This window comes from Fontibacillus phaseoli, assembly GCF_003337355.1.
Classification (GTDB): Bacteria; Bacillota; Bacilli; order Paenibacillales; family Paenibacillaceae; genus Fontibacillus; species Fontibacillus phaseoli.
The window spans coordinates 1-54,427 of the sequence record NZ_QPJW01000019.1 but is presented as its reverse complement, the minus strand read 5'-3'; the positions used below and the strand labels follow the sequence as shown (position 1 = coordinate 54,427).

Below are 54,427 nucleotides of genomic sequence, written 5' to 3'. Positions count from 1 at the left end.
GGAGAGAAACGAAGTAAATGCGTTTAAAATTGCCGTATAACTCCGTCTAACTAAGGTTTGATCCTAAAGTGTCCAATATTCGGGGGCCCGGCCGCACATACAGTTAATTTTGGCCGAATGTGCTAAATGCGTAAGGAAGTCTGGATTTAGCTGTGCTTTTTCCAGTTAAGTTTGAGGACAGGCCGAGGAGTTTGAAATTAGATGGAGGTTATACAGTTAATGTTTTGTTCATAAATCAAAGTACACCTATTAACGATACGAGCCGGGTTATTCCCGACGGCCGATCACAAAAATGGGGCGGAAGACCTTTTGCAAAGATCCACTACCCCATTTTTCAAGTTTGTGTAGCTATATTAGGCGGGCTAATTTCTAAGATGTAAGAGTAAAGTGTAAAGGATGCGTTAATCCAACAGCCCGACAATAAGCTGAAAGATAAAATAACCGAGTACACCGCTGCCGATGAGGCTGAGTCCCGCTTTTTTCTTGCCTTGGAACAAACGCAGTACGCCGAGGCTTACTAAAGGGGCAATGATGAGCAGAAAGAACATGACGGCAACGAACAATTCAATGGATATGTCCGAAAGATTGACGATTGTCATAGCTTTGGTCGCTCTCCGTTCTTAACAAGTTTAAACATGCAATGATTTATATCACATAATTATGGTTGTTATTATATCAAAGCACAATTCATTTTGGGGGGATAGGAAATGAAAAAATAAGTCTATTTCACGTCTTTTTGCTGAGGAAATGCTGGATGGATAATTACGTTTTTTATCTCCTGCCGGGGTTCGTGCCGACTCGACAAAACTAGAAGGCCTTTGCAGGACAGCCTGTGCTACAATGAGCTTAAAGATGCCGATCATCTTCAATTCAAGTTTCATGGAGTCGGAATTTTATAGTAAGGGAGCTGCGCGCAACATGGGACAGAGCATGCCTAAACGCTGGATTACGGCTGGGTTACTGGGAGCTTTGCTGATGGGAACGGTGCCGGCCAACTGGAATACGCTCCAGGTTTTCGCCGCTTCGGAAAAGACCTATGTGACCACGGTCCAAGGTTTACAGCAGGAGATGACGGAAGGATTGGAAGCACGCAAAACCTCGCTGACTATAAAATATAAAGGTTCGACGAAAAAATTGGAGAGCCTGCTGAAAAATGCGATCACCGGAGCACTCGACAGCGACCCGTACACCAAATATATCGTAGACCGGTATACGTATTCCTGGCGCGGGACGAGCGGCACAGCCAAAATCAGCTTGAGCGTCAAGTACCGGGAAAACAAAGATCAATCAGCCTACGTCAACTGGCGCGTCTCAGGAATATTGAAAAGCATCATTACTCCCGGAATGAACGATCATCAAAAAGTAAAAGCCATTCATGACTATGTGGTCCAAAACCTGAAATACGACGAGAATTTGAAAAAATATACGGCCTATGAAGGGCTGCAAACCGGAGAAGCGGTATGCCAAGGATACACTTTGCTGACCTACAAGCTTCTGCAAGGCGCCGGAATTAATAACCGGATCGTTGAGGGGACCGCCGGCGGACAATTGCACGCTTGGAACCTCGTGGAATTGGGAAAAAGGTGGTATCATCTCGATACAACCTGGGACGATCCACTGCTGGCTCCACCAGATCAGATCAGTTATGCCTATTATTTGCTCACCGATGAGCAGATCCGAAAAGACCATCGATGGACTATCAAATATCCCGCCGCCAATACGCTTTACCGCAATACTTTGAGCGCACTCGTAAACAAAGGGGAAGCAGGGACGGCCGTCTATAAAGAACTGCAGCAGCAGCTCGGCCTGCATTTATATGATCCATCGCTTGCCATCGGCACGGAGGAAGGTCTTCAAGACAGGGTCAGACAAGGAATCAAAGCAGGCGGCTTAACCGTAACCATCCGCTATTCCGGAACCGAGCAGGAAATGCTTCGCGACTTGGAGGGCCTTTACGATTTGCCTATTGAAAATGTCAGATACCTTTCCGATCCGCTGGAAGGGACGAAAGATTTACGGGTCGAGATTCACTGGGAAACCCGTTAAGTGGGTTGGGGTTGGGGGTGGGGTAACGCCAAAGCACCTCTGGAGCAACTTCAAAGCTGCTCCAGAGGTGAGGTGCTCTATCCCATACAACTTATTTTAGGGTTATTCCAAAGGCTGGGCAGGGGAGTCCAGGTCACATTCCTGAAGCGGAATGACCTTGGTGCGCTTCAGCCATTTGTACCCTAGCCAGACGATCAGGAATAATGGAATACTGATATATGAAACTACAACGCCATACCAATCGATCTGGTCGCCTGAAAAGGCGGCCAAATTTTGTCCCAAAATTACGACAAAACAGAGTATGAAGGCAAAGATTGGCCCGAATGGGAACCATTTCGCTTTGTAAGGAAGATCCTTCAGGTCGCGGCCTTGGGCGACATACGCCCGGCGGAAGCGGTAATGGCTGATCGCGATGCCGAGCCAGGTGATGAAGCCGCACATACCCGAGGCGTTCAGCAACCAGGTGTAAACGACCCCGTCTCCGAACAGCGAAGCGAAGAAGGCAAACATCCCGATGACCGAGGTCATCAGCAGAGCATTGACCGGAAGTCCGCGACGGCTTAATTTAGCCAAGAACTTCGGCGCTTTCCCCCGTTTCGCCAGGGAATACAAAACCCGCGAGGAAGCGTACATGCCGGAATTGCCGGCGGACAGCACGGAGGACAAAATGACGGCATTCATGACGGAAGCGGCAAAGGCCATGCCTGCCTTTTCGAACACCAGCGTGAACGGGCTGACTCCGATACTTTCCAGACCGCTTTTGAGCAGATTCGGGTTTGTATAAGGAATGATCAGACCGATGACCAGAATCGCCAGAATGTAAAAAATCAGAATCCGCCAGAACACTTGCCGGATAGCGCGCGGAACATGCTCGCGCGGATTGTGGCTTTCTCCAGCTGCGACGCCGACCATCTCCGTCCCTTGGAACGAGAACCCGGCAGCCATAAACACGCCGAGAAACGTGAAAAATCCTCCGTGGAAAGGCGCATCACCCACCGTAAAGTTTTTGAAGCCGATCGATTCGCCTCCCATAATGCCGAAGATCATCAATACGCCGATAACAAGAAAAACAATGACGACCGCGATTTTAATCATGGCGAACCAATACTCCGATTCTCCGTATCCTTTAACGGACAACACATTGAGTCCGAAAATCAGGGCCAGGAACAAGAAGCTCCAAAGCAGGGAAGAGCTTTCCGGAAACCAGTATTTGATGATTAACGTGGCTGCAGACAGCTCTGCCGCAATTGTAATCGCCCAGTTGTACCAGAAATTCCAGCCCATGGCGAAGCCCAAGGAAGGGTCGACGAAGCGCGAGGCATACGTTTCAAAAGAGCCCGAATCCGGCATATACGTAGCGAGCTCTCCCAAACTGGTCATCAGAAAATAAACCATGATGCCAACCGCGGCGTAGGCGAGAAGCGCCCCTCCTGGCCCGGCGGATGCGATGGCACCGCCGCTGGCCAGGAACAGGCCCGTCCCGATGGATCCGCCGAGAGCGATCATCGTCATATGCCTGGCCTTCAGGCCGGGCTGCAAAGATTGTGCCGTACTAATATTTTTTTTGCTCATGCGAAAACACTCCTTAACAATTTAGAAAACCATATCCTGCTATCCTGCTATCTATTATCCGCAGTTGACTTGAAGTTAAGCTGACGGCGTGGCCGAATTCCGCGCATGTTTATACAAAAAGGCCGCGGAAAGGAATCCGCGGCCTCATATCTATACCGTGCACCCCCACCATTCATGCAAAAGAAAAGATAGCTCAACACGTCGTTCCAGGTGAAGGAACAACGTGACAGTTCTGTTCCTTTCGGAAACAGCCCCAGCCTGCCGCCGGATGAAGCGGGCGACGAGCTTCGGCGACGGTGCCTTTCCACGGGATTCATCGGCGGCTTCAGCGCCTCCTCCGGTGTACTCTTCACAATCGCGACCTCTACCTCACCTGGAATGATGAGGTTCTTATTCAGTTAAAGCCAAGCAACAATTCCATAGTATATAGCAAGAAAAGAGGCAGGACAATGTCTAAATGTTGACATTGTTCTGCCTTTTCACGAGCGCGTCAGCTATTGGGGTCAATGGCCCGGTCGCGTTTCGCCATTTGCTGCCATACCGTGCCGGCGGCTTGCTCTCCGGATTCGATCCGCTCCAGGGCCATGCGCGCCTGGAGGCCGACCTCGAATTCGGGGTCATCCACTGCCGTGCGGAGCGCATCGAGCGCGTCGTCGGTGCCGACTTCGTACAGGAAGCGGGCGGCCCGCCAGCGGACGAGCTTGCTCGCGTCCGACAGGGCGGCGATCATCGGCTCCGTCGCGGCCGGATCGCCGATGTCGGACAGCGTGTCGCCGGCGGTGCGGCGCACGGCGGCCGAGCTGTCGCGCAGCGCATCGTACAGCAGCGCCATCGCCTCCGGCGTCCGGAGGTCGCCGAGGTAGACGACCGCGAGGCGGCGGACCTGCATCTGCGGATCGCGCACCGCGTCCGCGAGCAGCGGTAGCGCCTCGAGGCCGGGCTGCTGCAGCGCCTCGAGGCCCGCATAGCGGACGTGCCAGTCCGCGTCCTTCATCCGCTCGCGGACTTCGTCCAGGCCGAGCGTCCGGCGCTGCTCGACGAACTCGGCTTCGCTGCGTCCGTGCGCGATCGCCTGCGTCTTGATTCTTTCCAGCCGTTCCGGCGGAAACGCCGCTTCCAGCTCCTGCTCGACTTCGCGGGCGATATCCGCAAGCTCGCCGTAGCGGACGCCGTAATCGCTCAGCTTGCGCTCTTTAATGAGCGTGGCGCTCGCTACCTCGGTAACGGCGGATACAAACCGCTGGGCGAGGGAGATCCGCTCCTCGCGGGCCCCGGACTTCACGCGGATTTGCATCGGAATTCCGCGGAAAAACTGGACGAACACCTGGGCTTCGCCGTACCCGGCCGCTTCGGCGGCCTCCGGATCCCAGGCAGATTCCACGTGATCCTGTCCGAATTGGTCCTGTACTTCGGACAGGATCGCGGCCCAGTCGGCGCTCCCTTTCCGGTCCAGCGCGATAAAATCCGCCGTGTGGAAAACACTTTTTACTCCCGGAATATTGAGCATTTGCGAAATCCACGACGGGGCGGAGCGGGCGTTGTCCAGGGTGTATGTTTTGCGAATCCCCGGTTCCAAAGTTTCGTCCAGGTGAAGCTTCATGGAATTGGGACTCGGTGTAGGTTCGATAAATATAATTTTCATAAGTTGTTCACATCTCCTTCCAATCTTATTTTACTTCAAGCCCGTCCCAAGCCCAAGCTTTTGGGTAAATTCTTTATTTATCCCGGAGGACAGGGGACCAGGAATAAAAAGGAACGGGATCGACACAATAAAACATGAGGAAATTCGGGCAGTCGTTACCAAAGGGGGCTGTGACATGTTTAAAAAGCAGGAGCGGACGCTGATCATTGTTTGCCTGGTTGTCGCCGTGATCATGCTGTATGCGTTCGTCAAAAGTGTGCTTCGCTTCCTGCAATACTATTAAAAGTTGTTTAAAAGTCATCTTACCTGAGGAGTTGATGGGCTGCATGCCTTCCCTTGATCCCGTTACATTGAGCCGGATACTTACCGGACTGACCCTTTTCGTACATATTGTGTTCGCTTCAATAGGCGTCGGCGTTCCGATGATGATAGCCTTGGCCGAATGGAGGGGGATTCGCAAGAAGGATCCCCATTATACGCTGCTGGCCCGGCGTTGGGCCAGAGGATTCGTCATCTCTGTCGCCGTCGGCGTTGTGACGGGAACATCCATCGGATTGCAGCTTAGTTTGCTTTGGCCGACATTTATGCGAGTTGCCGGACAGGCGATCGCTCTGCCGCTGTTCATGGAGACGTTCGCCTTTTTCATTGAGGCGATTTTTCTCGGCATCTATTTGTACACATGGGAGCGGTTCAAAAGGCCGATGCTGCATTTACTGTTGCTAATTCCGGTAGTGATCGGGTCTTCGGCGTCCGCATTTTTCATTACCACCTTGAACGCATTCATGAATACGCCGCAAGGCTTTACGCTGAAAAACGGGGTGTTTGCCGATTTTCATCCGCTAGTCGCCATGTTCAATCCGGCAACCCCGACGAAGGTGTCGCATGTGCTTGCATCGTCCTATACTTTAAGCGCCGGGCTGCTGGCGGGGATCGCTGCCTTTAGTCTGCTGCGGGGCCGCAAAGACGCCTACTTCAAAAAGGCGTTGAAGCTTACGGTGACGGCCTCGTTCGTTTTTGCGGTATCGACGGCGATCATCGGCGATTTTTCCGGGAAATTTCTGGCCCATTACCAGCCGGAAAAGCTGGCCGCCGCGGAATGGCATTTCGAGACGATGAGGAAGGCGCCGCTGATTTTCGGCGGCGTGCTTGGGGAGAACGGCGAGGTCAAATACGCGCTTGAACTGCCATATGCACTTAGTATTTTGGCCGGCGGCACTCCGAATACGAACGTCATCGGTCTCAACGAATTCCCGGTAGATGAGCGGCCTCCGCTTCTAATCCACTATATGTTCGACTTGAAGGTAACGATCGGCGTGCTGCTCGTATTGATTCCATTCCTGTATTTGCTGCGGCGCTGGCTGCCGGGAAAAAGCAAGGGTATTCCGAAATGGCTGCTGCTCGGCATTGTCGCGCTAGGGCCTCTTGCCATGACCGCGATCGAGCTTGGCTGGATGTTTGCCGAATTCGGGCGGCAGCCTTGGATCGTGCGCGGGTACATGAAAGTGTCGGAAGCGGCGACGACGTCGCAAAGCGTCGGGCCCATGCTGATCTTGTTCGTTATTTTGTATCTTGTGCTCTGTGTTTCGTGCATTGTCGTACTCGCCAAACTGTTTCGCAATAAAAACGTGGATGATGAGATGCGCGAGTTAGGGATACCGGGAGGTGAGCGGAAATGAGCTATGAAATCGTCGGCATTACGGTACTGTGGACGTTTTTATTCGGTTACCTGATCGTGGCCTCGATTGATTTCGGAGCTGGCTTTTTCAGCTACTACAGCGTACTTACGGGTCACGAAAACAAGGTGCATGACATTATCCAGCGCTATTTGTCCCCGGTGTGGGAAGTGACGAATGTGTTTCTGATTTTTTTCGTCGTGGGTCTGGTCGGCTTTTTTCCCGATTCCGCTTACTATTACGGTACCGCACTGCTCGTTCCGGGTAGTCTGGCAACTGTACTGCTCGCGCTGCGTGGAGCCTACTACGCCTACAATACTTATGGCAGCAGCGAAGTGAACAACAGGATCTATATGGCGATTTACGGGGCGACCGGGTTATTGATTCCGGCAGCCCTGTCTACCGTTTTGGCGATTTCCGAAGGCGGGATCATCCAGGAGCAGGGCGGGAAAGTGATTCTGAACTGGCTCGGTTTTTTCAGCAATCCGTATACTTGGTCCGTTATTCTATTGGCGTTGGTGTCCGTGTTGTATATTTCGGCTATGTTTCTGGCTTTTTATGCGGGCAAAGCCGGGGATAAGGGGGCTTTTGAGGTGCTGCGGGGTTATGCGCTGCTTTGGAGCGGTCCGACGATTCTGGCCTGCGTGTTTGCTTTTTTTCAGATCGACCGTCAAAACCCGGAGCATTTCGGAAATATGCTGGACATTGCCTGGATGTTCATCGCTTCGCTGATTTGTTTTCTTCTGGCGGTTTATTTTATATGGAAAAAACATCATCTCGGTTGGTCGTTCATCCTCGTCATTTTGCAGTTCGGGTTTGCCTGGTACGGGTACGGACAATCGCACTTGCCTTATATCCTCTATAAGCAGGTCAGCATTTATGAAAGCTTTACGAACGAAACGATGGCTATCGCGCTGATTACGGCTTTTGTAGCTGGCCTGGTAGTTCTGATCCCGTCGCTGATCTTAATCATGCGGCTGTTCTTGTTCGATGCCAAATATGTTCGCGGCGATTCGCCGAAAAAGGGGTGAGCCGGGTGGAGTTTTTCACGATGATGATCGCGCCGGAATTGGTCGTAGTCGTTGCCGTAGCGTTCCTGTTCGTGTACGCCAATCTGTACAAAGATCCCAATAACTAAGAGGGAAATTTGGCATCGTCTGAGGGATGCTTTACAATGATAAGCAAATACAAATAATCCTGGTAGTCCGGCGGGTTTACATGACTGGAAATCTTGGTCGCTCTGCCATGAAGGGTCATATGATGGAGAGGAATGGAAGGAGGAATCCTCGGCATGCCGAGAACGCGCTACAACAATATGGATAATATCAACACGGACAAAACGTTGAAGCAGTTTAAGCAGTGGAGAGAGGAACGCCGCAGAAAAAAGAAGGATTACTCATACATTATACCGAACTCGCCGCCGCAGCTTAATTATTTGCTTGGAAACAGAGAGGAAGTATCGATGACCTGGATCGGGCATTCCACTTTTTTGATCCAGTACGAAGGGCTGAATATCGTGACCGACCCGGTCTGGGCTTCGCGAATGGGATTCCAGCGCCGCCTGGGATCTCCGGGCGTCCCTATCGGGGATATTCCGAACATCGATGTCATTCTGATTTCCCATTCGCACTATGACCATATGCATGTGTCTTCGATCCGACGGCTCTATGGGGAAGAAACGGAAATCGTGGTTCCGTCCGGCTTGGGGCGCAAAATGATCCGTAAAGGATTCCAGCGCACTCGGGAGATGAAATGGTGGGAGTCGTTAGAAATCGGGAACGCCCGAATTTCGTTCGTGCCAACCCAGCATTGGACGCGGCGCACGCCGTTTGATACGAATACTTCCCATTGGGGCGGATTTGTGCTGGAACCTGCTTCTCCCCGGGAGGGGGAGAAGCATCAGGTGATTTATTTTGCCGGGGACAGCGGCTACTTCCGCGGCTTTGCGGAGATCGGGGAGCGCTTCGCCATCGATGTGGCGCTGCTGCCGATCGGGGCGTATGAACCGGAATGGTTCATGACGAGCCAGCACACGACGCCGGAAGAAGCACTGCAGGCGTTCGTCGACGTCAGGGCCAAGCTGATGGTGCCGATGCATTACGGCACGTTCCGGCTGGCCGACGACACGGCGCGTGAAGCGCTGGACCGCCTGGAGGCGGACCGGCAGAGACGCGGCATCGCCGAGTCCTCGATCCGCGTGCTGTTGCACGGGGAGACGCTGCGCTTCCCGGAGGCGTGACGCGCTGAGTGGGCCGGGCGTATTTGCCCGGCCCTTGCGCAGCAGCCGGCGTCCGCGCAGGTTTTGTGGGGCACGCGGTTGCCTGCGCGGCCACGCTGCGTACCCGCGGCGCCGCTCTTTACAAACAGAGTCATCCGGCCGGTTTTTCGCCCGGATGACTCTGTTTGTGCTAGCTGCTTCGCGTTGTGCCAAGCAACCAACCTAAATTAACTGGAAAACCTCCAGCTAATTTTTGAAAACTCCTCGGTTTGCTCCAATTAGCTGGAAAACCTACAGGTAATTCTCTGCTTTTGCACAAAAGGGGGAATATCGGCGAGAATAGATGTAGGTTTTCCAGTTAGATGATTTAAACGGTCTGTGAAGAGCAAAATAACTGCAGGAAATCCAGTTAATTTTATGTGCCAGTCTTATACGCTACGCTCACACATTACCTCACTTACTACTTCTCTACTTCAATCCGAAATATCGCCATTCCAGCCCCTTTCTCCTTTTCTAATTTACTTGGCACAAAGGTTGTGGAAGAGGAAGGTTTGGTAAATTACGAAATAGTTCTTGACTGCAAGGAATCAGGCAATCATCAAGTTGCATAAACCGCGCTTGTAGCTCATTGAACCGTTGGGCGGAGAAACTAAAAGTACAGCCCTTGCGGCGGCGATCCGCAAGCTGGCTTGTTCCATAGCTGTTTTTTTCAAGTGTTAGTTATTAGGATTGACTCAACTTACCGGACGATATGTGCTATAATATTGAGCCAGTAGTGTGATAACTCATAAAGGATGGGATTATTTAAATGATCAGTACAAATGGTGTAACGCTCCGCTATGGAAAACGGGCACTTTTCGAAGATGTAAATATAAAATTTACGCCGGGAAACTGCTACGGGTTGATCGGTGCCAACGGAGCGGGAAAATCGACGTTTCTTAAAATTTTGTCCGGGGAGATCGAAGCGAATCAAGGCGAAGTCAGCATGACTCCTGGCGAACGGTTGGCGGTTTTGAAACAGAACCATTACGAGTATGACGAATTTGCGGTGCTGGAAACCGTTATTGTTGGCCATGCCCGGCTGTATTCCATTATGAAGGAAAAAGACGCCTTATATGCCAAGGAGGACTTCTCCGAAGCAGACGGTATGCGTGCCGGCGAACTTGAGGGCGAATTTGCCGAATTGAACGGCTGGGACGCTGAGCCGGACGCAGCGGCATTGCTGATCGGCCTCGGGATTCCGCGCGATTTGCATGACAAGAAAATGGCGGAGCTTAGCGGCAATGAGAAGGTTCGCGTGCTCCTGGCACAAGCGCTGTTCGGCCGTCCGAACAACCTGCTGCTTGACGAACCTACGAACCATTTGGACCTGGAATCGATTCAGTGGCTGGAGAACTTCCTTATGGATTATGAAGGCACCGTTATCGTCGTATCCCATGACCGTCACTTTCTGAACAAGGTGTGTACGCATATTGCGGATATCGATTTCGGCAAAATCCAGATGTATGTCGGCAACTATGACTTCTGGTACGAATCGAGCCAATTGGCCCTGCAATTGCAGCGGGACTCCAATAAGAAGAAGGAAGAGAAAATCAAGGAACTGCAAGCCTTCATTCAGCGCTTCTCGGCCAATGCCTCCAAATCGAAGCAGGCTACTTCCCGGAAGAAGCAGTTGGACAAAATCACACTGGATGACCTTCGTCCTTCCAACCGGAAATATCCGTTCCTGCATTTTAAAGCGGAGCGTGAAGCGGGTAAGCAACTGCTGACTGTCGAAGGCCTGACCAAGAGCCTGGAAGGCGAGAAAATACTGGATAACGTTAACATTGTAGTAAACAAAGGCGACAAGATTGCTTTTGTCGGGCCTCACTCTACGCCGAAGTCAACGCTGTTTCAAGTCATCATGGGCGAGATTGAAGCCGATGCGGGCGAGTACAGCTGGGGCGTAACGACTTCCCAGGCTTATTTCCCGAAAGACAACTCCAGCTACTTTGACGGAGTGGACATCAATCTGGTGGATTGGCTGCGCCAATATTCCAATGACCAGGACGAAACCTTCCTGCGCGGTTTTCTGGGTCGGATGCTATTCGCCGGTGAAGAAGCGCTTAAGAAGGCAAGCGTGCTGTCCGGAGGAGAGAAGGTACGCTGTATGTTGGCTAAAATGATGCTGAACGGCGCGAACGTCCTGCTGTTCGACGAGCCTACGAACCATCTCGATCTGGAATCGATTACGGCCCTGAACAACGGTTTGATCGATTTTGACGGAACGATCCTGTTTACTTCTCATGACCATCAGTTTATCCAGACGATCGCTAACCGGATTGTCGAAATTACGCCGAATGGCGTGATCGACCGTGTTATGACCTATGATGAATATCTTGAAAGTGAAGAAATCCAAAATCTTCGTAAGAGCATGTATCCTGAAGAAGTATAAGCTTCTTCCGGTTTCATGCCCACTACACGAACAAGCCGCGGCTGTCGATGACAGCCGCGGCTTGTTTTCATTCGGGGACAAGGCTTACGAGCCTCCGGTCCGCCGGCGCTGATTATTAGGCTTTTTGTTGTTTTGGCTTCTCAGCGCTTTGGTCTGTTGGTTCCCTGACATTCCCGGCTTATTGGCGTTTTGCTGCTGCTGTTTTTTTTGCTGCAGTTTCTGGCGCATCGCTTCGGCCAGATCAATTTTGCGTGGTTCATTACTTTCGGTCATCAAGATCATCTCCTCAAATTGAAGGGGGCTTGATCCTATTCTATACGTTTTTAAATAAGCGTACAACGGGAATAATGAGTATCATTGCTTTTGCCTGGGGCAACACTGTTTCTCTGGACTTAAACGGAGGCCATTTGCTACGATGATGTAACGACTTTGAAAATCTTCATGTTGGGAGAGGCCTGGAGGTGCAACAGTTGGATATTTATGACGATATACGTAAGGGAGAACGGGGAGCATGGGTCAGCATTGCGGCCTATTTAGTGCTGTCGGCCTTCAAGCTGATCAGTGGTTATTGGTTTGCTTCGAGCGCTTTACTGGCGGACGGATTTAATAATCTCACGGACATCGTTGCCTCGGCGGCAGTGCTGATCGGTTTGCGGATTTCGCAAAAACCGCCGGATTCGGACCATGCGTACGGTCATTTTCGCGCAGAGACGATCGCGGCTTTGGTAGCCTCATTCATTATGGCCATGGTCGGGATTCAGGTCATCATCAGTGCAGTACGCTCCTTAATCGAAGGAAATCATACCGAGCCTGATATTTTATCAGCCGGAGTAGCGGTAATCTGTGCGGCGGCTATGGGCGGCGTTTATTTATATAACCGAAAGCTGGCCAAGCAGATTAACAATCAAGCCCTGATGGCGGCGGCAAAAGATAATTTGTCCGATGCTTTGGTCAGCATAGGAGCCGCGGTCGGCATCATTGGAGCGCAGTTTGGCCTGCCTTGGCTGGACGGGGCTGCCGCGATTGCCGTCGGTCTGTTGATTTGCAAGACGGCCTGGGAGATTTTCCGCGATTCCACGCACAGTTTGACGGACGGCTTCGATGAAAAGGAGCTCAGCGACCTGCGCGGCACAATTGCGCGAATTCAAGGGGTTGAAGGAATCAGAGACCTGAAAGCGCGCGTACACGGCAATCATGTACTCGTTGATGTTGTAATTGAGGTGGATCCTCAGTTAACCGTCATTGAGAGCCACCATATTAGCGACCGCGTAGAAGAACGCATGAGGAAGATTCAAAATGTGATGCATGTTCATGTCCATGTGGAACCGAAATCGGTTGAGCCCGTTAATACGGTATAAATTTAACTGGATTAGATGAACTACGCAAGGGAAAACCGGCAGACTGGTTCTGGCGGTTTTTTTGGTATTTTGGTTTCATCATTTACCCAAATAAATAGTTCCTATTAGGAAATAGGGCCTTTTCCGTTTGTTCGGAAACTGGGTAAATTGGAGCAGGAAATTACATGTTTCTGTGAAAATCGACGGATTTAGACAAAGTTCGACATGGACTATAATGGGAACAAGCCCAAGGAAAGGGGGAACGACACAGATTCACCTATCGACACCAAGATTATCCTCAAGGAGGTACAACTATGAAACGAAGTATTGCGGTTATAGCAATGAGCGCTGTATTACTTACTTCTTATACGACTATGCAAGAGCAGGTATCGGCTGCGTCCTCTACGGCTCAGAATGTACGGATAGGACATATCGAAAACGGTGTGAATTTACGCGACAAACCTTCGGTTTCCAGCAACGTTATCGGTTTTTTGAAAAAAGGAAGCGATGTAACGATACTGGAACGAAGCAGCGATTATTTTTATAAAATCCATAGTCAGGATGGAACTGTAGGTTATGTCAGCGCGTCGGACAAATACATAAGCGTTGGCGGAAGCGTCCGTGTTCCTGACGGGGGAGGGCAAGGAGCTACGGGCGTAGTCGTTTACGGTGTAAACCTGCGCAACCAGCCTTCCACTGCGGGGAAAATCCTTGGAATGCTCGATAAAGGAACGAAAGTTTCGATTATCGAGAAGAGCAATGATTATTTTTATAAAGTATTAACCGAGAGTGGTACTTCGGGTTACGTTAGTACGTCTGAAAAATATCTGGAAACCAGCGGCAATGTGTCCGGGTCTGCTCCGCCGCCAGCCCCAAACCCGGCTCCGGCCCCGGTACCTTCACCGGGGAATTCAAACCAATCTAAGATTGCGCAAGTCATTGAAGCGGGGAAAAAATATCTTGGCACTCCGTATGAATTCGGGTCCGACCGGGGCAATACGGCCACTTTCGACTGCTCGGACTTAGTCCGCCAAGCTTATCGCGATGCGCTCGGAATCGTGCTTCCTGCTGATTCGCGCAAGCAAGGAACCTGGATCCGGGATAACGGAACGGCCGTTTACGATATCGGGGGCCTCAAAGCAGGCGACTTGGTCTTCTTTATGAGCTATAAAGGTTATTCCGCTTCGGCCTACCAAGGCGTTGATCCTAATAGCGAGCGAATTACGCATGTCGCCATTTATCTCGGCGGAGGACAGTTGCTTCATACGTACTCCTCCAAGTCCGGCGGGGTACGGATCGACAAATTGGACGGTTCGTGGGAACACCGATTTCTCTATGGGGGAAGCGTGCTGAAATAACTTTTTTCAAGCATTCACCACAAAAATCGCTCCGCGGGAAGAGGGAGAACCCTTTTCCCGCGGAGCGATGTTGTTTGGAAAGATAACTTTTGGTAACCTTTTATTAAAAGTAGGTTGGAACGTAGCCAGGCAGATAAATCCATGCATTGCCGAGCCAAGTATAAATTTGCACCCAGTCATCAATCCTTTGGCCTGTCGGGTGAACTTCCTGAGGCGCCAAAGCGCTAAGCGCCTTGCCGTTCGGATCGGCGTAGAAATACGTTGTTTCCAGCAACTGAACGGGATTTGGAGCAATGATAATGTCTTCAGCCGCCACGAGCGGCTCATCGACTACCGGAGGAACCGGATCAACAACGGGATCTGCCGATACGGCAGTTGCGAAAGCGGCGGTAAGGATAAGAGATGCGGAAAGGGCTGCAAGTTTTTTCATAAGGTAATTTCCTCCTTCAAACGGTTTGGTTTGTGTTTGTATACATGTAATAAACAATCAAGCAACTTAAGAATCATTTTCCAGTAAATAAATTTTACCGCAGTATGAATAGCCGAGAAAAGGAGGGGCCGGAGGATGGGAAAGCGCAGGCTGGTTATCGGGTTTGTTCTCTTGATGTTTGTGCTGCTGATAACTGCGATAGTTCTGTATATTAGACCCGCTAAAAGTCTTGACCTTCATTACTCTGCAGTCTCTTGGAAAGACAAGTTGCGGGGGATGGCGGAGTCGCGACGTCCCGAACTGACGCTAACAGAGCAGGAACTGAATCATTTGTCCAAGAAAGAACTGAGACAATATATTGCCGAACATGAGCTTCCGGTTCGAATTACCGGGGCCGATTTTCAATTGAACGGGGACCGGCTTACCGCCGATGTGAATGCATCTTGGGGAGCGATTGATGTCGGTGTGAAAGCCGATTACCTCATGGAATATGCCTCAGGGCGTCTGCTGCTTGTGCCTGAGAAATTGGCGATACGAGAGTTGATGTTCCCGCCGGAGAGGTTCGGATTAGAGCCGATCGAAATTGACTTGGGAATTTATCTTCCCGATGTCGTAAAAGTCAAGGAAATGAGCTTTCCGGGAAAAACGATCAAGGTGGAATTTACGCTGGATTGGCTGGAGGTTGCCAGGTATCTGGACCTGCTATAACCGGACCGCGTGAAAAGGCAAATAAACAAAAAGCAGCAAGCCTCTAGTTACTCGGGCTTGCTGCTTTTTTGTTTTTAAATTTCATGGCTTCGGGTAAAGTCCTCATTTTACTTACAATGATCGGCTTCTTCCGGTGAACAACGAAATTACGAACAGAACCAGGAATATGAAGAACAGGACTTTTGCGATCGAGGCGGCAGCCGCCACAATATTGAAGAAACCGAATATGCCGGCGATCAAAGCAACGACCAGAAAAATCATCGACCATTTCAACATGGTAATCATCTTCCTTTCATATTAAATTATTGTATAGTGTTACTAAAGGCTGCACTTCGAGAAGTGCCTTACGAACCGGTTGCCTGCCTTTGCGGGAGGCGTCAATCGTCGTGAACCGCTTCGCTTGTAGCCTTAATTAACCCTGGCTTTTTGTCTTGAAACAGAGTGCTTATTTCCGTGTAGGGAAGTGGCCCCGTGCTTTGTTTCGGGTCTAAGGGCTTAGGGTAACTATGGAATATCAAACGAAACCGTACAGAAAGAGAGGGAACGGGATGATCTGGGAATTAAGCGTCGCACTCATTGCCGTAGCATTTGCCGTACTTGTTGTTTTTCTAATTAAAACATTAAAAGCTGCAGAAAAGTCTCTGGATAAAACGACACAAACCCTGCAGGAAGTCCAGAAGACGATTGATGAGCTAAGTTATGAAGTGAAGCATGTGGTCAGACAGGCCAATGATCTCACGGGCAACCTGCAGCATAAAATGGAGCAGATTGATCCGGTGCTTGAATCGGTGAAAAATGTAGGGGATGTGCTGAATGAAGTTACCCTGGCCGCCAAGCAGGTATCCACCGCTTTTATCGACAGAATGAAAAGCCAGCCCAAACGTTCGAAGGCTCCCCAAGCACAGGCCAAGAACGCGGTAGCTCAGACGCCGGAAGAAATGAGGGCCTATACACTGCCGTATGAAACGCCAGAGCCTGCGCACAAACCGCCGGGATGGTTGAAATGGGCGGACATCGCCGCTGGAGTATGGCAGAAATACCGCTCTTAATCAAGATCGGTACATAAACTCCTCATTTGTCGATCGCCGTTGAACGGTCCGCACGGAAACGGGTAACGATGCCGCAAGGGGCGCCAAACATCAGAAAGGGTGAGGAATATGATTCACGCAATGTTGTTGCTGTTAGGACTTCTTTCTCCCTTTGCCGGCGGAACGCCGGCTGTTGCAGAACTACCGGACCAGAACTCGGTCCGGCTGGCGCTCTGGCAAAATCCGTTTCCGGCCGATGCGGCGGAAAAAAAGGGGGAAATGGCCCGATCCGTCGAGTCTTTCGAATCCTTCGAATCAATGGGGAGCATTACTTTGTACGATGATTTCAAGAGCGTCCTCGCGAAAAAGGGAGAACCCGATTCCGTGGAGAAAGATCCTTACACGGGTTATACGGAATGTCATTACGGCAACTTGACCGTGGGATTATATGAAGATCTTGTTTATTATGTGCATACCGGACCCTACCCGAAAAAAGTGTCCCTAAACGGCATCTCGATCCCGCTTCAAAAGGTGTGGCTGCGCCATTTTTTCGGTGAACCCGATTTTGTGGCGGAAGACGGGGATGTATACGTTCGTGGGCATGCCGCACTGAAAATATATAAAGATCCCTCCTCGGGAAAGATTACGGGTGTCGATTTGTTTGATGACGCCGCTTCCTGATTTATCTGCAAATGAGAGGAAGCAGATGTTTCTTGCAGGCGTGCTGTGGGTAATATGATTTAGATTTACACTTTGATTAACCACTAACCTTAAGGAGCGTGATATCATGAGCACCATCGACAATAAATCTTATGCCAAAGTAGTTCAAAACGGCGTACAGGCTGTTGAGGCAGTTCAGGAACTCCACTCCACCGGATATGCAGCCGATGATATCTTCGTACTTGCCCATGACCAGGACCGCAGCGACCGGATTGCGGATGCAGCTAATGCGAATGAAGTTGGAATAAAAGAAGAGGGTGTCTTTACGGCGATCGCGAATCTGTTCCGCTCCCGCGGGGATGAGCTTCGGGCGAAAATCGTTTCTCTTGGTTTCACGGAGACCGAGGCGGCGTTCTATGAAAAAGAGCTGGATTTTGGGAAGGTTCTGATAATTGCGAGGAAGACCTTTTGATTTATGATCAGGCATCTCTGATACATCCAAATTATAGATAAGGAATGGGAGACTCCACCCCATTCCTTATCTATGTTTTTGGATAGATATGCAAAAGTTGCCTAATTAAGCAGGATATTGTCGTTTTATGCCGAAAGAAGTGCAAAACATGTTATCCTTAAAAAGAGTAGGATTCGGCACATATTCTAGATGGTTAAGGAGAGTTCTATGAGAATTTTAATCGTTGATGACAATCCCACAAACATCATAATTATTCGCGAAATTTTAAAAAAGGAAGATTACCGGGATACAGTAGCTGTCTCTTCCGCCCATGAAATGTTTCAAAGACTCGGGGTGGAAACTCCGGGGGGTTCTATAGAAACCGGGCGTAGCGACATAGATTTGATTTTGCTGGATATGATGATGCCCGAAATGGACGGGATTGAAGCCTGCCGCCTGTTGCAGCAGTATGAACATTTGAAGGACATCCCGATCATTATGGTCACTGCGGTAGGGGATTCCAAAAAGCTGGCGGAAGCGTTAGATGCGGGCGCAGTTGACTATGTGACCAAACCGATCAATAAAGTAGAATTGATGGCTAGAATAAGGCTTGCCCTGCGGCTGAAGCAGGAGAAGGATTGGCATAAGGAACGGGACCAGAGAATCCAGGAAGAATTAAAGCTGGCGGCATTGATCCAGAATGCCGTATTGAGTTCCCCGATCTCCGATCCTCTCTTTGAAATTGACGCCTTATATAAGCCCTCCTTTGAACTTGCAGGAGATTTGTATTCCTGGTATCCGCTCGGCGACGGCAGATATGGAATTATTCTGCTTGATATGATGGGTCATGGCATTTCCTCGTCGTTATTCTGCATGTTTATTGCTTCCGTCTTGAAAGATACCGTCAGCACCTATGTCGAACCTGAGAAAGTCATTCAGGAATTGAACCGGAGATTCAATCTCTTATACATCGACAGCCAACTTGTCCAATATTATTTTACGGCCATCTACTTGGTGGTGGATACAAAATACAAAAAAATCGATTACGTCAATGCCGGTCATCCGCCGGCGCTTTTCTACCAGCAGGATAACCCGGTCGCCAAGCTTAGTGCCGTTTGTCCGCCTGTCGGATTGTTCGATAAAATCGAGGCCACGACCCAAAGTATCTACTATGAAGGAGATTGTCATCTTGTCCTTTACACCGATGGACTTACTGAAGCGGTGGAAGGGACCCAGGAAGAACAGTTTGACTATCTGGAGCAGAAATTGCGTGGAAGTCATCTTTTTAATAAGGATGAGATAGAGCAGTTGCTGTTCGACGAGATGCTGCCGCAGGAACGGGAAGATGATAAGTGCCTGGTGTGGATCACGCTAAAAGGAGGAGAAGGCAAGGAATGAAGATTAGAAACAAACTGGTGATTGGCTTCAGTTCGCTATTAATCATTTTGCTGGTATTGACATTTACCAGCTATGACCGGCTTAGATATATGAATGGCGAACTGGATAATATATCCTCAAACAAATACTACATCATAAAGAATGCAACGGGAATGCGCGGCGACTATAACGATATAGCGCGGCTCCTGACAAATATGCTGCAAAGGCAGGACGATAATTATACCGCTTCGCAAACCGCCAAAATCGTTACGTTGAACGAATCGGCCCAAAAATATTACGGCGAGATTAAATCCAAAGCGGTTACCCCTGAGGAAAAACTTATTTTGAGCAAGACGGATGATGTCATCACCGATTTTATGGATTATAAAAACCACGTCACCGAACTAATGAACCGGGGAGAGTACGTGGAAGCCAATGAGTACAGGTTATCGATTGGGCAGAATGTGCAGGATACGCTGCTCAATAACCTGAATGAAATGCGGGATTATTACAACTCCGAAATTGAACTGGCCGTAGCGAGTGCCAACGAGGCCTATGAACGTTCCATCCAGATGACCATCTGGATTATGGCGGTTGGATTGCTGCTTGGTTTAGGAATTGTCTTATGGGTGCTTCCAAGCATATCCAGGGGACTGAATACGGTCAATACGATGATGCGCTATTTCGGAAGAAACGAGTTAAATGTAATTCAGGAAGTTCCGCTTTCTACGCAGGATGAAATCGGAGAAGTGGCGCAGGTCTTTCAGAAAATTTCGCTGGACTTGCAGGAAAAGCAGGAAGCGGAACAGAAGTTTCTGCAACTGCAGACGGATCAATCCTGGATCGACTCCAATCTGGCGCGCATAACGGAGCTGCTGCACGGTATTAACTCATTGGAGCAAATTTCGCAGATGTTTATCAGCGAATTTACACCCCTGCTTGGGGCGCATTATGGAGCTATATATCTCCGGGATGAAGAGCAAAGTCCGGACAAACTTTACCTGGCGGGCACTTATGCGGGCAGTTCGGACCTGAAATCACCGCCAACCTTCAGAGTCGGGGAAGGTCTGGTTGGACAGGCTGCCCTTGATAAGAAGCCTATAGCCCTCCAGAATGCGCCGCAAGATTATGTTTCGATAAGCTCCGCAACAGGAGAATCACAGCCGAACCATATTCTTATTTACCCGGTCGTGTTTGAAGATGAAGTTCTGGGCGTTGTAGAATTTGCGGGATTTGATGCCTTTACTTCCCTTGAGGAAACTTTGTTGTCGGGCTTAGCTTCAAGCCTCGGCATTATCTTGAACAATATTATTCGCCGCCTTCGCGTGGAAGAGTTACTGCGTGAATCCCAGGCTTTGACCGAAGAACTTCAGGTCCAATCCGAGGAACTTCAGACCCAGCAGGAAGAACTGCGGCGGTCCAATGAAAGCATGGAGAAACAGACGGTAGCGCTTAAGCGCTCCGAAGAACTGCTGCAACGGCAGCAGGAAGAATTGGAACATTTTAATACGGAGCTGATTGCCAAGACGCGGGCCCTGGAAGAGCAGGTTCAGGAGGTTGAGGAAAAAAGCAACGAAATCGAACTGACCAAGGTCCAACTGGAGCGTCATGCGGCTCAATTGGCCGTAACCAGCAAATATAAATCGGAGTTTTTGGCCAATATGTCCCATGAATTGCGGACGCCGCTTAACAGCCTGCTCATTCTTTCGCAACTGCTGTATGAAAATAAAGAGAGCAATTTAACCGATAAACAAATCGAATATGCGCATACCATTCATATGTCCGGTGCCGATCTGCTGAAAATGATCGATGAAATTCTCGATCTTTCCAAGGTGGATGCGGGCAAAATGGAAATCAACCGGGAATCGGTTCGACTCGAAGAACTGAAACGGTTCGTGGAGCAAAACTTTGGCCCTGTCGCGCAGAGCAACGGTCTTGCGTTGCGCATTGAACTGGATAGCTCTGTACCGGATGAAATTCAGACGGACGGGCATCGGGTGAAACAAATTTTGCGCAATTTACTTTCGAATGCGGTCAAGTTTACCAACCAGGGCGAAATATCTTTGAGCATCAAAACAGCAATGGCAGAGACCTTACCGCCTGCTCTGGATCCTTCGCGCGACTATTTGGAGATGGTCGTCAAGGACACGGGAATCGGAATTCCGACCGACAAGATGGACATCATTTTCGAAGCGTTCCAGCAGGTCGACGGTACGACCAGCCGCAAATACGGCGGTACCGGACTAGGCCTTTCGATCAGTCAGGGCTTGGCGGGATTGCTTGGCGGGATGATTACCGTCCAGTCCGAAGAAGGAGCGGGCAGCATCTTTAAATTGTATCTGCCGCAGGATACCCCGTCCCGGTTATTCATCGCCGATCAGGAAGCGGCGGTTACGAATACGGTAATCGCCCCTTACTTCGGCAATAACTCTTATGTCCGTCAGGTTGACGAACCCGTTGCCGTAACGGAGCATATCGAAGACGACCGGGAAGTGCTGGAAGCGGGAGACAAGGTTATGCTCATCATTGAGGATGATATTCAATTCGCCAAGATTTTGCTGGACATGTCCCGCAATCACGGCTTCAAAACGCTTATCGCGGTTCAAGGCGATAAGGGATTGCAACTCGCCCGGGATTATATACCGGATGCGATTATTCTGGATATCCAATTGCCTGTGATGGATGGCTGGTCGATTCTGAACGAACTCAAGAGCAGTGCCGAAACAAGGCATATTCCGGTACATGTGATTTCGGTGGTCGACGATGCGAAGCAGGGTCTCATGATGGGGGCTATCGCTTATCTCCGCAAGCCTTCAACCCGGGAACATTTGGAGCGGGCCTTCTCCCATATAGAATCGTTTACGGAGAACAGCCTCAAACACCTCCTTATCGTAGAGGACGACGATGTTCAGCGGAATTCCATCATCGAACTGATCGGCCATGATGATGTCATGATCACTGCGGTTTCCACCGGCGGAGAGGCGTTGCTGGAATTGCGGGAGAAACACTACGATTGCATGGTGCTGGATCTGATGCTAAGCGATATTACCGGCTTCGACCTGCTCGATCAGATTCGGGATGACGAGGAATTAAACGATCTGCCGATCATTATTTATACGGGCAAGGATCTTGACAAGCAGGAGGAACTCCGCCTGCGGAAATATACGGAGTCGATCATCATTAAGGACGTTAAATCGCCTGAGCGCTTGCTCGATGAAACGACGCTCTTCCTTCACCGGATCGAAGCCGACCTGCCGGAGGACAAGCGACGGATTTTGCAAAAGCTGCATAATAAAGAAGAACTGTTTGAAGGCAAAAAGATTTTGCTTGTCGATGATGATGTCCGCAATGTGTTTGCGCTATCCAGCGTCCTTGAAGGCTACCGTATGAGTGTGGTGTATGCGGAAAACGGCAGGGAAGCGCTCGAATTCCTGAGGGAACAGGACGATATTGATATGGTTCTGATGGATATGATGATGCCGGAAATGGACGGATATGAGGCCATGCGCCAAATTCGCCAGATGCCGGAGTACGCCAAATTGCCGATTATAGCCCTGACCGCGAAAGCAATGAAGGATGACCGGGCAAAATGTATTGAGGCGGGAGCTTCCGATTACGTGAAGAAACCGATTCAGACCGATCAATTGCTGTCATTAATGCGGGTATGGTTGTATTCGTAACCTGACAGAACGGGTAAAAAAGTAATAATCCTTATTTTTGCCGCAAATGTCGTTCCATGGCCTAGTTAATATAATCGGAGTTGAATCTATGACACCTAGTGATTTTCCGGATTTACCGGACTTGGAATCGTATAGTCAGCCGCTTGAAGGCGAAAGGGAGCTGCTGGAAATCGAACTGCTTCTTGAAGGAGTTCACCGGTTATACGGATACGATTTCCGGAATTATGCCCTCCCTTCACTGCGGAGGCGGATATGGCATCAGGTACACGCGGAGCATCTTGAAACCATTTCGGGCCTGCAGGAAAAAGTGCTGCATGACCGCGCCTGTTTCGAACGCTTCGTTTACAGCCTGTCCATCCCGGTTACGGAGATGTTCCGGGATCCTCCGTTATTCCGGGCGTTTCGGGAGAAGGTAGTCCCGCTGCTCAGAACGTACCCGTATATCCGCATTTGGCATGCGGGTTGTTCAACCGGGGAAGAGGTTTACTCCATGGCCATCCTGCTTCATGAAGAGGGATTGTACGATAAATCCAGGATTTATGCTACCGACATGAACGGGAGATCGCTTCAAGTAGCTAAGGAAGGAATTTTCGGAATTCAAAAAATGAAGCAGTATACGAAAAACTATTTGGAGGCGGGTGGAACGCGATCGTTCTCCGAATACTATACGGCGAAGTACAATTCCGTAATATTCCAGCCTTTTTTACGCAAAAACATGATCTTTGCCGAGCATAATCTGGCAACCGATCAATCATTTAATGAATTTAATGTTATCTTTTGCCGGAATGTGATGATTTACTTTGATGAAAAGCTGAGGAACCGGGTTCATTCCCTGTTCCATGAGAGCCTGAATCATTTCGGTGTACTCGTGCTGGGGGCGAAGGAGTCTATACATTTTACGGATTATACCGATTGCTACGAGCCTTTGGACCGGGTAGAAAAGATTTATCGAAAGATCAAATGAAGGATGCGGGAGGATTCCATGGGGGCCCAAGAACCGATTCATATTTTGCTGGTAGATGACCGCCCTGAGAACCTGATGGCCTTGGAAGCGGTCCTGGAAAGTGAACAATATAATTTGGTGAAAGCGACGTCCGGTGAGGAAGCCTTGAGGTATTTACTGAAGGATGATTTTGCCGTGATCGTGCTTGACGTGCAAATGCCCGGACTTGACGGAATCGAGACCGCGAAATTGATCAAGGCCAGGGACAAGACGAAGGACATTCCGATCATCTTCATTTCTGCCAACAGTAAAGAGGCGGAGCACTTGTTCGCGGGATATTCCGCCGGTGCGATTGACTACATGGTAAAACCGTTTATTCCGCAAATTCTCAGGTCCAAAATCGAAGGCTTCGTCGACATGTATCTGACCAATCAGCGGCTCAAAACCCAGAGCATGCTGTTGCAGCAAAAAACGCTGGAGCTTGAGCGCATAAATGAGGAACTAGTAAAAGCCAAGGAAGCCGCCGAAATTGCCGCAAAAGCGAAAACGGAATTTCTGGCGATGATGAGCCATGAAATTCGCACGCCGATGAACGGCGTGATCGGGATGATCGATCTGTTGCTGGAGACGGAACTCAGGGACGAGCAGAAGGAATATGCTGAAATCATTCGTGGCAGCGCCGATACGCTGGTCACGATCATCAACGATATTCTTGACTTTACAAAGATGGAGTCCGGAAAAATGGAACTCGAAGAGAGTCCGTTTGAACTCAGGGCTTCCATTCAGGAAGTCATCAGCCTGTTCTCTCTGGACGCAGGCCGAAAAGGGCTGGAGCTCGTTCCGTTTGTGGACGAGGATATTCCGTCATTGCTTTACGGAGACATGGGCCGGCTCCGCCAGGTGCTTATTAACCTGATCGCTAACGCGATGAAGTTTACCGACAAGGGCGGTATTTATTTAGTGGTGTCCAGCAAGGAAACGGATGAAGGCAAATACATGCTTGAATTCACGGTTAAAGATACGGGCATCGGCATTGCTCCCGAGAAAATCGATCGTTTATTCAAGCCGTTTTCCCAACTGGATTCATCGATGACAAGAAAGTACGGAGGTACCGGCCTTGGCTTGGCGATCTGCCAGACGCTCGTTCATATGATGGGCGGAACCATTCGGGTAGAGACCTTGGAAGAAAAGGGAGCGACATTTGTTTTTACCATTTGCGTAAGTCTTTATGAAGATGAGGCAGCGGAGTTGGCTTGTGCAGCGCAGGAAATTTCATTTGAGGGCAATCGGGAGCGCCGGGAGCGGATGCTGGTTGTCGACGATCACCCGGTGAATCAGCGGCTGATGGTAAGTATGCTTCGAAAGCTGGGCTATGAACCGGAGGTTGCCGAAGATGGGGTGCAGGCTGTGGAACTGGCGCTTTCGGAGGGGTATGATTTTATATTTATGGATTTGCAGATGCCGTTGATGGATGGCCTGGAAGCAACCATGCGGATTCGGGAATGCCGGAACTCCGGCAGAAAACCGAAGATCATTGCCATGACCGCTAATGTCATGGACGGCATTCGGAACAAATGCATGCAAGCGGGAATGGACGATTATATCAGTAAGCCGATCAAATTAGGTTCGATAAAGTCAATATTATCCAAATATAGCAATAGTTTTATTGCGGAATCTTCAATTCATTGATTCATCCCCCGGCATGACGGGTTATTTATAAAGAAAACATATTTCAGGAGAGAGTGTCTATGAATACAAATAAAAATGAGAAGTTTACCGCTACGTCGCAAGTGGAGAACGGTACATGCACTGTGTATTTACGCGGTGAGTTGGATTTGTCCGTCGCTCCTGATTTCCGCCAGGTAATGGAGCCCCTCGCTCTTAATGAGAAACAGGATCTGGTGATCAATCTGAAAGACTTGAAGTATATTGACAGCACGGGCATTGGTATTCTGTTGTCCATACTGAAGACAAGACATGGAATGGAAGCCGGCTTCCTGGTGAAGGAAGTACCGGAACAAATTCAAAAACTGTTCGATATGACCGGAATCGCGAAATTTTTTGCCGCACAGGAGAATTCCCAATAGGAAAGGAAAGAGTAACATGATAGACGAAGTACAGAAGGTTGTAATCAGTTTGCCGGCGACTGCGGAGTATGTCGATATAGTTAGGTTGAATCTGTATGGTGTAGCTTCCAAAATGGGCTTCTCCTATGAAGAGATCGAAGATATGAAGGTGGCTATTTCGGAGGCGTGTAACAATTCGGTCTTGTATGCTTACAGGGATAGCGATGGAATGATGGAGGTCACCTTTGAAATCATCGGGGATGCATTGTCCATTACGGTCATAGACGAAGGGGAGAGCTTTGATTCGTGGGGCGCTGGCGAACGCCAGGGTCTGCACGATAAAAATTTGAACGAGGTTCAAATTGGTGGACTCGGGTTTTATCTCATGCAGGCGCTTATGGATGAGGTCAGCGTCGAGAATGAAGCCGGAAAAGGCACAAAAGTGGTCATGACTCGCCGCTTAATGAAGAGTGAGGAGAAAGTATGACGGATAAATTGACTCCCCCCGAGTCTTTGAATGAATCCACCAGCATGATCTGGGAATACCAGCAAACCAAGGACAATGACATTGCCACAGTCCTGATTAAAAAGTATGAACCGATGGTAAAAATGGCGGCGGGCAAGATTGCACGAAACCGTCCCGACCTGTACGAGGATTTGTATCAGGTAGGACAAATGGCGTTGATTCGTCTGCTGCAGCAATATGATATCGAAATGGGCATCCCTTTTGAACCGTATGCGATGAAGAGCATGATCGGTCACATGAAGAATTTTTTGCGGGACAAGTCCTGGTATATTCAAGTGCCGAGAAGAATCAAGGAGAAGGGCGCCTTGGTTCAGCAGGCGATCGACGAACTGACCGTCAAACTGGAACGTTCGCCGGATGTCAAAGAGATTGCCTCCTTTCTGGAGCTTTCGGTGGAGGAAACGGTTGAGGTTCTGGCCGGTCGGGAATGCTATCATTACGTTTCGCTTGATTCTCCGCTATCGCAGGAAGAAAGTGCTGCGACATTAGGCGAACTGATCAGCTCGGAAGCCGATGATTACGACACTGTCGAGAAGCGGATGGATTTGCAACAAGCGCTCAGTCAGCTTAAGGAACAGGAGCAGCAAGTTCTTTTGCTGGCATTTCAGGAGGGACAATCCCAGCGCGCGATCGCACAAAAGTTGGGCGTATCCCAAATGAGCGTTTCCCGGATTCAAAAAAGGGCGACGGAAAAGCTGAAGCAAATTATGTCCAATTCAAATTCAACATTTTAAAAGAATACTCTGCTATGAACAAAGGAGCCCGGCCCATGGACGACATGAGAAAAATTCGGGTGGACGAGAACGGCCAGGGATGGTCCTGGGTTAATTTAGAAGTAAACGACTGGGATGAACTTGAGGTACGACAATTATATAATGACTATCCCTTTACCAAGGAGTGGCTGGACATGCTTCCGACGGTAGAGTCCAATTATTTGTCCGTAAGATTTCCGGACGGCAGGGAGCCGATCATTATCGGCTCCCTGCTTTATTCGATGGAGGAAGAAATCAAGGATGGAACCCGGGATTGCGTACTGATGCATTTCCTTGTAGGCAAGGACATTATGATTACGATCAATCTGGATTCTCACACCTGTCGGGTCATGGGGGAAAAAGATCATGCCGCCATGCTGCATGCCTGCCCGCGGCCGGTTGATGGCATGTTTGTGCTTGCCAGGACGATCCTTCATTATTTTCATAACGGCATGGACCGGTTTGAACGCAATTTGCGGCGGGTTGAAGAAACTATGAAGAAACGCAACCGGAAGCATCTCATGGACCAAATCCTAAGTTCCCGCTTTGAACTGCTGTATTGGTCCAATCTCTTCATTCCGTTCCTGGAACTCGAAACCGCAGCCCGCGAGGCGTATCTGGAACAGATGGACGATAGCGTACCTTTCCAACGGTTTAAGTATCGGGCAGAACGCATGAGCGGGCTCGTCAAGCATTATGAAAAAGAGATCGATACGTTGATCTCTATCGATGATGCCATCTCCGCTTTCCGCGGTAACGACATCATGAAAACCTTAACGATCATGACGGCGATTTTCACCCCTGCCACGGTGATTGGGGCGATCTGGGGCATGAACTTCGACTTTTTGCCCTGGGTAAAGGAAGGATTTTTCGGCTTTATGCTGATCTCCGGGCTTACGTTATTCGCTACGATCGGATTCTATCTCTGGATCAAGGCCAAAGGGTGGACCGGCGATCTGCTGGAGGTAGAAGATGAGGATTCGAATTTATAGTTCGTCAAAAAACCTGAGCGCATGGGAGAATGCCGTTCAGGTTTTTTGATTTTGCTTTTATTCTATTTCAAGAACGGTTTGTCAAAGCTATTGCTCGGGATCCGAAACCATCCCTTGCTTGCGGTCCTCGCTGCCCGTAGACATCTCATCCATATCCTCGCCGAGCTGCTTCAAGTCTTCCATGTCATTGACCATGGATCCGTTTTCCGCTTGAGAAATGTCCTTATGTTCCGGGTATTCGCCTTCTTGTGCTTCGCGGATCTGCTTCTCAACGTACTCCTGCTGTTGCTGCTCCGCCTTTTTTAAACCCACGGAAATCACTCCTTTTACCCTGAAATTGAAAATAGTGTTTCATCAAGGCTTGGATTTAATGTAGTCCTGAAGATTCTTTATATAATCGCCTACCATCGGGAGATCTACAAACAAGCTTAGAACCCAACCCAGCAAACCGAGGATGACGAAAGTGCCGACGCTTAGCCCGAGACCACGGGACAGACCGGCCATAAAATTGGTCATCACCCGTTTTTTCGGATTCGTATAGTTTTCCAGGATATCCTTGAAATCCGCTTTCTCCAGCATGTCGGCAATGCTGTCCAGTCTCCCGTTGAGGCGCTTAACTTCATGTCGAAGCTCAAAGGGATGATCTTTGGTGTCATAGGGATTGATGCGAGCCATTGTTCGCTGCCTCCTTCTTATGGATTGTTGGAGTAAAAAGAAAACGCCAGCTGCCCGAGCTGGCGTTTTCAGGGGACAGCCCCGATTACAGCGTAGAAGAAGAATTCGCGGATGACCCAAACTCTCTTTTGGTTTCATCGGCAGTTTTCTTAACCTCATCCTTGATGTCCTGGGAAGTCTTCCCGGCTTCCTTGGCAATGCCCCGGGTTTCTTCTTTGATATCCTCTGAGACATCGGCGGAAGCCTCTTTGACGCTGGACATGATATTGCCGGCGCTGCTGCTAACACTTTTCGCTAAATCCGTAGTTTTGGATACTACGTTTTTTGCCAGTTCGGATCCTTTTTCGCAAGCCGCCGATGCGATTTCTTTAGACTTGTCCGTAGCGACACTGAGTTTATCCGACAAATCGCTCCGCAGCTCCCGCCCAGGCTTTGGTGCGTACAGCAACGCAGCCGCCGCTCCGAGCAAAGCCCCGATCACAAGCCCTTTAGTAAAAGTTCCACCGCTTTGTACTGGATATTCTTCTTCCGCTTTATTCATGATTCATCGCTCCTTTTATATAGAATTAAATTGTTGAAAGAATAAAGCTGCCTTGAAGCTTGCTTTTCTTACTTCGTATATAAACGAGAAGGCAGAGTGTGAAACAAAAAGGGAGTACGGACAATTCCTCCTTGATTAGCGGGTTTGGGATAAGGGTAAAAAAATATCAAATCCATGAAGGTGTTTGAAGAGAGCGAGGAGGATTAGGATGATTAAGGTGGTAACTTCCGAAGAACGCCATACGGCCAGATACGGTCCTGTCCATAGTGAATTTAGCTTTTCCTTTGCGGATTACGACGACCCCGGCAATGCCCATTTCGGCTGTTTATTAGTATTGAACGATCATACGCTGGCTCCCGGCAAGAAGCTTGAGTCTCATCCCCATCATGATCTTGAAATTTTAACCTATGTAATTTCGGGAACCTTGGGACATTCCGACGGCTCGGGAGATACCCGGATTTTGCCGGAAGGCAGTTTTCAAGTACTGAGTGCGGGGACTGGAGTTACTCACGCGGAGTTTAATCCTTCTGAACAGGACCCGGTTCGTTATCTTCAATTATGGTTCCTTCCGGATCGTAGAAATTTAACCCCGTCCAGAGATGACCGGCAAGTGACCCGTGAAGCCCGGATCGGGATTTCGGAGCCGGTCGTAAGTGGAAAGGGGAACGATAGCCGGCTGCGGATCCATCAGGATGTAAATGTGTATGTGCCTGTTTTTACGGATAGCAGGGAGATCTTGATTCCTTCGCACAATCGCAGACAGCATTTATTCCTGATTTCGGGACATATCGAATTCGAATGCGGTAATCAGCAATTTTCCCTTCGACCCGGCGATGCGGCAAGAATCCAGGTCGGGCATGATCTTAAGATCCGCAAAACGGGGGAAGAACAAGCCGAACTCATGGTCATCGACATGCCATAACATCCAAGATTACCTATTTGCTGCGGAGTTTTCCCAGTTCTTGAGCGAGTGCTTCGACTTCGGAGATGCTAAGGCGTTCCTTGCTCATCACGAGTTCGTAAATATCCAGAATGTCATCGTACTGTTCCACTTGAAAAGCGGAAGCGTTCATGGCGGCTCCGGTCGCCATTTTCAGCTTCGTCTTGATCGCTTCAATCATATATTCCACGTTTTCCTGGGTTTTTTGAGTTAAGTCCATTTGCCCTCATCCTTTCGTTACGTTTCTTATCCCGGTCATTGTACCATGTTCGGTACCGGGTGCGCACACTATGTTTTGCGGTTGAAAGACGATTGCGGTACAATCAGGGTACCTTGAAAACAGCAAAGGGGGCGGCGGCTGATGGATGAAAGCAGCGTATTACCGGTTACCGGATTTGAACGAAAAAAAATGACCGGCAGCGAGCTCGCCGGTTTTTTTCGGAGGATTGGGAAAAGGCATCCGCACCAAGAAATTACTTTTCTCTGCATCGGGACGGATCGTTCCACCGGAGACGCCCTTGGTCCGCTCGTCGGCTCCCGCCTTGAAGAGCAAGGATTTACGAACGTCGTTGGAACTTTGAAATTTCCTTGCGATGCGGTCAACCTGGAAATGCGGATGTCCGCCATTCCGAAGGAACACATCATCGTGGCGATCGATGCTTGTCTTGGAGCCGCTTCCTCTGTCGGAAGTTATCAGGTATCGGGACTTCCGCTCGTCCCGGCCCAATCTGTCGGCAGGATTTTACCGGCGGTAGGCCATTACAGCGTAGCGGCGGTCGTAAACGTAAACGGCCCAAAGCCATATTGGACACTGCAGATGACCTCGCTCCATCAGGTTATGGAGATGTCCAGAGTGCTGGCGGAATCGATTATCTCCGGTTTCAATCCGTATTAATTTGGCTAAATAATAGGAATCAGGATTTTACATAATTAAAGGTGACTTTCTTGAACATCTATATAGGAAAAGAGGGAAGCGTTATGGACAAAACAACGGTTGGCGGGTTTACGATGGCATATGAAATGCAGGGGCAGGGTGAAACACTGGTCCTGCTCCACGGCTTCTGCGGAAGTTCCGCATACTGGGAGCGGGTGATCCCCTTGCTGGCGGCTTCCTACAGAGTCATTGCTCCCGATCTTCGGGGCCATGGTTCATCGGATGCTCCGCTCGGGGCTTATACCATCGAGCAAATGGCCGACGATGTTGCCGGATTGCTGGAGTCCCTGGGCATCGAGCGCTATACCTTGCTAGGACACTCTATGGGAGGTTACGTTGCATTATCGCTTTTGCAGCGGTATGCCAACCGATTGAACGGAGTTGGGTTGATCCACTCCACGGCATACCCGGACAGCGACGAAGCGAAGGAGAAGCGGTTGCAGGCGGTGGCCGCCATCGGCAGCGAAGGAATTACCCCTTTTGTCGACGGATTGGTTCCGGGACTATTTGCGCCGGAGTTGAGAGAGACATTGACGACGGAAGTGAATCGGGCGAAAGAAATCGGCTATAAAACGCCACCGCAAGGAGCGTCAGGATCGGCGATGGCCATGCGTGAGCGGATCGACCGCCGGGACGTTTTATCAGCGACGGTCCTGCCGGTGCTGTTGGTCGCCGGCGAAAACGATCAACTTATTCCGATAGAACGCACCTTCACGACGGAAGGCGACAACGTAACCAAAGCCGTCATCAAGGGCGCCGGACATATGAGCATGTACGAAGCACCTGAGCAACTGTCAGCCGTGATCATGGACTTCTTGCAAAGCATTCACGAGTCGGAAAAATAAGCCTGGCGCATATCCGCTTACCAACCGGAGTCATGATGACTCCGGTTTTTGTTGTGAAAGGGACCGATAAAAGACCTAGGGCCGGCCGCTCCGCTTATATCCCCGGCTTTAAATCGATCCCAACCAACCCAACAGATCCCTATACACTTGTTCAGCCGTTCTGCCCCCTGTCTCTGGGGGAGTAACTGGAATTTAAGACCGAAATGGCTTACAATTTGATGTTAATGAGTCACGGAGGAAAGGATGGAGGCCGGATGCTGAGAAAAGATTATTTGGTCCGTATGATCGAGGAAATGACCGAGATCATCGGTAAAGTGTTTGATCTTAAGCAGCAGCGGAAATGGATTGAATCTCTATGGGAACTAGACGAGCTGTATAAAAAGCAGTTCCGGCTAAATTCCCGGCTTGTGGGTTCCCTTGCCGCAAAAGATATCGTCGAGTTAATGCGCACCGGCGGAAACGTAGAAGCGGATAAATTGCAAAGCCTGGCTCGTCTGGTAAAGGAAGAAGGCGATATTTACAGCGTGTCGGGTCAGCCTGACGAAGGGATTTTTCGTTGGATGAAGGCTTTACACTTATATTTGGCGGCGAGCCAGCACGGGGCCGACCGCGACTTATGGAATATAAGCAGCGAGGTTAATGAATTACTTGCCATTCTCAAAGGTTATCAGCTTCCAGCGGACACCGAACGCCTTTTGATGAATTACGAAGAAAGTGAAGGCCGTTACGACCAGGCGGAAAATGCGCTATATCGCCTGTTGAAGAACGGAGCAGCCGAGAGAGCGGAGGGTATTGCTTTTTATGAGCGGCTCCTTATATTATCCCGGGAAAGACTGCAGCAGGGAGGATTACCTCAAGAGGAAGTCAGGGAAGGGTTGCAGGACTGGATCGATGAATCCGGCAAAGACTGAATAACATCATGTTTATATAAATTTGCACAACTCGAAAATGAAAGGTAGCTGTATCGTCTATGGAAGCATTACGCAATCTCTTACATCAAATTACGGAGCAGAGCAGTCTTATTGCTGCTACGTTAAGCCAACGTCGTAAAGCCGGGGAGGACGGCTACACCAAAACGGTGATTAAGCCCGTCATGCTGAAAGGGGCCTTGCATTACCAGTTTGCTTACCACTATAGCAATAAGGTACTTCATGAAAATATCCCGGCAGCCTCCCTCAGGGACGAACTGATGAAGCTGTTTGAAGAGTCGTTCCGGCAGGGACTGCTGTTTACCGCCGATGCGGATTATCAAGTGCTGATCAGCAAGAAATACAAAGTGTCGATCCTGACCAAATCACCGACCAAAAAACCGGGGAACCTCATGCACAACCGGTCGAAGCAATACATTCTTGAAGAAGGAAAACCGGTGCCTTTTTTGGTCAGGCTGGGAATTATGAATCCGGAAGGAAAAGTGCTGGCCAAAAAGTACGACAAATTCCGACAGATTAACCGTTTTCTCGAGATGGTTCAGGATGCACTCCCTCATTTACCTGAAGGGCGTCCGCTGACCATCGTGGATTTCGGCTGTGGCAAGTCTTATTTAACGTTTGCGTTATATCATTATCTGTCGGTAGAAATGCGAAGAGAGTTGAAAGTTGTCGGACTCGACCTGAAGTCGGATGTGATCGAACACTGCGGAATGCTGGCGAAAGATCTGCAATATCAAAATTTGCGGTTCCTTGTCGGAGACATTGCTGATTATGACGAATTGAACAAGGTCGATATGGTCGTGACGCTGCATGCCTGCGACACCGCAACCGATGCCGCTTTAGAAAAAGCGGTCCGCTGGGGAGCTTCCGTCATCCTATCCGTTCCGTGCTGTCAGCACGAACTGTTTGGACAAGTCAATAGCCCCGTACTGGATCCCCTGTTGTCTCATGGCATCCTAAAGGAACGCTTTTCCGCGTTGGCGACGGACGCCATCCGGGCCAAACTGCTCGATATCATGGGCTACAAAACGCAGCTGCTCGAATTTATCGACATGGAGCATACGCCCAAAAACATTTTAATCCGCGCAGTAAAAGCAAAAGCTACTGACACAAACCGCCTATGGCAAGAATATTCGGAATTCCGCGATTTCCTCAAGGCCGAGCCTTACCTGGAAAAGGTCTGCCGAGATCTGCTTCCGAAAGCGGCCGATTGGGCCGGGAAGGCCGAATAAGCCGAGAGCCTGGTCAAACCGGGTTAATGGACAGACTGACCAAAGAACAGATAAGCAGCGCGGCTGCGACATGGCGTTTGAAGCTAAAGGAACGGGTCAACACTTAGAGTGTTGGCCTTTTCGCTGTTTGCCGTTTTAGGTGTTTTGCGAACCGTGATACGGAGCCCGATTCAATAAATGAGATTTCCTGCAAATCGTCCATTATCTATGGACAAATTGCCAAAATGTCTTTCAAATAGTGGACACTTTTCTGCAAAAGGGACATTTAACCACCGTCACTGAAATTCAATATATAGTTATTTAATTTGTTGGTAGTACCGGATATAGAAAATTCTTCAAAGAGAAGAAATTAGTTCTCGTGTCCACTTTTAGGTGGACAAATCGGGGTTTTGTCCATTTAGGGAGTACGAATTCGAAGGTAATGACTGAATATCTCTTTTGTAATCAGAATTAGGAGGGAAAGGAGGATGAACAGATTAATGTCGTGCCGAAATCCAGTAACTTTCCGAAAACAGATATTGCCATCAGTTATCCTGATCACGGCTGCATCTTTTTGTTCGATAGGCGGGATGTTTTTTGTCGATACATTTCCATCGTTGGCATTGATATCAATTTGGCTTATAGCGGGAGCCGGAGCAATGGTGGCAGGATTAGCAAACGGAACAAGGGGAAAACAAGCAGCAGGTGTAACCGAAGTATCGGATGAAACGGGGAAAGCAGGAGCAAGAAAGGAAAACCGAGCTACAGGTGCAACAGAAACAGTAGGAGCAACAGAATCAGTAAGGTCAAGTGGAAGTACACTAGGTTCAACAGGGATAATAAGGCTTATCAAGTCGTTGGGAAATAGGCGTACTTCGCAGGCTTACGGGGGTGCTTCAACGGGTATTGTGGCGCTTTTGGCGGCCGGGCCTTTTGCGATTGCCGTGTTGTATGCGGCTCATTTGCCGTATCAGTACTTGTCATATCAAGCGACGAGTATCGCGGTTCTTTGTTGGCTGTTTTACGGTTGTTTCGGAAATGCGTTGCGGGTGGTCGGTAGGCGTGAGGACGGGTTGGCGTTTTTGGAGCGGGGCTGGCTAATTCTAACCGGTGGCATTGCCGTGACGGCATTGGCAGCCGTTTATGGCTTGCTGCCAGTGCCGGGTGCGATCCTGCGTACGGAGGATCGCGAGTTGGCTGCGGCGGGGGCCCGGCTGGGCGGTCTGTTCCAGTACCCGAACACGTTCGGGGCTGTGATGGCGGCCGCGCTGTTGGAGCGGCTGACCGCCCTGGCTCGCTTGCCCGCCGCGGCATTTACGCGGACAGCACGCTGGCGGGGATACCGGACCGGCGCTTTGGCGCCGGTCTTCGCCCTCTGCCTGCTGCTGTCGGAATCGCGCGGTGCGATCGTCGCTGCAGCCGCCGGCTGGGCAGCGGGCTGCCTGCTGCTACGCGGCCGGGAGCGGTTGCGCTACGCGCTGCACACCGGCGTGGCTACAGCGGCAGGCGCGCCGCTCGCGGGCCAGCTCGCCACCGCGGAGCTGGCACCGCCTGTGCTGCCCGGACTGCTATCGCTGGCAGCCGTCCTGGCGGCCGCGTTGGCGCTGTCCGGGCTGGTTGCCCGCGCGGCTTCGCTAGAGCGCGTCCGCCCGGGCAGAGCCGCCGATGCGCAGCGGTGCGCCGAGACCCTGCCAGGCAGGGGCCTCCGCACCTGGCGCCGCGCCCGGCGCTTGCCTGCCGCGGCGTTGCTCTGCGTCGCCGGCTTGGCCACGCTTGCGGCTGCGGGCGGACTAGCGGCGCTGTCCGGCCTGGCCGGGCGGCTGACGCGCGCCGCTACGCTGTACGCCCGCGGCGAACTGTACGCCGACGCCCTGCGGCTGCTGCGGGAATCCCCCTGGTTCGGGCAGGGAGGAGATGTCTGGCGCACGATGTACCGCAGCATCCAAAGCCGCCCTTACGTCGGCAGCGAAGTACACGGCGGTTACCTCGATATTGCGCTGGATCTGGGGCTCTCCGGGTTGGCGGTGATGCTGTGCTGGTTGGGCGTCGCCGCCTTTGCCTTGTTCCGGCATAACCGCCGTCTGCTGCCGGCCTTTGCCGTGCTTTTGTTGCATAGTGCGATGGATTTTAATATGAGCTTCGGGCTCTTTTGGCTGCTGATTATATGGCTGGTCGTCTGGGGAAGCTGCGGACCGTCCAGAAAATTTCTGGCGCTGCCGGGACTTGTCCGGGCGTTCTCCGGACAAAGATGGGGCCGCCGCATAAGCGCGGGCTTTCTGGCTACGATGCTGCTGGCGGGCGGCGTAAATGGCCTGTTCCAGGCGGAAAGCCAGCGATTGCAGTATCTCGCCGCCGTAGCCTCCGCGTCCCGCCCGGCCGGGGTGGCCCGGTTGCTGGAGCGCTCTATCGCTTTGGCTCCGTGGCGCACCGAACCCCGCCTGGCGTGGGCCGCCGTCTCAGCCCCGGCTGCGGCAGGCGAAGTGCTGCGCCGCGGGATGGCTTACGAGCGAAGCCATCCTGCCCTGGAGCAGGCGCTCGGAACAGCCCTCGCGCAGCAGGGCAACCTGGCCGCGCTCATCCACCTGTGCCGCGCGGCGGAACTGGACCGCTACAGCCGTGCTGCGCAAACGGCGGCGCTGCGGGGAATCAGCCTGCTGGCAAACAGGCTGAACGCGGATGGCAGGCCGGGGCAGGCCAAGCTGGTCGCGTCCGCTGGGTTGGAAATTTACCGTAGTTATGTCTCGCTGGCGGAGCGGACCGAAGAGGTCCGCAATGACCGGGAATTCCGGTTGACCCGCGAAGCGGTTCAACTGGCCAGCCGGCTGGAGACGATCGGCAAAATTCCAACTGCTCCCGCTTCCGCGGCTCCGGCCGAATCCCTGGCTACACCTGCGAAATAGTCACGCAACCCCCGCTGAGCCGGTCTGCAAATTTATTACTCAACCGCCAAAAGCGCTCCGGAAAGCCCGGGAGAGCGCTTCGCGGTCAACCTGCCACAATTCGGCCAGTTCGGCGCTGACTGTCTCATCCCACCAATCGGCAAGCAATTTACGGTTGCTGATATTTTCCCCGATCCATAGGAGATTGCCGATGACCTTTTTGTAATACAACGTTTCGCCTTGTTTGATAAGCTCTTCCGGAATGTAAACTCCCAGCCGCTTGACCGTGCGGTACAGTTCTTTGCTGCATCCGCGACGGATTTTGCGCGGCGTAGGGAGTGAGGTAGAGTGTTTTCCGGGCGTGTTCATTAAAATACCGCCTCCTTTCTCCCAACATATGCGCAGCTCGGAAATAGGGACACTGGTCCTTCTAGGCAAAGTAGAACGCATGTCCCAGGCTATGATAGAATAGACTGGTGATAAGACGTTTTTGGCCGTGCTTAATATGTTTAGGGGAGAGGACTACGCGGTGGATTGGATTTCTAATGTAGTTGCGACATTATTTGACTGGATTCAACAATTGGGGTATTTCGGAATTATGCTCGGTCTCATGATTGAGGTCATTCCGAGTGAAATCGTGCTGGCTTACGGGGGGTATCTCGTACATTCGGGCCATATCAATTTCGTGGGTGCCGTACTTTTCGGGGTTGTCGGCGGAGTTATCGCCCAGTTGTTTATTTACTGGATCGGACGCTACGGCGGACGGCCCATTTTGGAGAGATTCGGCAAATATATTCTGATTCAAAAAAAGCATATCGATGTTTCCGAGACTTGGTTCCTGAAGTACGGTCCCGGCGTGATCTTTACCGCCCGGTTTATTCCGGTGGCCAGACATGCAATCTCCATTCCGGCTGGAATGGCTAAAATGCCGGTAGGGAAATTTTTGCTTTTGACGACACTGGCGGTCATTCCCTGGTCCGTGTTGTTTGTCTACTTAGGGATGCTGCTTGGCGAGAACTGGAAGCATATTGACGAAAAGGCAGGCCCTTACATTATACCGATCCTGCTCGTTGCCCTTGCCCTGCTGATCGTCTATGTGCTCGTAAAATGGTTTAATTCTTCCAGAAAGAAAGGAGATGCCTGAATGAGTGTGAATGTATCCGAAAAGTTTGGAAAAGGGGTTGCTCCCCGGCAATTTATGGAGAGCATGCAACGAAACAAGGAAGCTTTTGCGCAAGGGTATGAGAATTTCGTCTGGGTGAGCGAAGAGGATCGCGAGTTTTTTGAAAGTTTGAACTTCCGTGACGATCTTCGTGTGTTGATTTTGGCCGCGGACTGGTGCGGCGATGTCGTACGCAGCGTTCCGGTCATATTCCGGGCGCTGGAAGTGTCGGGATTGAAGACGGAAGTGCTGATCCTGGAAGATCATCAGGATGTCATGGACTATTTTTTGACGATGGGCGGCCGTTCCGTTCCCATTGTGATTGTTGCGGATACCGGCGGACATGTGCTTGGCCATTGGGGACCCCGTCCTGCGCACGTACAGGCTTTGATGGTAGATTTCAAACGGGAAAACCCGGACCGGGAAGCCTTTGATTACGAAGAAAAAATCGGGGCCGTCCGGCAGCGGATGGCGGAGAGATATGAGGAAGGAGCCGGAGTGAACGCGTCGGTGGTTGCCGAACTGCGGGCGTTGATCTCGGGAATGTGAACTGCAGATGTTGAAAATAGAAAGCTTTTCCCTTGGACCGCTTCAAACTAATGCTTACCTGCTGCGGGGGGAAGATGAGAATCGTGCCGTAATTATCGACCCGGGTTCGAACCCGGGTCCGCTGCTTCGCCGGATCGAGGGCCTGGAAATCGAAGCGATTTTGCTGACGCATGCTCATTTCGATCATATCGGTGGCTTGGATGAAGTTCGCAAACTGAAGGGGTGTCCCGTTTATGTGCACCCGTTGGAAAGCGAATGGCTAACGACGCCGAAGTTGAACGGATCGCTGATGTGGCCTAATGTAACCGGGCCGGTCGCAAGCGATCCTGCCGAGTTCGATTTGGCTCAGGGACAGAAGATCACGCTGATCGGCCATGAATTCACGGTCTATCATACGCCGGGCCATTCGCCTGGCAGTGTGAGCTTTCTGTGCGGCAGCGACCTGTTCTCGGGCGATTGCCTGTTTAAAATGGGCGTCGGACGTACGGACCTCCCGGGTGGCCGCGAAGCGGACCTGTATAATTCAATCCGCGGGACGCTGTTCCGGTTTCCGGATGAAACGAAAGTGTATCCCGGACATGGCCCTAAAACGACTATCGGATACGAAAAGGCGAACAATCCTTACGTCTCCTAGTGATATCCTGAACGTATAGAGACTTTTTACAACAAATTTTTGCACAAAAAGTGCAAAAAAGCTGGACAAGGAAGCTCTGCTTTGCTAAAATCAAGTCATTAAATATTTGTAACCTTTGCGAAGCACGCAAGCTGCGGAATCATCCCGGTTTGCGTTCTTTTTTATCTAAGCCAATTGTATATCAAGGTTCTAAGAAATTTGGGGATCGCCTATAGAGGCGGTCTTCTTTTTATGACTTTTTTTATTGGGTCTGAACGTTTTCCTCGTCTCAGTCGTAATACATATGTTTACCGGAAACAAGAGGGGTGTGACATGTCACAGGAAAGGGAACAGGTACTGGTCCAACAAGCTCAACAAGGGGATTCCTCGGCTCTCGCCTCGCTAATGCATGAGCATTATTCCTTCGTGTATAAATATTTGGTGAAAATATCGATGGATCCGAAGGCGGCTGAAGATCTGGCTCAGGATACGATGGTGCGATGCATGGAGAAGATCGACCGCTATGATGGCTCTTCGTCATTCTCTTCTTGGCTGATAACGATTGCCACACGTTTGTTTATCGATAAGACCCGGCGGAAAAAACGGGAGAAAAACTGGATGCAACAGGAAGAAAGCGTCCGAAAGCTGCGCTGGCATTATGAGAACCAACAGGAGTCGTGGACCGATCTGCTGGAGCAATTATTCCGTTTGCCTGCCGATCAACGGATTGCCATACTGCTTAAGCATTATTACGGATACACCTACGATGAAATCGGCTCTATGCTGAATATTCCGTCGGGCACTGCAAAATCCCGCGTATCCTGCGGACTCAGCGAATTGCGGAAGGAGGTTGGTCGTCATGAAGGATAAAGGCATTCATGATCAATCGGGAGAGGGGCCACTCGAGGAGTTACTGACAGAATGGAACCGGTTGGACCGGGTTGTTCAGCCGATCAGCGATCTGTCGGAGAAAGCCTGGGAGCAGAGAATACAAGCTGCTTGGTTGGAGAAGAAAAGGTTGAACAGAAGGGATAGCTTGATTTTCTTTTTGATTTCATTGGCCGTGATAAGTGGCGGAGGCTTGTTTGCTTATAAGGCACCTTATTTATTTGTCATAGTCCAAGGGCTGGGAATGGCAGTGGCTCTGGGGGTAGTGGCCATAGCCGTTCTTTTCCGAAAGGAGAAATCGTTATGAGTCAGGAGTCGTTGCCTTGGGGACTTTGGGTTTTGATAGCGCTAATGCTGCTTACGCAGGGCATGTGGATCTTTAGGGATGCCCGTAAGCGCGGAAAAGAGAAGTCGGCGTGGTTTTGGGGGCTTTGGGGCATTTTAAACGTCCCGACTCCGCTGATTGTATATTTATTGGTTGAGGTAATGCCGGAATTCCGCAAAAAAAGAAAGAACGGAAAGCCGCCGGTTATGTAACACATGGAGACTTTAAGAAAGAAATGGGGAAAGTACGTGGACATTCAGTGGGGCCTCATATTGCCCGTCGTGATTTTACAGTTGATTCTTGCTTTGATCGGGCTGATCTCTCTGGCCAAAACGGCACCCGAGTCGGTAAGGGGGCCTAAATGGATTTGGGTTCTCGTTATCCTCTTTGGAAATATCATCGGGAGCGTTGCCTACTTTGCTGTCGGCCGGAGGGGACAAGGATGAGCAGACTAAGCGTTACTCAATTAAGCAAGAAGTTTGGTACGCGCACGGCGGTGAAGGAAATTTCTTTTGAACTGGAGGAAGGCGGTTGTACCGCCTTGTTAGGCCCCAACGGAGCAGGAAAAACGACAACACTTCGGATGCTTGCGGGGCTGCTGTCCCCAACTTCGGGAAGCGTATTGATCAATGGAAAGGAGACTTCGGAAATCTCTTGGCGCAATCAAATCGGTTATTTGCCGCAACATCCTTCCTTTTATGGCTGGATGACGGGCAAGGAGTATGTGGTTTATGCAGCGGGGTTGAGTGGAATGACCGGAAAGCAGGCCGTGGCAGAAGCGGAATTGATTCTGGAAAGGGTTGGTCTTAGCGAGGCGTCAAGACGGCGTATTTCCGGCTATTCCGGGGGGATGAAGCAGAGGCTTGGTTTGGCTCAGGCTTTGGTACATCATCCCCGGTTGTTGCTGTTGGATGAACCTGTATCCGCCCTGGATCCGTTGGGCCGGCGCGAGGTGATGGACTTGCTGCAGCAGCTCCGGCAAGGGACGACGATCCTGTTGTCAACGCATGTTCTTCATGACGCTGAGGAGGTTTGCGACCGGATCATCATGCTCAGGAGCGGCGAAATCGTCGAGCATGGAAGTCTTGCCGAGCTGTCAGCCAAATACCGTCAGCCTTTACTGACGATTCAAGTGGAGAGTGATCCGAAAGGACAAGCGGCGGCTTGGCTTCATTCTCTTCAGGACAGAAGCTTTGTCAGAGATTTTGAGTTGCGGGGCGATACGGCATTACTGACCGTCTCGGATATGGGAATAGCGCGTGAGGTCATATTGAAGGAAGCCGGTTCCCGGACTATGCCGCTGCTGCGCTTTGAGGCGGGAGCGACTTCGCTGGAAGATATGTTTATGAAGGTGGTCGGCTCATGAAGATCACCTTGTTGATGTACCGTAAGGAAATTTTGGAGATGATCCGAAACTACAAATTGCTTTGGATTCCGGTTGTCTTTGTACTGCTGGGGGTGACGCAACCGCTAACCTCCTTTTACTTGCCCGATCTCCTTCAGGCTTCCGGCCAACTTCCCGCAGAACTGGTGGACAGTTTTCCGGTCCCGGGACCGGCCGAAGTGATGTTGAAAGTGCTCAGCCAATATAGCCTGATCGGCATACTGTTGATCGTTATAGCCGGCATGAACCTGGTGGCGGGCGAGCTTTCCGGTGGTACGGCGGCTTTGGTTTTGGTGCGCCCTGTTAAATCGACTCAGTTTATCATCGCTAAATGGGCGGGGTATTTCAGCCTGGTCGTCGTTTCGTTTGTTCTTAGCTACGGCTCAGCTTGGTATTATACCTCGCTGTTACAGGGAACTGTGCCTTGGCGGGAAGCATTGGCGGCTGGAGGGCTGTATTTAATCTGGTTCTCCTTCGCCGTTTCGCTCACAATGATGTGCAGTACGGTGCTTCGAGGCAGTGCAGCCGCGGTAGTATCGCTACTGGTAATAGGCGCGCTGTCGTTGGCACATGGTCTGGTACCCTCCTGGCTGGCTTGGAGTCCCGCGCATCTTTTGACGACAGCCGCCGGACATCTGGCCGGACCGCAGGCTCCGGCCAATCCTGCTGTACCGATAGCAATAACCCTGATGTTATGTATTTTGTTTATTGCTGCATCTTCCTGGAGCTTGCGACGGCAGGGCATTTCAGACTGAACGCGACGGATTAAGCACTATCAAATTCCAGGCCCTTTGATTTCATTCTTCTCCCCGGTTTTGTTAAGATAGTATTATTGTTTCTTGATCGGGGGCCTAGAAGTGGAATACGAACTATTGTTGAGAATTCTGATTGCGGGAATATGTGGAGTGATCATCGGTTTTGAACGTAAGGACCGGATGAAGGAAGCGGGCGTAAGAACACACTATGTCGTTGCGGTCGGCGCGGCGCTGATGGTCATCATTTCCAAATACGGTTTTCAGGATCAGATCGGCTGGGACAACTTGTCTCTGGATCCTTCGAGAATCGCGGCCGGGGTTGTCAGCGGGGTCAGCTTTTTGGGCGCGGGTATGATATTTATGCAAAAGCATACCGTAAAAGGGCTGACTACGGCGGCTGGCATATGGGCGACGGCTGGGATCGGGATGGCTATTGGAGCAGGCTTGTACTTTATAGGAGTCGGGGTTACGCTACTGATTTTTCTTGGTCAGATCGCTTTGCATGGCCGCATTAGCTGGCTGACTTCCCCTAAAACCGAACAGATCGTTATTGTCATGGAACGGGAGCAAGGCGCCGTAAACCGGATTCTTGAACGTCTGGAAGAACATCATGTCTCCGTGCTTGTGTTTGAAGCGGACCGCCGTGAAGAGGAGATCGTCCTTACGCTTACCGTAAAATTTAAAGCAGAGGCTACGATGGAGACGTTATTATCGTCCATGGGGGATGACGTTAAGAGAATGAAGGTGGAATAACTCTTCTTTCAAGCAAATGTTGCCCATCTCTGATTTTTTTAGTAGGATAGTAAAATAACTTATTGATTATATCAGGGAGGTAGACGATGCTGCAGTTGGGAGAGAGAGTTGTAATCGTCGGAGATGCCTTTGAGCAGAATCTTCCTGTTGGGGAATATGGGTACGTTATTGCTTATGATCGTAATCCGGATAATGCGTTTGATTACGTTATCCGTGCTCCGAAGACAGGACGGAATTATTATGTCCCTTCGGATGATGTGGAATCCGAGGAACTGCTCCTGGAGTACGAAGCGGAGCGGGCTACCCAGGAAGCGCTCATCGATTACGCTCTGGCAACGCACAATGAAAAGCTGTTTCTGCATGTGTTGAATGGCGAGAACAATGATGCGGACGAACAGATGGAACCAACAAAGGAAGTTTTGTCTCAGGCGGAGTTCATCAAGCAGGTGAACTTGCGAGCGTGGATATAAAGAGCCGGCGATGCCGGTTCTTTTTTTCGTTCTCCTGAATGAATCATTGCGATATTTTACAATCTAATACCTGTAGTATATGACGTATCTCCAGAGGAGGCTACCTTAGATGAGCCAGCAGAAGCGCAGAAAAGAAGCAGCTTGGAAGGCCCGGAAGCAGGAGCAGCACCCCCATGGTAAAATCAATTCGCTGAAAAAGCTTTCCGGCGAGTATGATGTGGAACATACTACATCGTAGGCTAACCCAAACGATAGGCTACCGGTTTCATCGGTGGCCTATTCGCTGTTTAAAGCAGGCGCGGTCTGGAAAGCTACGGCGGCTTTCGTCTTGTTTCGCGTTAATGGATTGAACTCCATCCCATTCTACAATATAATTTTATTCATCCGAAACGTCATGTTAGAATGGACAAGTTAAGGTCCCGTCAGGGATAACGAAGGAGGAAAGAACAATGAGCATTCAGGTTAAGGACGTGGAGCATGTGGCCAAACTGGCCCGGTTGAACTTAACTGACGAAGAGCGGGAAATGTTCACGGAGCAGTTGAACGCTATTTTACAATATGCGGAGAAATTGAACGAGTTGGACACGGAAGGCGTGGAACCGACGACGCATGTGCTGCATCTTAGCAACGTCATGCGCGAGGACGAAGTGCACGAGAGTCTGTCGCAGGAGAAAGTATTCCGGAATGTGCCGGATGAAGAGGACGGCCAGTTCAAAGTACCTGCAGTGCTGGAATAGACGAGGAAGAAGACACTTTTGCACAATTTGAAAGGAGGATGCGGCAGTGACGCTGTTTGATTTGCGTTTGCAGGAAATACATAATCGGCTCAGCAAGAAAGAGTTGTCTGTCACCGATTTGGTTGGCGAAGCATTTGCCAAAATTGCGGAACGGGATAGTCGTGTTGGCGCTTATTTGACGCTGAATGAGGAAGGAGCCCGGGCGGAAGCGGCCCGACTCGATAACAAGCTGGTCAGCGGAGAGGCGCGCGGGTTGTTGTTCGGTCTGCCTGCGGGAATTAAAGATAACATGGTGACAGAGGGATTGCGGACTACGTGCGCGAGCCAGTTTCTAAGCAATTATGATCCGATTTACGACGCGACCGCAGTTTCGAAGCTGAAGCAAGCGGAAGCTGTGACGATCGGCAAGTTGAACATGGACGAGTTTGCCATGGGGGGTTCCAATGAAAACTCCAGTTTTCATCCGGTGCGAAACCCTTGGGATTTAAGCCGTGTCCCTGGCGGGTCCAGTGGCGGTTCGGCCGCCGCAGTTGCTGCGGGAGAAGCTTATTTCACACTGGGCTCCGACACGGGCGGTTCCATCCGCCAGCCTGCATCCTACTGCGGCGTAGTTGGCTTGAAGCCGACTTACGGTCTCGTTTCCCGCTACGGTTTGGTGGCCTTTGCCTCCTCGCTGGATCAGATTGGACCGATTACGAAAAACGTCGAAGATTCCGCCTATGTGTTGCAGGCCATCGCAGGCCATGATCACAAGGATTCGACCTCCGCGAATGTTGACGTGCCGGACTATCTGGCAGCTTTGACGGGGGACATCAAGGGATTAAAGATCGCGGTACCGAAGGAATACCTGGAGGGCGTCGATCCGCAAGTGAAAGCTGCGGTTTTGGAGGCCCTGAAAGTAATGGAAAGCATGGGCGCCGTTTGGGAAGAGGTCTCCCTGCCGCATACGGAATATGCGGTTGCGGCTTACTACTTGCTGGCTTCTTCGGAAGCTTCCTCCAACTTGTCGCGGTTTGACGGTGTGCGTTACGGCGTGCGCGCAGACCACTCGGGCAACCTGCTGGACTTGTACCTGGAATCGCGCAGCCAGGGCTTCGGACCGGAAGTGAAACGCCGGATCATGCTCGGCACATATGCGCTGAGTTCCGGATATTATGACGCGTATTATTTAAAAGCGCAAAAAGTCCGTACGCTGATTAAACGCGATTTTGACCAGACCTTTGAAAAATATGACGTGATCATCGGGCCAACGGCGCCGACGACCGCTTTTCCGCTGGGATCGCAGGTTGACGATCCGTTGACGATGTATCTTAACGATATTCTGACGATTCCGGTCAGCCTGGCCGGGGTTCCCGCCATCAGTGTTCCTTGCGGCTTTGCCGATGGACTTCCGGTTGGCCTGCAAATTATCGGCAAACCGTTCGGCGAGAGTCATCTTCTCCGGGTAGCTCATGCGTATGAAGCCCATACGGATCATCATAAACAACGCCCGTCGTTGTAATGAAATATTTACAGGAGGGTCAACATGTCAACATCCAAATATGAAACAGTAATCGGGTTGGAAGTGCATGTGGAGCTGCATACGAAGACGAAAATCTTCTGCGGCTGTTCCACGGAATTCGGTGCACCTCCCAACAGCCATACTTGCCCGGTTTGTCTTGGACACCCCGGGGTACTGCCGGTGCTGAACCGTCAGGCCGTCGATTATGCCATGAAGGCCGCGATGGCGCTGAATTGCCAGATCGGCGATGTCAGCAAATTCGACCGGAAGAACTATTTTTATCCCGATTCGCCCAAAGCTTACCAAATCTCGCAGTTCGATCAGCCGATCGGAGAGAACGGTTATATCGACATCGAAGTCGATGGCGTGACGAAACGGATCGGAATCACCCGTCTGCATCTGGAGGAAGACGCCGGCAAGCTGACACATGTCGACGGCGGATATGCTTCCCTTGTCGATTTCAATCGGGTCGGAACGCCGCTGGTGGAAATTGTGTCCGAGCCGGATATTTCTTCGCCGGAAGAGGCGCGGGCGTATCTTGAGAAACTTCGGGCGATCATGCAATATTGCGATGTATCCGATGTGAAAATGGAAGAGGGCTCGATGCGCTGTGACGCCAATATCAGCCTCCGTCCACAGGGCCAGAAGGAACTCGGCATCCGGGCCGAGTTGAAAAATATGAACTCCTTCCGCGGGGTACTGCGCGGATTGGAATATGAGCAATACCGCCAAGCGGAAATTCTGGACGACGGCGGACAAGTAGTTCAAGAAACTCGCCGCTGGGACGAAGCTCAAGGCAAAACGTTCTCCATGCGCGGCAAAGAAGAAGCGCATGACTATCGTTACTTCCCCGATCCGGACTTGGTGAAGATTCATATTGACCAGGAATGGAAAGACCGGATCAGAGCCTCTATTCCGGAACTGCCGGATGCGCGAAAAGCACGTTACGCCTCGGAATACGGGCTTCCGGATTATGATGCCGGCGTAATTACGTCCTCCAAGCCGGTCGCGGACTTGTTCGAGAACAGTCTGAGCTATACGACGGATGCGAAGGCCGTATCCAACTGGATTATGGGCGACTTGCTCGGCTATCTGAACAGCAACGGACTGGAGCTTGCGGAAGTGAAGCTGTCCGGGCAAGGCCTTGGCGAAATGATCAATCTGATTGAAAAAGGCACGATCAGTTCCAAAATCGCCAAAACGGTCTTTAAAGAAATGTTGCAAAGCGGCAAGCAGCCGCAGCAAATCGTTGAAGAGCAGGGACTGGTGCAAATCAGCGATGAAGGCGCCATTTTGGATATTGTTAAGGAAGTCGTGGCGAACAATCCGGCTTCCGTTCAGGATTATAAGGCGGGCAAAGACAAGGCGATCGGCTTCCTGGTCGGCCAGGTGATGAAGCAGAGCAAGGGCAAAGCCAATCCCGGTCTTGTCAACAAGCTGCTCGTGGATGTGTTAAAAGATTAGTTTTAAAGAGGAACGGTAATCTCGCCCAAGGGGGAAGACTGGGATGATCGAAAGATTGTCGCTGCAGGACCATGATATGGTGGAGCAGCTGTGGAACCTGCAGCACGTGGCTTATCGCTTGGAGGCGGCCGCGATCGGTTTGACGGAATATCCACCTCTGCCTGAGACGTTTGATTCGATTCGAAGCAGCGGAGAGCTTTTTTACGGAGAGGTATCTCAAGATGGAGAACTGCTGGGTGCAATCGTCACAGGCCCGTCGAACTCTCCGGATTGCCTGGAGATTACCAGGCTGATGATCCACCCGGGTCGCTTGCGTCAGGGAATCGGAGCTTCGTTGCTGAAGTACGTTATCGATAGTCAACCCAACATGAGATCCTTCGTTGTCACCGCGGGAACGCTTAATGCACCGGCCGTGTCTCTTTACCGGAAGTTCGGTTTCGTTCCGGGGGAGAGCGTAAGCTCGGCAGCAGGGGCAAGCCTTACCGTGTATCGCTATAATCGTGGGTAGACCGGCACACTTTCGCTTAACCCTCTGGGGTCAAACGAAGGTGTGTTTTTTCGCGATCAAGGGTTCGCAGGTTATATTGCCCAGTTCATTCCATTACAGAAGAGAGGTTTATGGGGTATTATTATACTAGAATATAATGACTCTAATTGGCAGAAAGGAGATGGCGATGCTGAAGACACCTGTGAATTTGCAGAACAGGCAGGCTTTGCAGCTTGCGGCCAGGACGAAGGGATTTCAGCCAAGACGGAGGAAACGCAAGTTTATAGCTTGCCTGTTCTCGGCGATCTTTCCGGGCTTGGGCCATCTCTATTTAAAGATGTTTTTTAAAGGTGCGGGTCTGATTTATTTCATTCTTCTGGACTCGTCGGCATTGATTTATTTTTCCTCGGTCCGAGGCGGCATAAATGTGCCTTTGCTCATTTTACTTGGATTGCTGATTCCCTCAATTTATTTTTATAGCATTTATGACGTGCTGCAATCTACCGATGTGATCAATGCGAAACTCAAACGTGCGGGAATGGAAAATGAAGGTAAGGATCCTGGCACGAACGGCGGGGCGTCTGGATCAAGTGTAGCGAGAAGCGTCCTTGCGGGCCTTTTGTTGATGTGCGGAGGGGCGGTTATTTTTTTGTTCCGTCAAAAGCCGCCATGGCTTGAGGGATTCGTCGCATGGTCATCCGGCTACGTAGTGGCTGCTTCTCTGATCTTGGCCGGACTGATGTTTATTTGGCGGGAAAACCGTCGGCGCTTCCTCAGGACGGGTCGATTCACGGCTTCGATCCTAATCATCGCAGTCGGAGTTCTGCTGCTGATTGACCGGATTACGGGACAAGATTTGATACTGCTTTTGCGCAAATGGTGGCCGCTTATTTTAGTATCGGGCGGTGTGGAACATATTTTGGTGTTGATCCGCAACCGCAGGCACACCTTGCGTCCCGAACGGCGATTACGGGTAGACATGAAGGGATTGCTATTGTCGGTATGTATCGGTGTCTCGGTCTTTGCAGTTACTCAGCAAGAGCATTATCTGCACTTATGGAATCGCGTCAGCCTGGATCTGGCGGCGGCAGGCTCGGACTTCAGCAGTGAGGAAGGGTTCCATACGGAGAAACCAAGCCTAGAGATTCCGATTGATTTGGACACGGAACAGATCAAAATCGACGGCGTTAACGGAAACATAGATGTTAGACGGGCGGAAATTGAAGGTGTTGCCATTCATGCGACCGTATGGGTAGATCAGATCCCCGTGGAGGCGGCCGAGGAAGTCGCCGAGAAAACTACAATCGACACCTCTATCGGAAAAACGCTGGCCGTTACGGTTAAAGACAAGACGTACAGTGCTTCCGGCAAGCGTCATCCTCGCGTGAATCTTACAGTTATTTTGCCGGAGAACCGTTACCTGGATATTGATATCAGCACGTCCAGTGGCTCTATCACCCTGACCGGAGCTCAGGCCTTGAAGCAAATCAAGCTGCAAACCGGTAACGGAAACCTGCGAATGTGGGACGTAGTGGGCGATGTGTCAGCCAAGACGTTAAACGGGGATGCGGAACTGTATCGCGTCTTTGGGGACGTGAGTATTGATACCCAGGGCGGCAATCTGAAGGGAAAAGGGATCAGCGGAAACGCATCGTTGTCCACGATGGTAGGCGATATTTCCCTAGTCAATGCGGAAGCCGATATCAAAGCAAGCACGAAAAACGGAAATGTCAAAATCGATGGAGCCACCTCCGCATTGCAGGCTGAATCCCTCAACGGGAAAATTCAAATTTCTACCAGGGAGATCGGCGGGGACTGGAGCGTGTATAGCGCTGTGGGAGAGATGCAACTGGAGATTCCGGATACGGGGGACTACACGCTTGAAGGTTCCAGCGGGTATGGAGATATTAGAACGGATTTGCCGTTTATCGTAGAGAATAAAGAAATCACAGGCGTATCCGGCAGTGGAGAGTATCAGATCAAGGTGGATGGCAACAGCAACTTAATTGTGACCAAAAGCTGAATTCGGATTATTTGAAAACAATCTCGCCTTGTACAGGATGTTACTTCGTTGACAAAAGAATTATTATAAACGTACAATAAAATTTGTAAGGATTCTAATTTGTACTTTTTTTAAGGCGGTGGACTTTATGGCTACTCGCGTACAGCATGCACTCGATCAATTGAAAAATAACGGTGTACGCATTACGCCGCAGCGCCATGCCATTCTTACCTATCTTTTGGAGTCGAAGGGACACCCGACCGCGGATGAGATTTACCGGGCCTTGGAGCCCCGTTTCCCCAATATGAGTGTGGCTACGGTTTATAACAATCTCAAAATGCTGATCGAAGCAGATATGGTCCGCGAACTGACTTACGGTGACAATTCCAGCCGGTTTGATGCAGATGTCTCGGATCATTACCACATCATTTGTGAGATGTGCGGCAAAATCAAAGATTTTTCATATCCTTCATTGGCGGAAGTAGAACGAAAAGCGGAGGAAATGACCGGATTCGTTGTCCATGGACACCGTATGGAGTTCCACGGGATCTGCGAAACCTGCCGTGATCATTAATTGAAATTGACCTGCGGGTCTATGGGGACGTGCGGGATTCCTCCGGGAATTCTTCACGTCTTTATTTTTAATAAGAGAGGTAGAGCCGTTGAAAAACAGACAAAGTATGCATGGCCGACGCAGGCGGAAAGGCCGCGGGAAATGGTGGTTTGCCTTGATCCTTATCATGGCAGGAGCTTACTTGTTTTCTACGCAATTTTTGCCTAACCGCGAACATATTGATCCTGACTGGATCGGAATTTACGATAAACCCGTTTTTATGAAAGGCGAACTATTGGAGGGCACGGCGATCGGGGAAGGCGATGGTCTTAAACTGCCGCTTCCGATTATTCAATCTGTAGTAGATCCAAACATAAGGTATGAGCAGGATTCCCAATCCGTCATATTGACTACGCCCCAAAAACTCGTTTTGCTGAAAACGGATAACAAGACGGGGAAAATTAACAATAAGCGGGTGACACTGCGGTTTGCTCCGGAGGAAAAGAATGAGGTCCTTTATTTGCCTGCTCATTTGCTTGAAGAACTTTATGGTATGGAGATTCATGAAGATGAAGCCTCCGGGGCAGTAATAATGATGAAGCCAGGCGAAAAACTGGAGCATGTCAGCGTGAGGGAGTCCTCGCGCAAAAAAGATATCACCATCCCGCTGCGTGAGGGAAACAGCATTCATTCGCCGATTTTAAAGGATATGAATCCGGGTACCAAGTTGCGAATCTTAGAAACTGTGGATGATTGGTATTATGTTCAGCTTTATAACGGTTATATGGGATATGTGAGGCAAAACGATACGGTGGGCGGTGAGAGCAGAGTTGTTCCGGAACTTGCGCCGGTGCTGTCTCCTGCCAAAGAAAAGTGGCAGGCCAAAAAAATTAATATGACTTGGGAAGCGGTCTATCAGGTTGCACCCAAGCCTGCATCCATCGGAAAGTTGCCCGGTGTGAACGTCGTAAGTCCGACTTGGTTTTCGCTGATCGACGGAAGTGGCAATCTAAAAAGTAAAGCTGATCCTGCCTATGTGAAATGGGCGCATGGACAAGGTATGCAGGTATGGGGATTGTTCAGCAACAGTTTTGAACCCGAACTTACGACTAAAGCGCTGTCCACCTTTGAAAATCGCATGACCACAATCTTGCAGATGCTTCATTATGCCAAGTTGTACGATTTGGATGGCATTAACATTGATTATGAAAATGTACACACCAAAGACGGACCTAATCTGACCCAGTTTATGAGGGAATTAAGGCCGCTTGCTATGGAATACGGACTAGTGGTGTCCATTGACGTAACGCCGAAATCGAACAGTGAAATGTGGTCGGCTTTCCTCGACCGGAGAGCGCTCAGTGAGACCGTTGATTATATCGTTCTTATGGCCTATGACGAGCACTGGGCTGCGAGCCCTGTAGCTGGTTCCGTTGCTTCTCTCCCATGGGTTCGTTCTTCCGTCACCCGGATCTTGGAGGAAGATGATGTTTCTCCGGATCAACTGATTCTTGGAATTCCGCTTTACACCCGGGTCTGGACGGAGACGGTGGAGGAAGGGCAAACCAAAGTTAAATCCAAAGCGATCGGAATGAAAAAAGCTCAGGAAATCATCAAAGAGAAGAAACTAACCCCAAAATTGTCGGAAGAGACTGGGCAAAACTATGTGGAATACAAGGAAGACGGAGCGCTTAACCGGATTTGGCTGGAAGATGCGGAATCGTTGAACCGGCGCGTGGATTTGGCTCAGTCCCTCGGGCTGGCCGGTGTTGGCACTTGGACCCGGGGGTTTGCTTCGGAACAAGCTTGGGACGTGTTAAAGGAAATCTCTCAATAAAAAACGGTTGGACAAGGATGCCTTGTCCAACCGTTTTTTTCTATCCTGCATTTGCTGGTGATTATACCGGACCGTCATTGATTACCCTGAGCCTGCTGTTCCTCTATTTCTTCAGCCGTAGTCGTCGCATGTGTCGGGTCCAAGGTCAGTATCGTTTTACAGAACATGCAGCGGTCCGTTTTGCCCAGCATTTTCGTCAGTTTATGGCATTCGGGACATTCCAACTGAACGGCGGAGGTTGAAAGCATACCGGCCCAAAAATAGATCGCGAGGCTGGCCATCATCGCAATGAGTCCGATAACCAGTCCGATACCGGCAACAACTTTGCCGGATTGGCCCCAGAACACGATTCCGGCCGTCCCGAGCACCATAAGCCCCATCCCGCCCATTGTAAGCAGCAAACCCCATAAGCGGAATTCATTAATTTTACTGGATTTAAAGAACATATTGGGAAAACCTCAATTCCTAAATTTTTTCGATAAAAATTGAAAGAAGGAAACTTCATGTAAGCGTAGAACTATATTATAACGAATTGGCAGAATTACGCCAAGGTGGGAGGGTAACGTGGAACCAACCTTTTTTTCTTTTACAAATAAAGAGAAGAACGGTCATCGAGCGATCGGAGCGGTAGGTTACCGCCATGCCGGCAATTCATTTCACGGTTCGCTTTTGCATGATTTCGAGCTTCTGGTGCTGGTCGTTTTCGAGGATGAGGATATCGATGGCCTTCAGATAGAACATTGTATGAGCGGGAATATACAGTATCAAATGCGTTACATCGGAAAAAACGAATTGCAACGGTGGGTTATTGAAGGAGAAAACCGTGAAATCGTAAAGTGCTTTATGAAAGGAGAAGTAATTTGGGATGTGGGAGGAGAAGTGACGAAGCTGCGCAATGAACTGACCGGTTTTGGGAACAGTATGAGAGAGCGGCTGAAGTTGAAGGAGTTTGCCAAGTTTTTGCGGACTTATGTGGAAGCGAAGCAATATACGCGCGAGCGGGATTTCACGGACGCTTACTACAGTGTATTACAGACGCTTAAGCACTACGCCCGCATCGAACTAATCGATCAAGGGATCGCTCCCGAACACAGCGTTTGGGAACAACTCCGGTCGATTAATACGGTGGTGCATAAGTTGTTCGACGAACTTACCGAAAGTAAAGAAACTTTGGAACAACGCGTCGAGTTGGTCTTGCTTGCGTGCGAATTTTTTGTCATGTCCCGGATGGAAGACTGTTGCTCTGCACTGCTTCGGGTCTTGGGAAGCCGAAGAGAGGCTTGGAGTATTCAGGAATTAATAGCGTTGCCGGAAATGGCTCATGTTAAGGAAGAACTTCCGATGATCATAAGAAAGCTGGTGTACAGATCCCTTGTCAAGCAGTCGACAGCAGTACCTGGAGAACGACGGGGAGATAGCCGGGAAATACGGTACTGGGCTTAAAGGACAGGGTTCAATATTTTACCAGTTTTTTTTGCGCAAAGACGGTTGACTGTCGCGTTGGTTCTGTGATACATTATATCTCGCCCCTGAAAGACAAGATTCACTGAACCAAGTTTGAAAGCGAGCTTACTGAATAACTTGAAAAAAAGATCTTGACTTAAACGAGGAAAACGTGATATATTATAAAGGTCGCTGCTGAAACAAAATTGCGACGAAATGAAGAAAGTTGATCTTTGAAAACTGAACAACGAGTGAGTATTAAAATGAGAATTAATTTTCTCGTCAGTTTTTCTAAATGAGCAAGTCAAACACTTTGATGGAAAGCCACTCCCCTTCGGGAGAGTAGATCCTTCCATCTTTATTGGAGAGTTTGATCCTGGCTCAGGACGAACGCTGGCGGCGTGCCTAATACATGCAAGTCGAGCGGACTTGATGGAGAGCTTGCTCTCCGGATAGTTAGCGGCGGACGGGTGAGTAACACGTAGGTAACCTGCCTGTAAGACTGGGATAACTACCGGAAACGGTAGCTAATACCGGATAATTTATTTCTTCGCATGGGGAGATAATGAAAGACGGTTCAATCTGTCACTTACGGATGGGCCTGCGGCGCATTAGCTAGTTGGTGGGGTAACGGCTCACCAAGGCGACGATGCGTAG

58 protein-coding genes, 1 rRNA gene and 1 riboswitch are annotated in these 54,427 nt (G+C 50.3%); of the genes, 47 read left to right on the top strand and 12 right to left on the bottom strand.

The window, feature by feature from the left end; all coding sequences use genetic code 11:
• Positions 1-401: 401 nt before the first annotated feature.
• Entirely contained in the window at positions 402-599 is a 198-nt protein-coding gene (locus tag DFP94_RS24360) for a hypothetical protein (protein WP_114499064.1), read from the bottom strand.
• Between the two features lie 319 nt (positions 600-918).
• Between DFP94_RS24360 and DFP94_RS24355 the strand changes: the two genes are divergently transcribed.
• Positions 919-2,046: a transglutaminase domain-containing protein gene (locus DFP94_RS24355; RefSeq protein WP_114499068.1), complete on the top strand. Its 1,128-nt coding sequence runs from the start codon at positions 919-921 to the stop codon at positions 2,044-2,046.
• 102 nt (positions 2,047-2,148) lie between these two features.
• Here the strand turns inward: DFP94_RS24355 and DFP94_RS24350 are convergent, their stop codons facing one another.
• Entirely contained in the window at positions 2,149-3,618 is a 1,470-nt protein-coding gene (locus DFP94_RS24350) for an amino acid permease (RefSeq protein ID WP_114499063.1), read from the bottom strand.
• Positions 3,619-3,799: 181 nt separating this feature from the next.
• Positions 3,800-3,993, bottom strand: a riboswitch (Lysine riboswitch).
• 115 nt (positions 3,994-4,108) lie between these two features.
• Entirely contained in the window at positions 4,109-5,260 is a 1,152-nt protein-coding gene (locus tag DFP94_RS24345) for a virulence factor (protein WP_114499062.1), read from the bottom strand.
• 326 nt (positions 5,261-5,586) lie between these two features.
• Between DFP94_RS24345 and DFP94_RS24340 the strand changes: the two genes are divergently transcribed.
• The 5 genes from DFP94_RS24340 (at position 5,587) to DFP94_RS24325 (ending at position 11,585) form a co-directional block, all read left to right on the top strand.
• Positions 5,587-6,936, top strand: a complete 1,350-nt coding sequence (locus DFP94_RS24340) for a cytochrome ubiquinol oxidase subunit I (protein ID WP_114499061.1) — start codon at positions 5,587-5,589, stop codon at positions 6,934-6,936.
• Positions 6,933-7,964, top strand: coding sequence for a cytochrome d ubiquinol oxidase subunit II (locus tag DFP94_RS24335; protein WP_114499060.1), 1,032 nt, complete (start codon positions 6,933-6,935; stop codon positions 7,962-7,964). The genes DFP94_RS24340 and DFP94_RS24335 overlap by 4 nt, the downstream gene beginning before the upstream one ends.
• A 5-nt stretch (positions 7,965-7,969) precedes the next feature.
• Positions 7,970-8,071 carry a cytochrome bd oxidase small subunit CydS family protein gene (gene cydS, locus DFP94_RS26555; RefSeq protein WP_425459277.1) on the top strand — a complete coding sequence of 34 codons (102 nt, stop codon included), beginning with the start codon at positions 7,970-7,972 and terminating at the stop codon, positions 8,069-8,071.
• A 153-nt stretch (positions 8,072-8,224) separates the two neighbouring features.
• Positions 8,225-9,172, top strand: a complete 948-nt coding sequence (locus DFP94_RS24330) for an MBL fold metallo-hydrolase (RefSeq protein ID WP_114499059.1) — start codon at positions 8,225-8,227, stop codon at positions 9,170-9,172.
• Positions 9,173-9,959: 787 nt separating this feature from the next.
• A complete protein-coding gene (locus DFP94_RS24325; protein WP_114499058.1) occupies positions 9,960-11,585 on the top strand; it encodes an ABC-F family ATP-binding cassette domain-containing protein in 1,626 nt (541 codons plus the stop codon).
• An 84-nt stretch (positions 11,586-11,669) separates the two neighbouring features.
• On the opposite strand, the gene DFP94_RS24320 is transcribed toward DFP94_RS24325, so the two are convergent.
• Entirely contained in the window at positions 11,670-11,858 is a 189-nt protein-coding gene (locus DFP94_RS24320; protein WP_114499057.1) for a hypothetical protein, read from the bottom strand.
• Between the two features lie 197 nt (positions 11,859-12,055).
• Here DFP94_RS24320 and DFP94_RS24315 point away from each other — a divergent pair, with 197 nt between their 5' ends.
• Positions 12,056-12,943, top strand: coding sequence for a cation diffusion facilitator family transporter (locus DFP94_RS24315; protein WP_114499056.1), 888 nt, complete (start codon positions 12,056-12,058; stop codon positions 12,941-12,943).
• Between the two features lie 293 nt (positions 12,944-13,236).
• Positions 13,237-14,280, top strand: a complete 1,044-nt coding sequence (locus DFP94_RS24310; RefSeq protein WP_114499055.1) for a C40 family peptidase — start codon at positions 13,237-13,239, stop codon at positions 14,278-14,280.
• Positions 14,281-14,383: 103 nt separating this feature from the next.
• Here the strand turns inward: DFP94_RS24310 and DFP94_RS24305 are convergent, their stop codons facing one another.
• Positions 14,384-14,710 (bottom strand): hypothetical protein, encoded by a 327-nt coding sequence (locus tag DFP94_RS24305; protein ID WP_114499054.1) that lies wholly within the window; start codon positions 14,708-14,710, stop codon positions 14,384-14,386.
• Between the two features lie 135 nt (positions 14,711-14,845).
• Between DFP94_RS24305 and DFP94_RS24300 the strand changes: the two genes are divergently transcribed.
• Entirely contained in the window at positions 14,846-15,418 is a 573-nt protein-coding gene (locus DFP94_RS24300) for a hypothetical protein (RefSeq protein ID WP_114499053.1), read from the top strand.
• A 111-nt stretch (positions 15,419-15,529) separates the two neighbouring features.
• Here the strand turns inward: DFP94_RS24300 and DFP94_RS24295 are convergent, their stop codons facing one another.
• Entirely contained in the window at positions 15,530-15,694 is a 165-nt protein-coding gene (locus tag DFP94_RS24295; protein WP_114499052.1) for a DUF1328 domain-containing protein, read from the bottom strand.
• A 272-nt stretch (positions 15,695-15,966) separates the two neighbouring features.
• On the opposite strand from DFP94_RS24295, the gene DFP94_RS24290 reads away from it, so the two are divergent.
• The 11 genes from DFP94_RS24290 to DFP94_RS24240 all read left to right on the top strand — a co-directional run bounded on the left by DFP94_RS24290 (position 15,967) and on the right by DFP94_RS24240 (position 27,893).
• Positions 15,967-16,467 (top strand): DUF948 domain-containing protein, encoded by a 501-nt coding sequence (locus DFP94_RS24290; protein ID WP_114499051.1) that lies wholly within the window; start codon positions 15,967-15,969, stop codon positions 16,465-16,467.
• 108 nt (positions 16,468-16,575) lie between these two features.
• A complete protein-coding gene (locus tag DFP94_RS24285) occupies positions 16,576-17,127 on the top strand; it encodes a hypothetical protein (protein WP_114499050.1) in 552 nt (183 codons plus the stop codon).
• Positions 17,128-17,233: 106 nt separating this feature from the next.
• The gene (locus tag DFP94_RS24280; RefSeq protein WP_114499049.1) at positions 17,234-17,578 is read left to right on the top strand and encodes a YflT domain-containing protein; all 345 of its coding nucleotides are present in this window, start codon (positions 17,234-17,236) and stop codon (positions 17,576-17,578) included.
• Between the two features lie 207 nt (positions 17,579-17,785).
• Entirely contained in the window at positions 17,786-18,955 is a 1,170-nt protein-coding gene (locus DFP94_RS24275) for a PP2C family protein-serine/threonine phosphatase (RefSeq protein ID WP_114499048.1), read from the top strand.
• The gene (locus DFP94_RS24270) at positions 18,952-22,614 is read left to right on the top strand and encodes a response regulator (protein ID WP_114499047.1); all 3,663 of its coding nucleotides are present in this window, start codon (positions 18,952-18,954) and stop codon (positions 22,612-22,614) included. Before DFP94_RS24275 ends, DFP94_RS24270 begins: the two co-directional genes overlap by 4 nt.
• 88 nt (positions 22,615-22,702) lie before the next feature.
• Positions 22,703-23,578 carry a CheR family methyltransferase gene (locus DFP94_RS24265; protein WP_114499046.1) on the top strand — a complete coding sequence of 292 codons (876 nt, stop codon included), beginning with the start codon at positions 22,703-22,705 and terminating at the stop codon, positions 23,576-23,578.
• A gap of 18 nt (positions 23,579-23,596) precedes the next feature.
• A complete protein-coding gene (locus DFP94_RS24260; RefSeq protein WP_114499045.1) occupies positions 23,597-25,246 on the top strand; it encodes a response regulator in 1,650 nt (549 codons plus the stop codon).
• 59 nt (positions 25,247-25,305) lie between these two features.
• Entirely contained in the window at positions 25,306-25,644 is a 339-nt protein-coding gene (locus DFP94_RS24255; RefSeq protein WP_114499044.1) for an STAS domain-containing protein, read from the top strand.
• A gap of 16 nt (positions 25,645-25,660) precedes the next feature.
• The gene (gene rsbW / locus DFP94_RS24250) at positions 25,661-26,110 is read left to right on the top strand and encodes an anti-sigma B factor RsbW (RefSeq protein ID WP_114499043.1); all 450 of its coding nucleotides are present in this window, start codon (positions 25,661-25,663) and stop codon (positions 26,108-26,110) included.
• Positions 26,107-26,883, top strand: coding sequence for a sigma-70 family RNA polymerase sigma factor (locus DFP94_RS24245; RefSeq protein ID WP_114499042.1), 777 nt, complete (start codon positions 26,107-26,109; stop codon positions 26,881-26,883). Before rsbW ends, DFP94_RS24245 begins: the two co-directional genes overlap by 4 nt.
• 35 nt (positions 26,884-26,918) lie before the next feature.
• On the top strand, positions 26,919-27,893 hold the full coding sequence (locus tag DFP94_RS24240; protein ID WP_114499041.1) for a magnesium transporter CorA family protein: 975 nt from the start codon (positions 26,919-26,921) through the stop codon (positions 27,891-27,893).
• Between the two features lie 87 nt (positions 27,894-27,980).
• Here the strand turns inward: DFP94_RS24240 and DFP94_RS24235 are convergent, their stop codons facing one another.
• The 3 genes from DFP94_RS24235 to DFP94_RS24225 form a co-directional block, all read right to left on the bottom strand.
• Positions 27,981-28,205 carry a hypothetical protein gene (locus DFP94_RS24235; protein WP_114499040.1) on the bottom strand — a complete coding sequence of 75 codons (225 nt, stop codon included), beginning with the start codon at positions 28,203-28,205 and terminating at the stop codon, positions 27,981-27,983.
• Between the two features lie 42 nt (positions 28,206-28,247).
• Positions 28,248-28,568, bottom strand: a complete 321-nt coding sequence (locus tag DFP94_RS24230) for a DUF5665 domain-containing protein (protein ID WP_114499039.1) — start codon at positions 28,566-28,568, stop codon at positions 28,248-28,250.
• 85 nt (positions 28,569-28,653) lie between these two features.
• Positions 28,654-29,109 carry a YtxH domain-containing protein gene (locus DFP94_RS24225; RefSeq protein ID WP_114499038.1) on the bottom strand — a complete coding sequence of 152 codons (456 nt, stop codon included), beginning with the start codon at positions 29,107-29,109 and terminating at the stop codon, positions 28,654-28,656.
• Between the two features lie 208 nt (positions 29,110-29,317).
• Between DFP94_RS24225 and DFP94_RS24220 the strand changes: the two genes are divergently transcribed.
• On the top strand, positions 29,318-30,031 hold the full coding sequence (locus DFP94_RS24220; RefSeq protein ID WP_114499037.1) for a pirin family protein: 714 nt from the start codon (positions 29,318-29,320) through the stop codon (positions 30,029-30,031).
• A gap of 13 nt (positions 30,032-30,044) precedes the next feature.
• Here DFP94_RS24220 and DFP94_RS24215 read toward each other — a convergent pair whose 3' ends face one another.
• Positions 30,045-30,269 (bottom strand): DUF1128 domain-containing protein, encoded by a 225-nt coding sequence (locus DFP94_RS24215; RefSeq protein ID WP_114499036.1) that lies wholly within the window; start codon positions 30,267-30,269, stop codon positions 30,045-30,047.
• A gap of 141 nt (positions 30,270-30,410) precedes the next feature.
• Between DFP94_RS24215 and yyaC the strand changes: the two genes are divergently transcribed.
• The 5 genes from yyaC to DFP94_RS24190 all read left to right on the top strand — a co-directional run bounded on the left by yyaC (position 30,411) and on the right by DFP94_RS24190 (position 36,868).
• Positions 30,411-30,944 (top strand): spore protease YyaC, encoded by a 534-nt coding sequence (yyaC, locus tag DFP94_RS24210; protein ID WP_114499035.1) that lies wholly within the window; start codon positions 30,411-30,413, stop codon positions 30,942-30,944.
• Between the two features lie 83 nt (positions 30,945-31,027).
• Entirely contained in the window at positions 31,028-31,828 is an 801-nt protein-coding gene (locus DFP94_RS24205; RefSeq protein WP_114499034.1) for an alpha/beta fold hydrolase, read from the top strand.
• 254 nt (positions 31,829-32,082) lie between these two features.
• A complete protein-coding gene (locus tag DFP94_RS24200) occupies positions 32,083-32,739 on the top strand; it encodes a DUF6483 family protein (RefSeq protein WP_114499067.1) in 657 nt (218 codons plus the stop codon).
• Positions 32,740-32,798: 59 nt separating this feature from the next.
• Positions 32,799-33,989 (top strand): class I SAM-dependent methyltransferase, encoded by a 1,191-nt coding sequence (locus DFP94_RS24195; RefSeq protein WP_114499033.1) that lies wholly within the window; start codon positions 32,799-32,801, stop codon positions 33,987-33,989.
• A gap of 638 nt (positions 33,990-34,627) precedes the next feature.
• The gene (locus DFP94_RS24190; RefSeq protein ID WP_181873279.1) at positions 34,628-36,868 is read left to right on the top strand and encodes an O-antigen ligase family protein; all 2,241 of its coding nucleotides are present in this window, start codon (positions 34,628-34,630) and stop codon (positions 36,866-36,868) included.
• Between the two features lie 39 nt (positions 36,869-36,907).
• Here DFP94_RS24190 and DFP94_RS24185 read toward each other — a convergent pair whose 3' ends face one another.
• Positions 36,908-37,216, bottom strand: coding sequence for a dehydrogenase (locus DFP94_RS24185; RefSeq protein ID WP_114499031.1), 309 nt, complete (start codon positions 37,214-37,216; stop codon positions 36,908-36,910).
• A 160-nt stretch (positions 37,217-37,376) separates the two neighbouring features.
• On the opposite strand from DFP94_RS24185, the gene uptA reads away from it, so the two are divergent.
• From uptA to DFP94_RS24095, 19 genes are all read left to right on the top strand, one after another.
• On the top strand, positions 37,377-37,991 hold the full coding sequence (gene uptA / locus DFP94_RS24180; protein WP_114499030.1) for an undecaprenyl phosphate transporter UptA: 615 nt from the start codon (positions 37,377-37,379) through the stop codon (positions 37,989-37,991).
• Entirely contained in the window at positions 37,992-38,558 is a 567-nt protein-coding gene (locus tag DFP94_RS24175; RefSeq protein ID WP_114499029.1) for a thioredoxin family protein, read from the top strand.
• Between the two features lie 7 nt (positions 38,559-38,565).
• On the top strand, positions 38,566-39,192 hold the full coding sequence (locus DFP94_RS24170; RefSeq protein WP_114499028.1) for an MBL fold metallo-hydrolase: 627 nt from the start codon (positions 38,566-38,568) through the stop codon (positions 39,190-39,192).
• Between the two features lie 312 nt (positions 39,193-39,504).
• A complete protein-coding gene (gene sigY, locus DFP94_RS24165) occupies positions 39,505-40,041 on the top strand; it encodes an RNA polymerase sigma factor SigY (RefSeq protein WP_114499027.1) in 537 nt (178 codons plus the stop codon).
• Complete coding sequence (locus DFP94_RS24160; RefSeq protein WP_114499026.1) at positions 40,031-40,366, top strand: YxlC family protein; 336 nt, start codon at positions 40,031-40,033, stop codon at positions 40,364-40,366. The genes sigY and DFP94_RS24160 overlap by 11 nt, the downstream gene beginning before the upstream one ends.
• Positions 40,363-40,596, top strand: a complete 234-nt coding sequence (locus tag DFP94_RS24155; protein WP_114499025.1) for a hypothetical protein — start codon at positions 40,363-40,365, stop codon at positions 40,594-40,596. Before DFP94_RS24160 ends, DFP94_RS24155 begins: the two co-directional genes overlap by 4 nt.
• Before the next feature lie 36 nt (positions 40,597-40,632).
• Positions 40,633-40,830, top strand: coding sequence for a PLDc N-terminal domain-containing protein (locus DFP94_RS24150; RefSeq protein ID WP_114499066.1), 198 nt, complete (start codon positions 40,633-40,635; stop codon positions 40,828-40,830).
• Entirely contained in the window at positions 40,827-41,750 is a 924-nt protein-coding gene (locus DFP94_RS24145) for an ABC transporter ATP-binding protein (RefSeq protein ID WP_114499024.1), read from the top strand. Before DFP94_RS24150 ends, DFP94_RS24145 begins: the two co-directional genes overlap by 4 nt.
• A complete protein-coding gene (locus tag DFP94_RS24140; protein ID WP_114499023.1) occupies positions 41,747-42,523 on the top strand; it encodes an ABC transporter permease in 777 nt (258 codons plus the stop codon). The genes DFP94_RS24145 and DFP94_RS24140 overlap by 4 nt, the downstream gene beginning before the upstream one ends.
• Positions 42,524-42,625: 102 nt before the next feature.
• Positions 42,626-43,276 (top strand): MgtC/SapB family protein, encoded by a 651-nt coding sequence (locus DFP94_RS24135; protein WP_114499022.1) that lies wholly within the window; start codon positions 42,626-42,628, stop codon positions 43,274-43,276.
• A gap of 86 nt (positions 43,277-43,362) precedes the next feature.
• A complete protein-coding gene (locus DFP94_RS24130; protein ID WP_114499021.1) occupies positions 43,363-43,746 on the top strand; it encodes an ATPase in 384 nt (127 codons plus the stop codon).
• Positions 43,747-43,855: 109 nt separating this feature from the next.
• Positions 43,856-43,984, top strand: a complete 129-nt coding sequence (locus tag DFP94_RS25800; RefSeq protein WP_220270935.1) for a DUF6254 family protein — start codon at positions 43,856-43,858, stop codon at positions 43,982-43,984.
• A 211-nt stretch (positions 43,985-44,195) separates the two neighbouring features.
• Positions 44,196-44,483 (top strand): Asp-tRNA(Asn)/Glu-tRNA(Gln) amidotransferase subunit GatC, encoded by a 288-nt coding sequence (gatC, locus tag DFP94_RS24125; protein ID WP_114499020.1) that lies wholly within the window; start codon positions 44,196-44,198, stop codon positions 44,481-44,483.
• Between the two features lie 46 nt (positions 44,484-44,529).
• Entirely contained in the window at positions 44,530-45,984 is a 1,455-nt protein-coding gene (gatA, locus tag DFP94_RS24120; protein WP_114499019.1) for an Asp-tRNA(Asn)/Glu-tRNA(Gln) amidotransferase subunit GatA, read from the top strand.
• Between the two features lie 24 nt (positions 45,985-46,008).
• The gene (gene gatB / locus DFP94_RS24115; protein ID WP_114499018.1) at positions 46,009-47,448 is read left to right on the top strand and encodes an Asp-tRNA(Asn)/Glu-tRNA(Gln) amidotransferase subunit GatB; all 1,440 of its coding nucleotides are present in this window, start codon (positions 46,009-46,011) and stop codon (positions 47,446-47,448) included.
• 43 nt (positions 47,449-47,491) lie between these two features.
• Positions 47,492-47,956 (top strand): GNAT family N-acetyltransferase, encoded by a 465-nt coding sequence (locus DFP94_RS24110; protein WP_114499017.1) that lies wholly within the window; start codon positions 47,492-47,494, stop codon positions 47,954-47,956.
• 166 nt (positions 47,957-48,122) lie between these two features.
• Positions 48,123-49,958, top strand: a complete 1,836-nt coding sequence (locus DFP94_RS24105) for a DUF4097 family beta strand repeat-containing protein (RefSeq protein ID WP_114499016.1) — start codon at positions 48,123-48,125, stop codon at positions 49,956-49,958.
• A 127-nt stretch (positions 49,959-50,085) separates the two neighbouring features.
• Entirely contained in the window at positions 50,086-50,511 is a 426-nt protein-coding gene (locus DFP94_RS24100; RefSeq protein WP_114499015.1) for a Fur family transcriptional regulator, read from the top strand.
• A gap of 106 nt (positions 50,512-50,617) precedes the next feature.
• Positions 50,618-52,327: a glycosyl hydrolase family 18 protein gene (locus DFP94_RS24095; protein ID WP_114499065.1), complete on the top strand. Its 1,710-nt coding sequence runs from the start codon at positions 50,618-50,620 to the stop codon at positions 52,325-52,327.
• 74 nt (positions 52,328-52,401) lie between these two features.
• Here the strand turns inward: DFP94_RS24095 and DFP94_RS24090 are convergent, their stop codons facing one another.
• Positions 52,402-52,773: a YgzB family protein gene (locus DFP94_RS24090; RefSeq protein WP_114499014.1), complete on the bottom strand. Its 372-nt coding sequence runs from the start codon at positions 52,771-52,773 to the stop codon at positions 52,402-52,404.
• A 118-nt stretch (positions 52,774-52,891) separates the two neighbouring features.
• On the opposite strand from DFP94_RS24090, the gene DFP94_RS24085 reads away from it, so the two are divergent.
• Both DFP94_RS24085 and DFP94_RS24080 read left to right on the top strand, forming a co-directional pair.
• A complete protein-coding gene (locus tag DFP94_RS24085) occupies positions 52,892-53,770 on the top strand; it encodes a nucleotidyltransferase-like protein (RefSeq protein WP_114499013.1) in 879 nt (292 codons plus the stop codon).
• Positions 53,771-54,128: 358 nt separating this feature from the next.
• Positions 54,129-54,427 (top strand): 16S ribosomal RNA (locus DFP94_RS24080); the annotation flags it as partial.

Bases quoted from the DNA above. Each gene is read 5' to 3' on its own strand.
- DFP94_RS24110 (WP_114499017.1), top strand. From the start codon at position 47,492: ATGATCGAAAGATTGTCGCTGCAGGACCATGATATGGTGGAGCAGCTG.
- DFP94_RS24225 (WP_114499038.1), bottom strand. From the start codon at position 29,109: ATGAATAAAGCGGAAGAAGAATATCCAGTACAAAGCGGTGGAACTTTT.
- DFP94_RS24145 (WP_114499024.1), top strand. From the start codon at position 40,827: ATGAGCAGACTAAGCGTTACTCAATTAAGCAAGAAGTTTGGTACGCGC.
- DFP94_RS24275 (WP_114499048.1), top strand. From the start codon at position 17,786: ATGAGAATTTTAATCGTTGATGACAATCCCACAAACATCATAATTATT.
- DFP94_RS24195 (WP_114499033.1), top strand. From the start codon at position 32,799: ATGGAAGCATTACGCAATCTCTTACATCAAATTACGGAGCAGAGCAGT.
- DFP94_RS24270 (WP_114499047.1), top strand. From the start codon at position 18,952: ATGAAGATTAGAAACAAACTGGTGATTGGCTTCAGTTCGCTATTAATC.
- DFP94_RS24285 (WP_114499050.1), top strand. From the start codon at position 16,576: ATGATTCACGCAATGTTGTTGCTGTTAGGACTTCTTTCTCCCTTTGCC.
- DFP94_RS24220 (WP_114499037.1), top strand. From the start codon at position 29,318: ATGATTAAGGTGGTAACTTCCGAAGAACGCCATACGGCCAGATACGGT.
- DFP94_RS24245 (WP_114499042.1), top strand. From the start codon at position 26,107: ATGACGGATAAATTGACTCCCCCCGAGTCTTTGAATGAATCCACCAGC.
- DFP94_RS24335 (WP_114499060.1), top strand. From the start codon at position 6,933: ATGAGCTATGAAATCGTCGGCATTACGGTACTGTGGACGTTTTTATTC.
- DFP94_RS24185 (WP_114499031.1), bottom strand. From the start codon at position 37,216: ATGAACACGCCCGGAAAACACTCTACCTCACTCCCTACGCCGCGCAAA.
- DFP94_RS24330 (WP_114499059.1), top strand. From the start codon at position 8,225: ATGCCGAGAACGCGCTACAACAATATGGATAATATCAACACGGACAAA.
- DFP94_RS24350 (WP_114499063.1), bottom strand. From the start codon at position 3,618: ATGAGCAAAAAAAATATTAGTACGGCACAATCTTTGCAGCCCGGCCTG.
- gatC (WP_114499020.1), top strand. From the start codon at position 44,196: ATGAGCATTCAGGTTAAGGACGTGGAGCATGTGGCCAAACTGGCCCGG.
- DFP94_RS24295 (WP_114499052.1), bottom strand. From the start codon at position 15,694: ATGTTGAAATGGTCGATGATTTTTCTGGTCGTTGCTTTGATCGCCGGC.
- rsbW (WP_114499043.1), top strand. From the start codon at position 25,661: ATGATAGACGAAGTACAGAAGGTTGTAATCAGTTTGCCGGCGACTGCG.
- DFP94_RS24265 (WP_114499046.1), top strand. From the start codon at position 22,703: ATGACACCTAGTGATTTTCCGGATTTACCGGACTTGGAATCGTATAGT.
- DFP94_RS24260 (WP_114499045.1), top strand. From the start codon at position 23,597: ATGGGGGCCCAAGAACCGATTCATATTTTGCTGGTAGATGACCGCCCT.
- DFP94_RS24280 (WP_114499049.1), top strand. From the start codon at position 17,234: ATGAGCACCATCGACAATAAATCTTATGCCAAAGTAGTTCAAAACGGC.
- gatB (WP_114499018.1), top strand. From the start codon at position 46,009: ATGTCAACATCCAAATATGAAACAGTAATCGGGTTGGAAGTGCATGTG.
- DFP94_RS24230 (WP_114499039.1), bottom strand. From the start codon at position 28,568: ATGGCTCGCATCAATCCCTATGACACCAAAGATCATCCCTTTGAGCTT.
- DFP94_RS24095 (WP_114499065.1), top strand. From the start codon at position 50,618: ATGCATGGCCGACGCAGGCGGAAAGGCCGCGGGAAATGGTGGTTTGCC.
- DFP94_RS24215 (WP_114499036.1), bottom strand. From the start codon at position 30,269: ATGGACTTAACTCAAAAAACCCAGGAAAACGTGGAATATATGATTGAA.
- DFP94_RS24130 (WP_114499021.1), top strand. From the start codon at position 43,363: ATGCTGCAGTTGGGAGAGAGAGTTGTAATCGTCGGAGATGCCTTTGAG.
- DFP94_RS24190 (WP_181873279.1), top strand. From the start codon at position 34,628: ATGGTGGCAGGATTAGCAAACGGAACAAGGGGAAAACAAGCAGCAGGT.
- DFP94_RS24155 (WP_114499025.1), top strand. From the start codon at position 40,363: ATGAGTCAGGAGTCGTTGCCTTGGGGACTTTGGGTTTTGATAGCGCTA.
- DFP94_RS24205 (WP_114499034.1), top strand. From the start codon at position 31,028: ATGGACAAAACAACGGTTGGCGGGTTTACGATGGCATATGAAATGCAG.
- DFP94_RS24255 (WP_114499044.1), top strand. From the start codon at position 25,306: ATGAATACAAATAAAAATGAGAAGTTTACCGCTACGTCGCAAGTGGAG.
- DFP94_RS24090 (WP_114499014.1), bottom strand. From the start codon at position 52,773: ATGTTCTTTAAATCCAGTAAAATTAATGAATTCCGCTTATGGGGTTTG.
- DFP94_RS24105 (WP_114499016.1), top strand. From the start codon at position 48,123: ATGCTGAAGACACCTGTGAATTTGCAGAACAGGCAGGCTTTGCAGCTT.
- DFP94_RS24160 (WP_114499026.1), top strand. From the start codon at position 40,031: ATGAAGGATAAAGGCATTCATGATCAATCGGGAGAGGGGCCACTCGAG.
- DFP94_RS24355 (WP_114499068.1), top strand. From the start codon at position 919: ATGGGACAGAGCATGCCTAAACGCTGGATTACGGCTGGGTTACTGGGA.
- DFP94_RS25800 (WP_220270935.1), top strand. From the start codon at position 43,856: ATGAGCCAGCAGAAGCGCAGAAAAGAAGCAGCTTGGAAGGCCCGGAAG.
- DFP94_RS24360 (WP_114499064.1), bottom strand. From the start codon at position 599: ATGACAATCGTCAATCTTTCGGACATATCCATTGAATTGTTCGTTGCC.
- DFP94_RS24310 (WP_114499055.1), top strand. From the start codon at position 13,237: ATGAAACGAAGTATTGCGGTTATAGCAATGAGCGCTGTATTACTTACT.
- DFP94_RS24175 (WP_114499029.1), top strand. From the start codon at position 37,992: ATGAGTGTGAATGTATCCGAAAAGTTTGGAAAAGGGGTTGCTCCCCGG.
- DFP94_RS24340 (WP_114499061.1), top strand. From the start codon at position 5,587: ATGCCTTCCCTTGATCCCGTTACATTGAGCCGGATACTTACCGGACTG.
- DFP94_RS24200 (WP_114499067.1), top strand. From the start codon at position 32,083: ATGCTGAGAAAAGATTATTTGGTCCGTATGATCGAGGAAATGACCGAG.
- yyaC (WP_114499035.1), top strand. From the start codon at position 30,411: ATGGATGAAAGCAGCGTATTACCGGTTACCGGATTTGAACGAAAAAAA.
- DFP94_RS24300 (WP_114499053.1), top strand. From the start codon at position 14,846: ATGGGAAAGCGCAGGCTGGTTATCGGGTTTGTTCTCTTGATGTTTGTG.
- sigY (WP_114499027.1), top strand. From the start codon at position 39,505: ATGTCACAGGAAAGGGAACAGGTACTGGTCCAACAAGCTCAACAAGGG.
- DFP94_RS24305 (WP_114499054.1), bottom strand. From the start codon at position 14,710: ATGAAAAAACTTGCAGCCCTTTCCGCATCTCTTATCCTTACCGCCGCT.
- DFP94_RS24325 (WP_114499058.1), top strand. From the start codon at position 9,960: ATGATCAGTACAAATGGTGTAACGCTCCGCTATGGAAAACGGGCACTT.
- DFP94_RS24170 (WP_114499028.1), top strand. From the start codon at position 38,566: ATGTTGAAAATAGAAAGCTTTTCCCTTGGACCGCTTCAAACTAATGCT.
- DFP94_RS24240 (WP_114499041.1), top strand. From the start codon at position 26,919: ATGGACGACATGAGAAAAATTCGGGTGGACGAGAACGGCCAGGGATGG.
- DFP94_RS24100 (WP_114499015.1), top strand. From the start codon at position 50,086: ATGGCTACTCGCGTACAGCATGCACTCGATCAATTGAAAAATAACGGT.
- DFP94_RS24345 (WP_114499062.1), bottom strand. From the start codon at position 5,260: ATGAAAATTATATTTATCGAACCTACACCGAGTCCCAATTCCATGAAG.
- DFP94_RS24320 (WP_114499057.1), bottom strand. From the start codon at position 11,858: ATGACCGAAAGTAATGAACCACGCAAAATTGATCTGGCCGAAGCGATG.
- DFP94_RS24140 (WP_114499023.1), top strand. From the start codon at position 41,747: ATGAAGATCACCTTGTTGATGTACCGTAAGGAAATTTTGGAGATGATC.
- DFP94_RS24290 (WP_114499051.1), top strand. From the start codon at position 15,967: ATGATCTGGGAATTAAGCGTCGCACTCATTGCCGTAGCATTTGCCGTA.